This is a genomic window from Pseudomonas sp. GD04091, assembly GCF_029836165.1.
Taxonomy (GTDB): domain Bacteria; phylum Pseudomonadota; class Gammaproteobacteria; order Pseudomonadales; family Pseudomonadaceae; genus Aquipseudomonas.
In genome coordinates, this window is sequence record NZ_JAOEBG010000006.1 from 114209 (window position 1) to 171634 (window position 57426).

Annotated in this window: 48 protein-coding genes (2 of these 48 only partly in view); 24 read left to right on the plus strand and 24 right to left on the minus strand. The window is 65.1% G+C overall.

Annotated features, from left to right (window positions below):
* A protein-coding gene (locus N7422_RS10130; protein ID WP_279806386.1) for a DUF6543 domain-containing protein crosses the window boundary here: on the plus strand, positions 1 to 51 show its end. The gene continues 4791 nt to the left of window position 1, outside the view; only the last 51 of its 4842 coding nucleotides appear in the window; its start codon lies off the left edge, out of view; the stop codon is at positions 49 to 51.
* A 6-nt stretch (positions 52 to 57) separates the two neighbouring features.
* On the opposite strand, the gene N7422_RS10135 is transcribed toward N7422_RS10130, so the two are convergent.
* Positions 58 to 1746, minus strand: a complete 1689-nt coding sequence (locus tag N7422_RS10135; RefSeq protein WP_279806387.1) for a GGDEF and EAL domain-containing protein — start codon at positions 1744 to 1746, stop codon at positions 58 to 60.
* 12 nt (positions 1747 to 1758) lie between these two features.
* Positions 1759 to 3324, minus strand: a complete 1566-nt coding sequence (locus tag N7422_RS10140) for a PAS domain-containing methyl-accepting chemotaxis protein (protein ID WP_279806388.1) — start codon at positions 3322 to 3324, stop codon at positions 1759 to 1761.
* 275 nt (positions 3325 to 3599) lie between these two features.
* Between N7422_RS10140 and N7422_RS10145 the strand changes: the two genes are divergently transcribed.
* The 4 genes from N7422_RS10145 (at position 3600) to N7422_RS10160 (ending at position 6919) form a co-directional block, all read left to right on the plus strand.
* Positions 3600 to 3914: a helix-turn-helix transcriptional regulator gene (locus tag N7422_RS10145; RefSeq protein ID WP_279806389.1), complete on the plus strand. Its 315-nt coding sequence runs from the start codon at positions 3600 to 3602 to the stop codon at positions 3912 to 3914.
* A 208-nt stretch (positions 3915 to 4122) separates the two neighbouring features.
* Positions 4123 to 5433, plus strand: coding sequence for a C4-dicarboxylate transporter DctA (locus N7422_RS10150; RefSeq protein ID WP_279806390.1), 1311 nt, complete (start codon positions 4123 to 4125; stop codon positions 5431 to 5433).
* A 70-nt stretch (positions 5434 to 5503) separates the two neighbouring features.
* Positions 5504 to 6208 carry an FCD domain-containing protein gene (locus tag N7422_RS10155; RefSeq protein WP_279806391.1) on the plus strand — a complete coding sequence of 235 codons (705 nt, stop codon included), beginning with the start codon at positions 5504 to 5506 and terminating at the stop codon, positions 6206 to 6208.
* A gap of 15 nt (positions 6209 to 6223) precedes the next feature.
* The gene (locus N7422_RS10160; RefSeq protein ID WP_279806392.1) at positions 6224 to 6919 is read left to right on the plus strand and encodes a GntR family transcriptional regulator; all 696 of its coding nucleotides are present in this window, start codon (positions 6224 to 6226) and stop codon (positions 6917 to 6919) included.
* On the opposite strand, the gene N7422_RS10165 is transcribed toward N7422_RS10160, so the two are convergent.
* A complete protein-coding gene (locus N7422_RS10165; RefSeq protein ID WP_279806393.1) occupies positions 6901 to 7863 on the minus strand; it encodes a helix-turn-helix domain-containing protein in 963 nt (320 codons plus the stop codon). The two genes, N7422_RS10160 and N7422_RS10165, sit on opposite strands and share 19 nt — an antisense overlap.
* Before the next feature lie 137 nt (positions 7864 to 8000).
* Here N7422_RS10165 and N7422_RS10170 point away from each other — a divergent pair, with 137 nt between their 5' ends.
* Positions 8001 to 8642, plus strand: coding sequence for an HD domain-containing protein (locus tag N7422_RS10170; RefSeq protein WP_279806394.1), 642 nt, complete (start codon positions 8001 to 8003; stop codon positions 8640 to 8642).
* On the opposite strand, the gene N7422_RS10175 is transcribed toward N7422_RS10170, so the two are convergent.
* Positions 8614 to 9195 carry an isochorismatase family protein gene (locus N7422_RS10175; protein ID WP_279806395.1) on the minus strand — a complete coding sequence of 194 codons (582 nt, stop codon included), beginning with the start codon at positions 9193 to 9195 and terminating at the stop codon, positions 8614 to 8616. The genes N7422_RS10170 and N7422_RS10175 overlap by 29 nt on opposite strands.
* Before the next feature lie 104 nt (positions 9196 to 9299).
* Between N7422_RS10175 and N7422_RS10180 the strand changes: the two genes are divergently transcribed.
* Both N7422_RS10180 and N7422_RS10185 read left to right on the plus strand, forming a co-directional pair.
* On the plus strand, positions 9300 to 9743 hold the full coding sequence (locus N7422_RS10180; RefSeq protein WP_279806396.1) for a GNAT family N-acetyltransferase: 444 nt from the start codon (positions 9300 to 9302) through the stop codon (positions 9741 to 9743).
* A 176-nt stretch (positions 9744 to 9919) separates the two neighbouring features.
* Positions 9920 to 10906: a hypothetical protein gene (locus N7422_RS10185; RefSeq protein WP_279806397.1), complete on the plus strand. Its 987-nt coding sequence runs from the start codon at positions 9920 to 9922 to the stop codon at positions 10904 to 10906.
* Between the two features lie 30 nt (positions 10907 to 10936).
* On the opposite strand, the gene N7422_RS10190 is transcribed toward N7422_RS10185, so the two are convergent.
* Complete coding sequence (locus N7422_RS10190; protein WP_279806398.1) at positions 10937 to 11365, minus strand: PACE efflux transporter; 429 nt, start codon at positions 11363 to 11365, stop codon at positions 10937 to 10939.
* Between the two features lie 101 nt (positions 11366 to 11466).
* Between N7422_RS10190 and N7422_RS10195 the strand changes: the two genes are divergently transcribed.
* Together N7422_RS10195 and mcpA are read left to right on the plus strand one after the other, a co-directional pair.
* Positions 11467 to 12345, plus strand: coding sequence for a LysR family transcriptional regulator (locus N7422_RS10195; RefSeq protein ID WP_279806399.1), 879 nt, complete (start codon positions 11467 to 11469; stop codon positions 12343 to 12345).
* A gap of 150 nt (positions 12346 to 12495) precedes the next feature.
* Positions 12496 to 14382: a methyl-accepting chemotaxis protein McpA gene (gene mcpA / locus N7422_RS10200; RefSeq protein WP_279806400.1), complete on the plus strand. Its 1887-nt coding sequence runs from the start codon at positions 12496 to 12498 to the stop codon at positions 14380 to 14382.
* A gap of 190 nt (positions 14383 to 14572) precedes the next feature.
* On the opposite strand, the gene N7422_RS10205 is transcribed toward mcpA, so the two are convergent.
* The 3 genes from N7422_RS10205 to N7422_RS10215 form a co-directional block, all read right to left on the minus strand.
* Entirely contained in the window at positions 14573 to 15637 is a 1065-nt protein-coding gene (locus N7422_RS10205) for a hypothetical protein (protein WP_279806401.1), read from the minus strand.
* Positions 15638 to 15736: 99 nt separating this feature from the next.
* Positions 15737 to 16108, minus strand: a complete 372-nt coding sequence (locus N7422_RS10210; protein WP_279806402.1) for a RidA family protein — start codon at positions 16106 to 16108, stop codon at positions 15737 to 15739.
* Entirely contained in the window at positions 16098 to 17258 is a 1161-nt protein-coding gene (locus N7422_RS10215; protein WP_279806403.1) for an FAD-dependent oxidoreductase, read from the minus strand. The genes N7422_RS10210 and N7422_RS10215 overlap by 11 nt, the downstream gene beginning before the upstream one ends.
* A gap of 114 nt (positions 17259 to 17372) precedes the next feature.
* Here N7422_RS10215 and N7422_RS10220 point away from each other — a divergent pair, with 114 nt between their 5' ends.
* The 5 genes from N7422_RS10220 to N7422_RS10240 all read left to right on the plus strand — a co-directional run bounded on the left by N7422_RS10220 (position 17373) and on the right by N7422_RS10240 (position 20888).
* The gene (locus N7422_RS10220) at positions 17373 to 17975 is read left to right on the plus strand and encodes an XRE family transcriptional regulator (protein ID WP_279806404.1); all 603 of its coding nucleotides are present in this window, start codon (positions 17373 to 17375) and stop codon (positions 17973 to 17975) included.
* A gap of 262 nt (positions 17976 to 18237) precedes the next feature.
* Complete coding sequence (locus N7422_RS10225) at positions 18238 to 19023, plus strand: sulfite exporter TauE/SafE family protein (protein WP_279806405.1); 786 nt, start codon at positions 18238 to 18240, stop codon at positions 19021 to 19023.
* A 138-nt stretch (positions 19024 to 19161) separates the two neighbouring features.
* On the plus strand, positions 19162 to 19734 hold the full coding sequence (locus N7422_RS10230; protein ID WP_279806406.1) for a biliverdin-producing heme oxygenase: 573 nt from the start codon (positions 19162 to 19164) through the stop codon (positions 19732 to 19734).
* Between the two features lie 348 nt (positions 19735 to 20082).
* A complete protein-coding gene (locus tag N7422_RS10235; protein ID WP_279806407.1) occupies positions 20083 to 20403 on the plus strand; it encodes a helix-turn-helix domain-containing protein in 321 nt (106 codons plus the stop codon).
* Positions 20404 to 20438: 35 nt separating this feature from the next.
* A complete protein-coding gene (locus N7422_RS10240) occupies positions 20439 to 20888 on the plus strand; it encodes a GNAT family N-acetyltransferase (RefSeq protein ID WP_279806408.1) in 450 nt (149 codons plus the stop codon).
* Positions 20889 to 20937: 49 nt separating this feature from the next.
* Here the strand turns inward: N7422_RS10240 and N7422_RS10245 are convergent, their stop codons facing one another.
* Positions 20938 to 21141, minus strand: a complete 204-nt coding sequence (locus tag N7422_RS10245) for a hypothetical protein (RefSeq protein ID WP_279806409.1) — start codon at positions 21139 to 21141, stop codon at positions 20938 to 20940.
* A gap of 142 nt (positions 21142 to 21283) precedes the next feature.
* Between N7422_RS10245 and nfi the strand changes: the two genes are divergently transcribed.
* Positions 21284 to 22015 (plus strand): deoxyribonuclease V, encoded by a 732-nt coding sequence (nfi, locus tag N7422_RS10250; protein WP_279806410.1) that lies wholly within the window; start codon positions 21284 to 21286, stop codon positions 22013 to 22015.
* 59 nt (positions 22016 to 22074) lie between these two features.
* On the opposite strand, the gene N7422_RS10255 is transcribed toward nfi, so the two are convergent.
* Positions 22075 to 22695, minus strand: a complete 621-nt coding sequence (locus tag N7422_RS10255; RefSeq protein ID WP_279806411.1) for a LysE family translocator — start codon at positions 22693 to 22695, stop codon at positions 22075 to 22077.
* A gap of 526 nt (positions 22696 to 23221) precedes the next feature.
* Here N7422_RS10255 and N7422_RS10260 point away from each other — a divergent pair.
* On the plus strand, positions 23222 to 23410 hold the full coding sequence (locus N7422_RS10260; RefSeq protein ID WP_279806412.1) for a hypothetical protein: 189 nt from the start codon (positions 23222 to 23224) through the stop codon (positions 23408 to 23410).
* Between the two features lie 706 nt (positions 23411 to 24116).
* Here the strand turns inward: N7422_RS10260 and N7422_RS10265 are convergent.
* The 6 genes from N7422_RS10265 to N7422_RS10290 form a co-directional block, all read right to left on the minus strand.
* The gene (locus N7422_RS10265; RefSeq protein WP_279806413.1) at positions 24117 to 24551 is read right to left on the minus strand and encodes a hypothetical protein; all 435 of its coding nucleotides are present in this window, start codon (positions 24549 to 24551) and stop codon (positions 24117 to 24119) included.
* 1 nt (position 24552) lies between these two features.
* Positions 24553 to 24747 carry a hypothetical protein gene (locus tag N7422_RS10270; protein ID WP_279806414.1) on the minus strand — a complete coding sequence of 65 codons (195 nt, stop codon included), beginning with the start codon at positions 24745 to 24747 and terminating at the stop codon, positions 24553 to 24555.
* 224 nt (positions 24748 to 24971) lie between these two features.
* The gene (locus N7422_RS10275; RefSeq protein WP_279806415.1) at positions 24972 to 25664 is read right to left on the minus strand and encodes a transposase; all 693 of its coding nucleotides are present in this window, start codon (positions 25662 to 25664) and stop codon (positions 24972 to 24974) included.
* A 219-nt stretch (positions 25665 to 25883) separates the two neighbouring features.
* A complete protein-coding gene (locus N7422_RS10280) occupies positions 25884 to 26399 on the minus strand; it encodes a hypothetical protein (RefSeq protein ID WP_279806416.1) in 516 nt (171 codons plus the stop codon).
* 3 nt (positions 26400 to 26402) lie between these two features.
* Positions 26403 to 39692, minus strand: coding sequence for a hemagglutinin repeat-containing protein (locus N7422_RS10285; RefSeq protein WP_279806417.1), 13290 nt, complete (start codon positions 39690 to 39692; stop codon positions 26403 to 26405).
* 27 nt (positions 39693 to 39719) lie between these two features.
* Positions 39720 to 41450 carry a ShlB/FhaC/HecB family hemolysin secretion/activation protein gene (locus N7422_RS10290; RefSeq protein WP_279806418.1) on the minus strand — a complete coding sequence of 577 codons (1731 nt, stop codon included), beginning with the start codon at positions 41448 to 41450 and terminating at the stop codon, positions 39720 to 39722.
* A gap of 237 nt (positions 41451 to 41687) precedes the next feature.
* On the opposite strand from N7422_RS10290, the gene N7422_RS10295 reads away from it, so the two are divergent.
* The gene (locus N7422_RS10295; RefSeq protein WP_279806419.1) at positions 41688 to 42881 is read left to right on the plus strand and encodes an MFS transporter; all 1194 of its coding nucleotides are present in this window, start codon (positions 41688 to 41690) and stop codon (positions 42879 to 42881) included.
* A gap of 82 nt (positions 42882 to 42963) precedes the next feature.
* Here the strand turns inward: N7422_RS10295 and N7422_RS10300 are convergent, their stop codons facing one another.
* Positions 42964 to 44778, minus strand: a complete 1815-nt coding sequence (locus N7422_RS10300) for an ABC transporter ATP-binding protein/permease (protein ID WP_279806420.1) — start codon at positions 44776 to 44778, stop codon at positions 42964 to 42966.
* 161 nt (positions 44779 to 44939) lie between these two features.
* On the opposite strand from N7422_RS10300, the gene N7422_RS10305 reads away from it, so the two are divergent.
* Positions 44940 to 45359 carry a GNAT family N-acetyltransferase gene (locus N7422_RS10305; RefSeq protein WP_279806421.1) on the plus strand — a complete coding sequence of 140 codons (420 nt, stop codon included), beginning with the start codon at positions 44940 to 44942 and terminating at the stop codon, positions 45357 to 45359.
* Between the two features lie 121 nt (positions 45360 to 45480).
* On the opposite strand, the gene N7422_RS10310 is transcribed toward N7422_RS10305, so the two are convergent.
* The 6 genes from N7422_RS10310 to N7422_RS10335 form a co-directional block, all read right to left on the minus strand.
* Entirely contained in the window at positions 45481 to 45693 is a 213-nt protein-coding gene (locus tag N7422_RS10310) for a formate dehydrogenase subunit delta (RefSeq protein ID WP_279806422.1), read from the minus strand.
* Entirely contained in the window at positions 45690 to 48566 is a 2877-nt protein-coding gene (fdhF, locus tag N7422_RS10315) for a formate dehydrogenase subunit alpha (RefSeq protein ID WP_279806423.1), read from the minus strand. The genes N7422_RS10310 and fdhF overlap by 4 nt, the downstream gene beginning before the upstream one ends.
* On the minus strand, positions 48563 to 50107 hold the full coding sequence (locus N7422_RS10320; protein WP_279806424.1) for a formate dehydrogenase beta subunit: 1545 nt from the start codon (positions 50105 to 50107) through the stop codon (positions 48563 to 48565). The genes fdhF and N7422_RS10320 overlap by 4 nt, the downstream gene beginning before the upstream one ends.
* Entirely contained in the window at positions 50101 to 50586 is a 486-nt protein-coding gene (locus N7422_RS10325) for a formate dehydrogenase subunit gamma (protein WP_279806425.1), read from the minus strand. Before N7422_RS10325 ends, N7422_RS10320 begins: the two co-directional genes overlap by 7 nt.
* A 255-nt stretch (positions 50587 to 50841) precedes the next feature.
* Positions 50842 to 51528 (minus strand): B3/4 domain-containing protein, encoded by a 687-nt coding sequence (locus N7422_RS10330; RefSeq protein ID WP_279806426.1) that lies wholly within the window; start codon positions 51526 to 51528, stop codon positions 50842 to 50844.
* 132 nt (positions 51529 to 51660) lie between these two features.
* Complete coding sequence (locus N7422_RS10335; protein ID WP_279806427.1) at positions 51661 to 52386, minus strand: hypothetical protein; 726 nt, start codon at positions 52384 to 52386, stop codon at positions 51661 to 51663.
* A 60-nt stretch (positions 52387 to 52446) separates the two neighbouring features.
* Between N7422_RS10335 and N7422_RS10340 the strand changes: the two genes are divergently transcribed.
* The 4 genes from N7422_RS10340 to arsH are packed head-to-tail and all read left to right on the plus strand — an operon-like array spanning position 52447 to position 55304.
* A complete protein-coding gene (locus N7422_RS10340) occupies positions 52447 to 52794 on the plus strand; it encodes a metalloregulator ArsR/SmtB family transcription factor (RefSeq protein ID WP_279806428.1) in 348 nt (115 codons plus the stop codon).
* Between the two features lie 23 nt (positions 52795 to 52817).
* A complete protein-coding gene (locus N7422_RS10345; RefSeq protein WP_279806429.1) occupies positions 52818 to 54101 on the plus strand; it encodes an arsenic transporter in 1284 nt (427 codons plus the stop codon).
* 26 nt (positions 54102 to 54127) lie between these two features.
* Complete coding sequence (locus N7422_RS10350; RefSeq protein WP_279806430.1) at positions 54128 to 54598, plus strand: arsenate reductase ArsC; 471 nt, start codon at positions 54128 to 54130, stop codon at positions 54596 to 54598.
* A gap of 13 nt (positions 54599 to 54611) precedes the next feature.
* Positions 54612 to 55304 (plus strand): arsenical resistance protein ArsH, encoded by a 693-nt coding sequence (gene arsH, locus N7422_RS10355; RefSeq protein ID WP_279806431.1) that lies wholly within the window; start codon positions 54612 to 54614, stop codon positions 55302 to 55304.
* Positions 55305 to 56187: 883 nt separating this feature from the next.
* Here arsH and N7422_RS10360 read toward each other — a convergent pair.
* On the minus strand, positions 56188 to 56763 hold the full coding sequence (locus tag N7422_RS10360; protein WP_279806432.1) for a hypothetical protein: 576 nt from the start codon (positions 56761 to 56763) through the stop codon (positions 56188 to 56190).
* 467 nt (positions 56764 to 57230) lie between these two features.
* On the opposite strand from N7422_RS10360, the gene N7422_RS10365 reads away from it, so the two are divergent.
* A protein-coding gene (locus N7422_RS10365; RefSeq protein ID WP_279806433.1) for a hypothetical protein crosses the window boundary here: on the plus strand, positions 57231 to 57426 show its 5' portion. Its footprint extends 50 nt past the window's final position; 196 of the gene's 246 nt are visible here — the first part of the coding sequence; the start codon lies at positions 57231 to 57233; its stop codon lies beyond the right edge, outside the window.

Genomic DNA, 57426 nt, shown 5'->3' on the forward strand with positions numbered 1-57426 from the left:
GACCTGCTGATCGGCACGCACCTGCAACCGCCGGCGGCCCAAGCACAATAGCTTCGCCTACCGCACTCGCCACTCGGGTGGCTGGGCATAGCCCGCCACCCATCCGGCCACTTCGCTGGCCGGCATCGGCCGCGCGATCCCATAGCCCTGGGCCAGTTCGCAACCCAGCCCCATCAGCACCCGCCCATGCTCGATGGTCTCCACGCCCTCGGCCACCACTTCCCGCCCGAACGCACGCGCAAGGCCGATCACCGCGCCGGTCAGGGCCAGGTCGTCATGGTCATGGAGGATGTCGCGCACGAAGGATTTGTCGACCTTGATGGTCTGCGCCGGCAGGCGCTTGAGGTAGCTCAACGAGGAGTAGCCGGTGCCGAAGTCGTCCAGCGAGAAGCGCACGCCGAGTGCGCGGCAGGCATCGAGGCAGTGTCCGACGCGAGCCAGGTTGTCGATGGCGACCGACTCGACGATCTCCAGGTCCAGCCGGGCCGGCTCGACCCCCGGGTATTGCCCGAGCAACTGTGCCAGACGCTCGGCAAAGTCGCCCCGCTGCAACTGGCGCGCGGCGATGTTCACGCTCAGCGACCAGTCCCGCCCCGACAGCCGCCATTGCTGCAGCTGGCTCAGGGCCTGGTCGATGACCCATTCGCCCAGCTCGACGATCAGGTCGGTCTGTTCGACCAGGGGCAGGAATTCTCCGGGCGGTACCGGCCCTTTCGACGGGTGCATCCAGCGCAGCAACGCTTCGAAACCGATCACCTGGCCACTGCGCATGTTCACCTTGGGCTGGTAGTGCAGGCACAGCTCGTCCTGGCGCAGCGCCTGGCGCACGCGAGCCACCGTCTGGTGGGTGGCCTTGAGCTCCAGCTCCTGGGACACGTCGAACAGGTGGTAACGGTTGCGTCCGCGCTGCTTGGCCACGTACATCGCCTGATCGGCGTGACGCACCAGGGTGTCGGCATCCTCGTCGTCCTGCGGAAACAGGGTCACGCCAATGCTGGCGCTGAGCGCCAACGGATGCTCGCGGATCACATAGGGCGCCGCCAGGCCCTGCAGGATCCGCTGCAGCGCCGCGTGCAACTGCTGTGGGCCTTCGATGTGGCGCAGGATCAGCACGAACTCGTCGCCCGACAATCGCGCCACCGCGTCGCCGCCGCGCAGGATGCCCTGCAGGCGCTGGGCCACCTCCACCAGCAGCAGGTCGCCGGTGGCATGGCCATAGCCGTCGTTGACCGCCTTGAAGCCGTCCAGGTCGAGCATGCACACCGCCAGCGGGATGCGTTCGCGACGGGAGAACGCCAGGGCCTGGTTGAGCAGGTCGGAGAGGTAGGCGCGGTTGGGCAGGCCGGTCAGCACGTCGTGCCCCACGCGCCACTGCAAGGTGTGCAGCAACTGGCGCTTCTCGGTGACGTCGAAGCGGATCGACACGTACTTGCGCACCCTGCCGGTGTGCGGGTCGATCAGCGGCACCATGGTGCTGTCCACCCAGTACAGCGAACCATCCTTGGCGCGGTTGCAGATCTCGCCCTTCCACACCCGGCCCGCCGTCAGGGCGCGCCACATCTCGAGGAAGAACGTCGGCTCGTGCAACCCGGAATTGAGGATGCGGTGGTTGGCCCCGAGCAGTTCCTCCCGGCTGTAGCCGGAGATGCTGCAGAACTGCTGGTTGACGTAGGTGATGCGACCGCGCAGGTCGGTTTCGGAAAAGATCGCGGCCGCGTCGACGGCCGCGCGGTAGTTGTCGTCCATAAACTTCGCAACCTAGCGGTTGAAGCGCTCCACCAGGGCGCGCAAGCCGGCGCACACCTGCTCAAGTTCCGCCCCGCGCACCGCGGCGGCATTGGCACGGCGGGCGCTCTGCTGGACCGTGCCGGCCACCCCGTTGATCTGCCGCGAGACATCCTCGGCCACGCTGGACTGCTCCTGCGAGGCCGCGGCCATCTGCTGGCTCATGTCGCTGATGCGTTGCACCGCGTGGCGGATGCCTTGCAGGGCCTCTTGGGTCAGGGCGACCTGGTCGACCCCTTCCTGCGCGCCTTCGATGCCCAGGCTGGCGATGCTCACCGCCTGCTCGGCGCCACCGCGCAGGCTGTCGATGATCGACTGGATGTGCAGCGTGGACTGTCGGGTCTTGTCGGCCAGGGCGCGCACTTCGTCGGCCACCACCGCGAAGCCGCGGCCCTGCTCGCCGGCCCGGGCCGCCTCGATGGCGGCGTTGAGCGCCAGCAGGTTGGTCTGTTCGGCGATGGCGCGGATCATCCCGGCCGCCTCGGCGATGGCACCGGTCTGACCGGCCAGGTCGTTGACCGCCTGGTTGATCTGCCCGACCGTGCCGGCCAGGCCCTGGATCGCCGATCCCGTGGCGTCGGCCACCTGGCTGCCCTGTTCGGCCAGCAGGTGGGCGGTGTGCGCCTGCTCCGCGGTCAGTTGCACATGCCCGGCGACCTCGCCGATGGATGCGGCCATCTCGGTCATGGCGGTGGCGGTCAGATCGGTTTCGGCGCGTTGCTCGAGCAAGGCCGACTCGGTACTGCGCGACAGCCGCCCGGCGTCCTGGGCGGCATCGGCCATCTGCGCGGCGAGGTCGCTGAGGCGGGTGAGCGCGGTCTTCAGGCGTGCCTCTTCGCTGATCAGGATCAGCTCCAGCTGCCCGGCGGCGCCGGGCAGGTCACTGTAGGTCAGCGCCGCCACCGGGTCGCTGAAGGTGTTGTCGGCCACTTGGACGATGCGCCGCAGGTGGCGGCCCATGCGGCTTTGCGCCCACAGGCCGACAGCGGCGAACAGCGTCAGGGTCAGCGCCTGCGCCGGCAGGCCCGGCCACAGCCGGTTGGCGCCGACGGCCAGGCCGCCCGCCAGCAACGGCAGGGCCATGGCCCGCCCGAGCAAGGCCAAGCGCCGGGCCGGCGTCAGCGCCGCCCGGCCTTCGCGCAGGCGGGCGTACAAGGCCTCGGCACGGGCCACCTGCTCGCGGGTAGGACGCACGCGCACCGACTCATAGCCGATCACCTGGCCGTTCTCGAGCATCGGCGTGACGTAGGCGTTGACCCAATAGAAATTGCCGTTCCGGCAGCGGTTCTTGACGATGCCCATCCAGCTGCGCCCAGCCTTGAGGTACTGCCACATCAGTTCGAACACCGCCTCGGGCATGTCCGGGTGGCGCACCAGGTTGTGCGGGCTGCCAATCAGCTCTTCCTGGCTGTAGCCGCTGATGGCGGCGAACTCGGCGTTGCAGTAGGTGATCAGGCTGGCCGTGTCGGTCGCCGAAATGAGCCGCTGGTGCTCGGGAAAGCTTTGCTCGACCGGATTGACCGGCAGGTTCAGACGCACGATGAGACTCCATTCATACCCGGCCCGACGAGCTGCCTGACAGGGGTCAAGGGCATCGGAACCGTTCGTCCAGGATCAGCTCCAATGTCCGACAACGCTTGCACACGGGCCGGCGGATGGCCGGATCGCCCTGGACGATTACTTGAATGACTGATCAATCAAAGCGGCGAATTCTACGAATTCCATCACATTTTGCAAATAAAGGTGATGGATCGTGGCGTTGCGCCATATCGATATATATCGTTAAGTGCTTGATTCTAAATGGGAATTGAGCGATGACGAGAACAGGTCTAGGCCCAGCCCTGCGCCGCTACCGCAAACTGGCGGGCCTCACTCAGGCGCAGCTGGGCGAGCAAACCGGCTTCGACCCCAAGACCATCAGCCGCTTCGAAACCGGCGCCTATACCCCCAGTGTCGAGACCCTGGTCAGCTTCGCCAGGACGCTGGGGGTCAAACCCAAAGTCTTCTTCGCCGAGCCCGACGACGAAGAAGAACAGCGCGCCTACCTCTTCGGTGTCATCCACAACGCCCCGCCCAAGGACCTGGGCAAGCTGATCGCTGCCGTCGATCAGGTACTTGCCAAGCCGTGAAATCCCCCCGCGCACCACGCTAGAGCAGCTTCGCTGTCACTGCACCACAACTGGTCAGACCGGTCAGGCCAAAAAGCCTTGCAATGTGGGAAATTTCGGAGTTCCATGACCCGGCAGTGAACAAACCGGTAAGACCACAATAATTAAGTCCTGCACTCTTTCGCTCCGTGTGGCTGGGGGGCAAGGACACCGACCCGAGATCCCTCCCATGCTCAAATGGTGTTCGCGTTCGATCTTCCTCCAGGTTGTGCTCGGCCTTGCCCTCGGCATCGTCTGCGGCTTGAGCTTCCCCGACCTTTCCCTGCAACTCAAACCCCTGGGTGACGGCTTCATCAAGCTGATCAAGATGCTCATCGGCCTGATCGTGTTCTGCGTGGTGGTCAGTGGCATCTCCGGCGCGGGCGACCTGAAGAAGGTCGGGCGCATCGGCCTGAAATCGGTGATCTACTTCGAAGTGCTGACCACCCTGGCCCTGGTGATCGGCCTGGTGTTCGCCTTCACCAGCGGCATCGGCAGTGGCGCCAACATCCACCTCGACCAGCTGTCCAGCGCCGACGCCGGCGCCCTGGCCGAGCGTGGCCAGCACATCCACGGCACCACCACCTTCCTGATGGACCTGATCCCCACCTCGGTGGTCGGGGCCTTCGCCGACAACAACATCCTCCAGGTGCTGCTGTTCTCGGTGCTGTTCGGCAGCGCGTTGAACCTGGTCGGCGAATCGGCCTCGGGGATTTCCCGGCTGATCAACGAACTGAGCCACGTGATCTTCCGCATCATGGGCATGATCGTGCGCCTGGCGCCGATCGGCGTGTTCGGCGCCATCGCCTTCACCACCAGCAAATACGGCCTGAGCTCGCTGCAGCACCTGGGCGGTCTGGTGGCGCTGTTCTACCTGACCTGTGCCGGGTTCGTGCTGATCGTGCTCGGCACGGTGATGCGCCTGTCGGGCCTGAAGCTGCTGCCCTTCATCAAGTACCTGCGCGAAGAGCTGTCCATCGTCCTCGGCACCGCCTCCTCCGACGCCGTGCTGCCGCAGGTGATGCGCAAGCTCGAGCACCTCGGCATCGGCAGCTCCACCGTCGGCCTGGTGATCCCCACCGGCTACTCGTTCAACCTCGACGGCTTCTCCATCTACCTGACCCTGGCCATCGTCTTCATCGCCAACGCCACCGGCACGCCGCTGGCCATGAGCGACCTGCTGACCATCCTGCTGGTGTCGCTGGTGACCTCCAAGGGCGCCCACGGCATCCCGGGCTCGGCGCTGGTGATCCTGGCCGCTACACTCACCGCGGTCCCGGCGATCCCCGTGGTCGGCCTGGTGCTGGTGCTGGCCGTGGACTGGTTCATGGGCATCGGCCGGGCGCTGACCAACCTGATCGGCAACTGCGTGGCCACCGTGGCCATCGCCCGCTGGGAGAAAGACATCGACCTGGAGCGGGCCCACAACGTGCTGGCCAACAAACCCGGCTTCGCCCCGATAACCCGCAAGCAGGGCCAGGCCCATCAACAGGAATTCTAAGCCTCAGGCCGCCGGCGCCCAGCGCCGGCCGGCCAAGGGCATGGATGCCGCGTCAACCAAGGAGCGAACCGTGATCAGCTCGTCTACCGTAGTCAATTCAGTGGTGGAGAAACTCCGCCAGGCCCTGGCCCGCGGCCAGTGGCGCAGCGGCGACATGCTGCCCGGCCAGCGCGAACTGGCCGAGCAGCTGGGCATCAGCCGCCCCAGCCTGCGCGAAGCGGTGACCGTGCTGGAGACCCTCGGCCTGGTGCGCTCGCTACCCGGCAAGGGCGTGCTGGTGCTCGACATCGAGGCCGCCCAGGCCCAGGAACAGGCGCAGGAAACCGTGGCCCAGGCCAGCCTGGCCGACGTGCTCGAACTGCGCTACACCCTCGAACCCTTCATCGCCGGCCTGGTGGCGCAATCGGCCGGCAGCCAGGACATCGGCCAGCTGCGCCTGACCCTGATGGACATGCGCGAAGCGCTGGAGGCCAGCGACAGCGAAGCCGGCTTCAACGCCTACATCGCCTTCCACGAAGCGCTGTTCGCGCTGACCACCAATCCGATCTTCCAGAGCGTGGTGCAGCAGACCGGCAATGCCCTCAAGCAGAGCGCCGAGATGCTGCGCAACTCCCCCGAACACCTGGCTGCGCGGCTGAGCGAAAACGAAGCGGTGGTGCGCGCCATTCGCGAGCGCAACAGCGCCCTGGCCAGCCTGCAGATGCGCCGGCACATCCTCGCCGAAGGCCAGCGCATGGGCATCGCCCTGAACATCCCCGACCAGGTCCTTGAGTAAATAAGGAGAGCGACCATGACCGCCTGCGCCCCAGCCGCCCCCCGCCTGCCAGCCCTGCTCGGCGCCGGCGAGACCCGCCTGTCGGCGGAGCAGATCTACCCCCGGCTGTTCGACGCCATCCTCGAACAGCGCCTGCCACCCGGCAGCGCCCTGCCCGAGCAGGCGCTGGGCAACGCCTTCGGCGTGAGCCGCACGGTGATCCGCCGGGTGCTCGGACGCCTGTCCGACCAGCAGGTGGTGGTGCAGCGCCCCAGCCACACCGCGCACCTGGCCGCCCCCGACCCGCAGCAGGCGCGCCAGGTGCTCAGCGCCCGGCGCCTGGCCGAGACCACGCTGATCGGCCTGGCCACCCAGCGCGCGCGCCCGGCGCAGATCCGCCAGCTGCGCCAGCTGGTCGAGCGCGAGCGCCAGCACCATGAACGTGGCGAGCGCTGCACGGCGATCCGCCTGGGCGGCGAGTTCCACATGAAACTGGCGCAGATGGCCGCCAATGCACCGCTGGCGCGCTTTCTCGACGGCCTGGTGCCGATGACCTCGCTGATCATCGCCCGCTACGAATCACCCTGCTGCGAGCACTGCGCATGGGAAGAACACGCGGCGATCATCGATGCCGTGGAGCGCGGCGATGGTGCCGCGGCCCTGGCGCTGATGCACGAGCACCTGGACCGCCTGGAAGCCAAGCTCGACCTGGATCAGACCGGCTGCGCGTAACGCTTGCGGTACTCGACGGGGGTCACCCCGACGTGCCGCACGAACGCCCGGCGCAGGGTATCGGCGTTGGCGAAGCCGCACAGCGCCGCCACCTGCTTGGGCGCTTCCAGCCCACCCTCCAGACGCTCGCGGGCGGCATTGACCCGCGCCAGTTCGACCCAGGCCGCGGGGGTCATGCCGACATCGGCCTGGAACAGCCGGGCGAAATGCCGAGGGCTCAGACCGACCCGCGCCGCCAGCCGGGCGACGCCGTGGTCCTGCGCCGGATGAGCCGCCACGTAGCGCTGCACGCCCTGCAGCGCCGAGCGCCCCAGCGCTGACGACGCGCCCTGGCGACTGAACTGCAGCTGGCCGCCCGGGCGCTTGAAGTACATCACCAACTGGCTCGCCACCCGCTTGGCGATGTCCCGGCCCAGGTCTTCCTCCACCAGCGCCAGCGCCAGGTCCAGCCCGGCGGTCACGCCTGCGGCGGTGCGCACCTTGCCGTCGTGCACCTGGATCGCGTCGGCCTCCACCGTGACCTGCGGGTAGCGCTGCGCCAGCGCCTCGGCCACCGCCCAGTGGGTGGTGATGCGGCGCTCGTCGAGCAGCCCGGCGGCAGCCAGGGCGAAGGCGCCGGTACATACCGAGCCATAGCGGCGACTCAGGGCGGCCCGCCGCCGCAACCAGTCGAGGATGCCACTGCGCAGATGCAACTCGGCGGCCTGTGGCGTGCCGGCGATCAACAAGGTGTCGAAGGGTTCGAGTTCCTCACCGATCCAGCCATCCGGGAGCAGTTTCGCCCCCGACGAGCTGACCAGCGGCCCGGGCTCGCAGGCCAGCAACAGCAGGCGATAGGCTGGGTGCCCGGCCTGGCGGTTGGCCTCGGCGAAGACGTCGAGCGGGCCGCAGGCGTCCAGCAGCTGGACACCGGGCATGGCGAGGATGGCAAGGGTGATGGGCATGGGTTCGGTCTCGATGACGATACACAGGGACGGCGTCCTTGCCTGGCGGACAATGGCAGCATTTGGCGTATTACGTCAATTGAGGACAAAAATCGCCCCCCGCACACTGGACACCTCACCTACCGAGGAACGCCACCATGTCCACCGCCATCGCCGGCATCCACATCCCCGACAGCGCCATGGCCCGGGAAATCACCGAGCTGGTGCGCGACACCGCCTCGCCCCTGCTGTTCCACCACTCCAGCCGCGTGTACTACTTCGCCGCCCTCGCCGGTCGCCGCCTGGGCCTGAAGTTCGACAGCGAACTGCTCTATTGCGGCTGCATGTTCCACGACATGGGCCTGACCCAGGCGCACAGCAGCGATTGCTGCCGCTTCGAGGTCGACGGCGCCAATGCCGCCCGCGACTTCCTCCAGCGCCACCGCATCGCCGAACGCGATGTCGAGCGGGTCTGGACCGCCATCGCCCTGCACACCACCCCGGGCATCCCCGAGCACATGCACCCGCTGATCGCGCTGGTCACCGCCGGGGTCGAGACCGATGTGCTCGGCCTGCACCACGAACATTTGCCCGCCGGGGAGCGCGATGCCGTGGTGCAGGCCCATCCCCGTGGCGAGCGCTTCAAGGAAGCGATCATCCAGGCGTTCTACGATGGCATCCGGCACAAGCCGCAGACCACCTTCGGCAACGTCAAGGCCGATGTCATCGCCGACAAGGAAACCGCGTTCCGCCCCGGCAATTTCTGCAGCATCATCCGCCAGTCGGGCTGGCCGAGCTGAACACCACCGCGTCGACACCCGGCAGGATCCGCACCTCATCGCCCAGCGACCACTCCGCCGCCCGCGCCGCCAGGGCGGCGGGCACGCCTGGCGACCCGCCCGGCCCCGGCGGCACGTCATAGGTGGCATGGGCATCGTGGGGCAACAGCACCTCGAAGCCCCGTTGCAGGGCGGCGCGGGCGGTGGCGGCCAGACACATCTGCGAGAGCAGGCCGCACAGGGCCAGGCGCCGCACGCCCAGTGCCTGCAGCAGCGCTTGCAGCCCGGTCTCGACGAAGCCGTCGTCCTCGCTCTTGAACAGCACGTGCTCGCCAGGCGCCGCCGGGAAATACAGCGGCCAGCCAGCCGTGTGCGGGGCGTCCGGGCTGCCGGGCGCACCGTCGTTCTGCAGGAAGATCACCGCCACCCCGGCCCGCCGCGCCCGCGCCAACAGCCGGGCGATGCTCACCTGCAGGGCGAGATGCGCCGGCACCGCATCGGCGCCCTGCATGAACGCGCATTGCACATCCACCAACAGCAAGGCGTCGGCCTGAGGGACGGGGTCGAGGGTCATCGCGTGCTCCGGCGTGCGCAGTGAACGGAACGCCGAGCATAGCGCAGCCGTCGGAGCGTGCCGTACCATGCCCGCCGATTCATCACGATGCCCTGGAGGCCAACATGAAACACAGCATCGCGCCGGTGGGCGCGGAACATTTCGATCGGCTTGCCGATCTGTGGGAAGCCTCGGTGCGGGCCACCCACGACTTTTTGCCCGACGGCTACATCGAGCGCCTGCGCCCGTTGGTCCGCGAACAGTATCTGGGCTTCGTCCAGCTGCGCGCCTGGCGGGACGCCGACGGCCAGATCCAAGGGTTTGCCGGGGCGCACGAGGGCAAGCTGGAAATGCTGTTCGTCGACCCGGCCTGCCGCGGCCAGGGTATCGGCAAGGCGCTGCTGGCCGAGGTGGTCGAGCAGTTGGGCGTGCGCGAGGTCGACGTCAATGAGCAGAACCCGCAGGCGGTGGGGTTCTACCTCAAGCACGGGTTCGTCCAGGTCGGGCGGTCCGAGGTGGATGGGCAGGGCGATCCGTATCCGTTGCTGCACCTCAAGCGAGAGGGCTGAACAATGTCATTCAAGCCTGCAAAAGGGGCCGCTCTGCGGCCCATCGCGGGCAAGCCCGCTCCCACAGGGACTGCGACTGTACGGCCCCTGTGGGAGCGGGCTTGCCCGCGAAAAGGCAGTCAGGACGAACCTATACTCCAATAGACATTCCAGCCTCTTTCAAGGAGGCACCTCGCGTGAAATCCCTTTTTGTGATTTTCCCGCTCTGCCTCCTGCTGGCCCTCGCCGGCTGCGCCGGCAAACGTCCCCCGCCCCCGCCGCAAAACCTCCCGCCCGCCGTCTGGCAACGCATCGACCGGGAGATTCTCGACGCCTCCGTGGCCGCCGCAGGTTCGGCCAACGACTATGCCCGTCGCTCCATGCGCGTGTGGAAGGAGCAGGTGCAGCAACGCACCGAGAACAACTTCATCCCCTGGTTCACCGGCTACTGGACCCAGCAATGGCTCACGCTCAAGGTGGCCTGGTACAAGATGAACAGCGGCAACGGCAGCGAGACGCCGGAAAAGCGCCTGGGCCTGTACCTGCAAGAGCAGTACCACGAACGGGTCATCGAGCCGGTGGCCGAGCAGATCGACCCCGAGGGCATCCGCGACCGCGCCAGCGAGCTGTACCTGCAGCTGCTCGCCCAGCAACTGCCGGCGATCATCCAGCGCTACAACGCCCCGCCCGAGCAGTTCAGCCAGCGCCTGAACCGCATCCCGGTCATCGCCCTGGGGCCACCGGATGCGCGCAACGCCTCGCTCTACCTGCTGCTGCGGGCCAAGTCGCTCGACCAGCAGCCGGCCTGGCAGTCGCTGCGCGAACACCTGCACCAGCAAGCCAAGGCCCCCGGCCAGACCGAGGCGGGGCTGTCGTCGGTGGCCACCCAGGCCAGCGAGAAGCTCGGTGCCAGCCTGGCACCACGCGGCGCGGCCAGCGCTATCGCCGCGGCGGTGGGCAAGGCAGCCGGGGCGATGATCTCGGTGGCGGTGACCGGCTACGGCATGATCACCCACGACCGTGAACAGCCGCAGATGGTCGAGCAGCTGCGGGTGATCCTCAATGTCGCGCTGAACCAGGAATGGCAGGAACTGATGGAGAACCGCCAGAGCGGGGCCATGTCCGGGGTGTACTACCTGTCGGGGCAGGTGGAGGACAGTTTGCTGGGCTATCGGGCGCCGTGATCTGCAGGCAACGCGCTCCTACAACAGAACTCAGGCTGGCGCCAACGCCGAGGTAGGCAAGCCGAAAATCCGGTCGAACGCCCAGTTGTAGATGAACGTGTAGCACGGCACCAGGAGGATGAACGCCAGGTCCACCACGAACGCCTCCAGCAGGGTCATGTCCAGCCACCAGGCGATCAGCGGGATCAGGTACACCACCAGGGTCAGCTGAAAGCCGATGGCATGCGCCACCCGCCGCCCGACACTGCGCCCGCGCCTGGCCTGGCGGCTCTCCCACCACTCGAACAGGCTGTTGTAGATGAGGTTCCAGACCATGGCGATGGTGGTGATCATCACCGCCAGCGGGCCGGTGTGCGAGGCCTGGGTATTGGACAGATAGGCCAGGCCCAGCGTCGACATGCACAGGCCGATCAGTTCATAGAAGGTCACGTAGACCAGTTTGCGTTTGAGTCCTTGCACCGGCTTTACCTTGTTGCGGGTTTCACGAAGGCGGCAAGAATGCATCAACAAACTTGACAGAAAAAGTCGGCAGCTTTCAGATTCAGTGAAAGGAGACTGCCATGAACTTTTCCAGCGACACCATCCTGCTGTTCCTCGCCGTGCTCGACCGCGGCTCGTTTTCCGCTGCCGCCCGGGCTTTGGGGCGAGTGCCTTCGGCGGTCAGCATGGCCATCGGCAACCTTGAGGCCGAGCTGGGCTATCCGCTGTTCGAACGGGGCGCGCGCGAGGCGCGGCCCACCGCCCAGGCCCAGGCCCTGGAGCCCCATGCGCGGCTGATCGCCGAGCAGCTGGGATTGCTGGAGGTGCACGCGCTGGAATTGTCGCGCGGCCTGGAAAGCAGCCTGGCGATCGCCGTGGTCCCCGATATCGACCAGCGCCCGCTGCTCGAGGCCATCGCCCGCCTGGGCGAGCGCTACCCGCTGCTCGACATCGAACTGTTCGCCGCCCCGCAGGAAGACGCCCTGCAACTGCTCGACAGCGGCCGGGTCGGCCTGTGCCTGGCCTTCGCCGGCCTGCAGGTGGATCCGCGGCGCAGCTTTCAGCAGATCGCCATGGAGTCGCTGGTGGCCACACTGTCACCGCATCATCCGGCCCTGCGCGAGGGGCGCATCCGCCAGCTCGAGGATCTGGTCAACCTGCGCCAGATTCTGGTGCGCAGCCGCGACCTGCCGTTGTCCGACCCACGCTCGCTGATCGGCACCTCGCACTGGCGCACCGACAGCCTCGACCTGGCCGTGCAGATGGTCGAGGCCGGCCTGGGCTGGGGTGACCTGCCGCTGTCGCGGGTCGCGCCCCTGCTCGCCGCCGGGCGCCTGGTGCGCCTGGAATTCCAGAACACCCGCAACGAACTGCAGCTGCCGGTGAATGCCTTCTGGCTCAGGCAGCAGCCTCTCGGGCAAGCGGCCCGGTTGCTGGTGAGCCTGCTTGCGCCGACATGACTGGTCACCAACTCAGGGCAAATCAGCCAGGCACTGCGACATTTAGTCTTTCAACATTTTTCCGATCCGGCCGATAGCGTTGCAACAGGCTCCGCCCTTCGTGCCACAAGCACGCGGCGCCCTTCCTTCACTGGCTCAAGGTCTCGAAACATGAACCTGAAATTCCGCCACAAGATCCTGCTCAGTGCCTGCGCCGTCGTTGTCCTGGCCTTCGCGCTGTTCACCCTCTACAACGACTACCTGCAACGCAACACCATCCGCCAGAGCATCGAGTCGTCGGTGCGCCAGGCCGGCGCGCAGACCGCCAGCAGCGTGCAGAACTGGATGAACGGGCGCATCCTGGTGCTGGAGAACCTGGCCCAGGACATCGCCCAGCAAGGCGCCGGCAGCAACGTGCCGGGCCTGGTCGACCAGCCGTCGTACACCAGCAACTTCCAGTTCACCTACTTCGGCCAGAACACCGGCCTGTTCACCCAGCGCCCCGACGCGAAGATGCCCGACGGCTACGACCCACGCCAGCGCCCCTGGTACACCCAGGCCGTGACCGCCAACCAGACCATGCTCACCCCACCGTACATGGCTGCGGTCGGCGGGCTGGTGGTGACCATCGCCATGCCGGTCAAGGCCCGCAGCAACGGCGAACTGCTCGGCGTGGTGGGCGGCGACCTGAGCCTGAACACCCTGGTGGACATCATCAACGCCGTGGACTTCGGCGGCATCGGCCACGCCTTCCTGGTCGACCGCAGCGGCATGGTCATCGTCAGCCCGGACAAGGACCGGGTGATGAAGAACCTCAAGGACATCTACCCAGGCTCGCCGCTGCGGGTCGAACCCGGCATCCAGGAAGTCACCCTCGACGGCAAGGACCGCATCATCTCCTTTGCCCCGGTGGACGGCCTGCCGTCGGCGCAGTGGTACATCGGCCTGTCCATCGACAAGGACAAGGCCTACGCCCCGCTCAGCCAGTTCCGCACCTCGGCGATCATCGCCATGCTCATCGCCGTGGCCGTCATCGCCGGCCTGCTGGGCCTGCTGATCCCGGTGCTGATGCGTCCGCTGACCACCATGGGCCGTGCCATGCAGGACATCGCCGAAGGCGAAGGCGACTTGACCCGCCGCCTGAGCGTGGAGCGCAAGGACGAGTTCGGCGAGCTGGCCACCTCGTTCAACCGCTTCGTCGAGCGTATTCACGCCTCCATCAGCGAAGTGTCCTCGGCCACCCGCCTGGTGCATGACCTGTCGGAGAAAGTGGTGGTCGCCTCCAACGCCTCGCTCACCGGCTCCGAAGAACAGAGCATGCGCACCAACAGCGTCGCTGCGGCGATCAACGAACTGGGCGCCGCCACCCAGGAGATCGCGCGCAACGCCGCCGACGCCTCGCAGCACGCCAGCGGCGCCAGCGAGCAGGCCAACGGTGGCCGCCAGGTGGTGGAAGAAGCCATCAGCGCCATGACCGCGCTGTCCGAGCGCATCAGCGAATCCTGCGAGCAGATCGAGACCCTCAACGCCAGCACCGACGAGATCGGCAAGATCCTCGACGTGATCAAGGGCATCTCCCAGCAGACCAACCTGCTGGCGCTCAACGCCGCGATCGAGGCCGCCCGTGCCGGTGAAGCCGGCCGTGGCTTCGCCGTGGTCGCCGACGAAGTGCGCAACCTGGCCCACCGCACCCAGGAATCGGCCGAAGAGATCCACCGCATGATCACCAGCCTGCAGGTGGGCTCGCGCGAGGCAGTGCACACCATGAACACCAGCCAGGTGTCCAGCGAGGAGACCGTGCAGGTGGCCAACGAGGCCGGCGAGCGCCTGGCCAGCGTCACCCAGCGCATCGGCGAGATCGACGGCATGAACCAGTCGGTGGCCACCGCCACCGAGGAGCAGACCGCCGTGGTCGAGAGCCTGAACCTGGACATCACCCAGATCAACGCGCTGAACCAGCAAGGGGTGGAGAACCTCAACGAAACCCTGCGCCACTGCGACGCCCTGAGCCAGCAGGCCGGGCGCCTGAAGCAACTGGTGGGCAGCTTCCGCATCTGACCTGCCGCCCCGGCCCTCAGGCCCAGCCCTTTCCGGCCGGTCCGACGCCTCGGCAAGGCCGCTCCTACAGGCGACCGCGGCCCCTTGTAGGAGCGGCCTCGTGTCGCGAAAGGGTCGCAAAGCGACCCCGGCAACCTTCAGTCGGAACAGCCAAATCCCAAAAATCGCAGAACCTTGAAAGCAATGACACTCAGGCCGCGACCACCTTGCCTCCCCGCCCGCGTCGCAACCACCCCACCAGCACCGCCGCCATCAGCACCAGGCCCAGATAGCCGAACAATGGATACACCTGCCCCACCAGGCTGATGAACCCCACCAGGCTGCAGATGAACCCTACCCCACCGGCCACCACCGAGCCCCAGCGGAACCTGGCCGTGCCCGCCGGCAGCAACCGCGACAGGAACGAGAACAGCGTGCCCACCGCCGTGTTGACGATCATCCCGAAGATGATCAGGCACATCACCAGCCCCAGCAGCGGCGACACCTCGCCGGCGATCGACAGCATCGGCATCGGCAGCGCCGCGACACTGTCCAGGCGCGACAGCAAGCCGGCGCTCATCACCAGCATCAACCCGCCCAGCGCCGCGCCGCCGAGCAGGCCGCCGACCACGGCGGCCCGCCCGTTGCGCGCCGAACCACCGAGGATCGCCAGGATCGGCGCACCGGCCACGATGTTGTAGGACACATACAGGAACGCCCCGAGCAACCAGTGGTGAGCACCGGCCTCCTGCTGGCTGGCCACCTGGTCGAGCGCCGCGAAACTCAGGCTGCGGGTGCACACCGCATACAGTGCGATGGCCGAGGCCACCAGGATCAGCAGCGGGGTGATCGCGCCGATGGCCACCATCACCTTCTGCACATCCAGGCAGACGATGGCCACCACCAGCACGGTGACCAGCACACTACCGGTCAACGCCGGGATGCCGAACTGCTGTTCGAGCAGCGCGCCGCCACCGGCGAGCATGACCACGGTCACGCCGAACATGAAGAAGGTGATGAGCCAATCGACCAGCACGCCCAGGTGCCGACCGCAGATGGCCTGGATCACCTCTTTGTGCGAAGTGGCCTTGAGACGATTTCCCAGCCCCGCCAGGGCCATGCCGAGAAAGGTGAACAGCGCGGCGCTGACCAGCGCGCCGACCAGGCCCCAGACGCCGAAATCGACGAAGAACAACAGCAGTTCCCGCCCGGACGCGAAGCCCGCCCCTACGATCACGCCGACGAAAGCGCCGGCTATCTTCAGCTGCTCTTGCATGTGCACCTCTGGTTTTTATTTTTGTGTCGGGCAATTGAGCGACGCGCTGCCTGGCACCGGCTGCGCCGGTGTTCGCGGCTAAAGCCGCTCCCACCGGTATCAGCCGATATAGGCCTGCACCTCGATCTCTACATCCACGCCCAGTGCCAGGGCCGAAGCCACCGTCGAGCGCACCGGCAGCGCCGCGCCGAAGAACTCCTTGTACACCTCGTTGAAGCCGGCGAAATGATCCATGGCCGACAGCCACACGGTGCACTTCACCACCTGGTCGAAGCGCGCGCCGCAAGCTGCCAGGCTCTCGGCGATACGCTCGCAGGCGGCCCGGGTCTGCGCCTGGATATCCCCGCGTACCACCTCGCCGGACGGGCTCATCGGCACCTGGCCGGACAGGAACAGAAAGCCCCCGGCCTTCACGGCGCGGGAAAACGGGAATGGCAGGCTGCTGGGGAAACGCTGAATGTCATTGCTCATGGGAAAGCTCCACATTGGGTTGATTGAAACGTGCCGGGGACAGCCGTGCCGGCTCGACCCCTTGGCGAACAAGGCTGGAACACAATGGCTGGCCCAGCAACAGGTCGGCCGCCAGGCGCGAGGCCCCGGCGGCGGACTGGATGCCGTAGCCACCCTGGGCGGCCAGCCAGAAGAACGCGGGTGAAACCGGATCGAAGCCGATCACCAGGTCGCCGTCGGCGACGAACGAACGCAGGCCCGCCCAGCTGTGGCTGGGGCGGCGGATCTGCAGGGTGGTCATGGCCTCGATGTTGTAGATCCCCAGGGCCAGGTCCAGTTCTTCCGGCGCAGCGTCCTGAGGCTCGACCGGATCGGCATTGGCTGGCGAACCGAGCAACTGCCCGGCGTCGGGCTTGAAGTAGAAGCTTTCGTCGACACCGATCACCGCCGGCCAGCGGGCGAAATCGTGTTGTGCAGGGCCGGGGAAAGTGAACGCGCTGCGCCGGCAGGGTTGCAGGCCGACCGTGTCGACCCCGCACTGCTCGGCCACCCGATCGGCCCAGGCGCCGGCGGCATTGACCAGCTGCCGCGCGCGCAGGCGGCTGCCGTCGGCCAACTCGATATGCCACAGGTCATCCAGATGGTGCGCCTGCACCAGCTCGGCATTGCAGCGCAGCTCGCCACCGGCCTGGCGAAAGCCGCGCAGGAAGCCCTGGTGCAGGGCATGCACGTCCAGGTCCATCGCCCCGGTCTCGTGCACGGCACCGGCCAGCAGCTCGCCGCGCAGGCTCGGCACCAGCTCGAGCGCCGCCGCGCTGTCGAGCAGGCTGACGGCGGTGCCGTTGGCCAGATTCTGGGCGTAGGTGGTTTCGAGCAGATGACGCTGTTCGTGGCTGGCGACATACAGGCAGCCGCGGGGTTCGAGCAATGGGTGTTCGGCAAAGCCCGCTGGCGGCTGTTCGTAGAACGCTCGGCTGGCACGGGTCAGGGCCTGGATCTGTGGCGTGCCGTAGGCCTCCATGAACATCGCCGCCGAGCGCCCGGTCGAGTGATACCCCGGCTGCGCCTCGCGCTCGAGCATCAGCACCTGGCGCTGGCCGGCCAGCCGATAGCCCAGAGAGGCGCCGGCGATGCCGGCACCGATGATCAGAATGTCGTGAAGCTGTCCCATGCACGCTCCTGCATCGCTTAATTATCATTTGTGAGAATTCTAATATATGAGAATTTCGGATTGCGCAAGCCGACAAGGTAAGATGCCCGACCAAAGACCCGCCTGAGAGCCCCGATGTCCGACGCGCCTACCGCCCGCCCCTCACTCGACCGCAGCGAAGTCGGCGCACGCCTGCGCCAGGTGCGCAAGGCCCGGCACATGACGCTCAAGCAATTGTCGGCACTCAGCGGCGTGCCGGTGTCCACCCTGTCGAAGATGGAGTTGGCGCAGGTCTCGGTGAGCTACGAGAAACTGGCTGCCGCCGCCCGTGCCCTGAACCTGGACATCGCCCAGCTGTTTCGCGCCAGCGGCGCCGTCGGCACGCCGCAACCGGCCACCGTGGTGGTCGACTCGCTGGCCGCGGTGGCCGGCTATTCCACCGGCACCTACGACTACTACCCGATCGCCGGCGCCTTCCCCGAACGGCGCATGACACCCGCCTATGCCCGCATCATCGCCCGCGAACGCGGCCAGTTCGACGACTTCATCCGCCACCCCGGCCAGGAGTTCGCCATGGTCATCAGCGGGCGGGTGCGCATCGAGTTCGAGACTGGCGAGGCGGTCAGCATCGGGCCGCAGGAGACGGCTTACTTCGACAGCCAGGTGGGGCATATCTACCTGTCGGAAAGCGAGGATGGCGGTGATGCGCAGGTGATGGTGGTGATGACCGATCGCTGAAACGCCTGGGGGTTAGTCATCCCCCTGTAGGAGCGGCCTTGCGTCGCGAAAGGGGCGCGGAGCGGCCCCAGGATTTCGGCGTTTAAGCAAAAATCGCCGGGGCCGCTTTGCGGCCCTTTCGCGACGCAAGGCCGCTCCTACACGAAGCCAGCAGATACAAAGGACCGGTTATAACCTAATAACGAACAAGTCTATTTGGCTATAAAAAAATCTATATGCTGGCACCCATCCGATCACGGGCAAGCTGGGCGTCGAGTAGCGTATGGATGTAGGTTCTTTCGGTTTCACCCTTGCGGGACTGGTTGTAGGCTTCATCGTCGGCATGACCGGCGTCGGCGGCGGTTCGCTGATGACCCCGATCCTGCTGTGGTTCGGCATCAACCCAGCCACCGCCGTGGGCACCGACCTGCTCTACGCCGCCATCACCAAGGCCAGTGGCGTCTGGGTGCATGGCCGCAACAAGAACATCGACTGGAAGATCACCGGCTGGCTGAGCCTGGGCAGCGTCCCGGCGGCCGCGCTGACCCTGTGGTTCCTCAGCACCCTGCACGCCGACACCTCGGCGCTCAACGCCATCATCAAGCAGGGCCTGGCGGTGGTGCTGATCCTCACCGCCCTGGCGATCCTGTTCAAGTCGCGCCTGCAGGCCTTCGCCAGCAAGCACGCCGGCGATCACTACCACCTCAGCGACCGCAGCCTGAACCTCCTCACCGTCATCACCGGCGTGGTGCTGGGCGTGATGGTCACCCTGACCTCCATCGGCGCCGGCGCCCTGGGCACCGTGGCGCTGTTCCTGCTCTACCCGTTCCTGGTCACCCGCCGCCTGGTCGGCACCGAGATCGCCCACGCCGTGCCGCTGACCCTGGTGGCCGGCCTGGGCCACGCCGGCATGGGCAACATGGACTGGTCGCTGCTGGGCTACCTGCTGCTGGGCTCGCTGCCGGGGATCTACCTGGGCAGCCACCTCACCGGGCGCGTGTCCGACCGCGTGCTGCGCCCGTGCCTGGCGACCATGCTGCTGCTGATCGGGTACAAACTGGCGTTCTGAGCTGCCCCTGTGGGAGCGGGCTTGCCCGCGAAGCAGCCCGCGCGAGGCATGACACCGGCTCTGCCGGTGCTCACGAGCAAGCTGTCTCGACGAGGAAAAGCTGGCACTATCGACCCTCGAACCGCCAGAACCTCGCCCATGCCCGAAAACACCAGCCCGCTCCTGCTCGCCCTGCGCGAAGGCACCCGTACCCACCACCAGCAACTGGAAGCACGCCTGCCGTTCTTCAGCACCGGGTTCGACCTGACGGCCTACGGCAACCTGCTCGGTGCCTACCACGGCTTTTACGCACCGCTGGACCGAGCCCTGAGCAATCACCAAACCGCCGACCGCAGCAAGGCCCCAGCCCTGGCGCGGGACCTGCGCGCCCTGGCCCTGCCGATCGATACCTTGCCCCAGTGCCAGGTGCTGCCGACCATCGCCGACGAAGCCAGCGCGCTCGGCGTGATGTACGTGCTGGAAGGCTCCACCCTCGGCGGCCAGGTGCTCAAGCGCGCCATGGCCGAGCGCCTCGGTATCGATGGCGACACGGGCGCTGCCTTTCTCGATGTCTACGGCCCGCTCACCGGCGCGCATTGGCGCGGCTTTCTCGCTCGACTGACTGCGGCTCCTTACTCCGAGCGTGCCCAGACCCGCTCGGTACAGGCTGCAGTCGCAACCTTCGCCTGTTTCGAGCAATGGCTCGATGAGCGACGCGTGCTGCTCCCCTAGCGACAACTAGTCATGAAAGCCATCTGCCACCCTTGATCGAAACACCGGCATCTCGTTCCCTGAAGTAACCCACTACAACAGGGAAGTTGCAGCATGACCGATATGTCACGTCGCGCGTTGGTCGGCCTGGCCAGCCTGGAAGACCCTCGCCTGGCTGGGTGAGCGTGGGGCAGGCATCATGGCGGGTTGCAGAATACTGTCGGATCTACGGCAGTGACCTGCAATCGCTAGAAACAGCCTTGCGCTTTTGAAACTCGACAGCTCATAGCAAAACCTCTACGTCAAAGACGTAAGGAAGCGCTATGCTGTCGATCATTGAATCTCCACTCTTCACCAAACTGTGGCCCCATGCCCATGAATGAAAAAGAACTGCAGCAGCGCGACGCCAGCCGTAACATCGGCGAAGAATTGCTGCAGTCCCTTCGCGATGTCAAAGCCGGGCGGCATGGCGCGGTACGCCAGATCGAACTGACCGAAGCGGCGGCGGCCCGCAGTAAAACCGGGCTTTCCCAGTCCAGGTTCGCCCAACTGCTGGGCGTCTCGGTTCGCACGCTGCAGGAGTGGGAGCAAGGTCGTCGCACACCGTCGGGCGCGGCAAGGTCGCTGCTCCATATCGCCGCCGCGCGCCCCGATGTATTTCGTGAAGTGCTGCAAGACCGCCCCGTATGACCAGGGCATTGGATAGCCTGAAAGCGAGCCCCGACATGAATGTCATTGCCTGTGAACTGCAACACCTCGACGCCGCCGCAGACCTCTTCAACCAGTACCGCCTGTTCTACCAGGAGGTAGATGACCTGCCCGCCGCCCGCGCCTTCCTGCAGGCCAACCTCGAAACCGGCAACTCGCGCATCTACCTGCTGCTGGACAACAACGACCAGGCCATCGCGTTCGCCCAGTTGTACCCGGCGACCTGCTCGCTGGCGATGAAGCGCTTCTACTGGCTGTATGACCTGTTCGTCGCGCCGCATGCCCGCAGAGGTGGACATGCGCGCTACCTGATGCAGCGGCTGAGCGAGATCTTCCGCGCCGAGGGCGCGCAGCGATTGAGCCTGGATACCGCCAGGACCAACCTGGCGGCCCAGGCGCTGTACGAGTCGCTGGGCTATGAAGCGGAGCGGGACTTCGTGACCTATCACAAGATGCTCGATCACTGACCGACCGCCACAGGATCGGGCCGCACCGGCGGCCCTTGCGGCATGTTCTCTAGCCCCGCTCTATTCCCTCCAGCACCGCCGAAGCCAGCGCCAGCCGCTTTTCCAAAGAGTTCTCCGTGGCCACCAGCAGGCTGCGCAGCGGTTCGCTGGCTTTCTCCAGGGCCGTGGCATTGGTTTCATAGGCCGTCTGGAGCGCCGCCACGGCGCAGACCAGCGCGTCCTCGCCATCGATGCCAGCGTAGACGGAGAACATAGGGGGATGGGCGTCGTGGCAGGGGCGGGACTAAGGAGTGCGACAGACAAGGACAACCTTTTGCAGGCCGCGAAATCATGCTTGGGAAATTGGCCTACGCGGTATAGGGGAAGCCCTAAGATATCCCCCACAAACTACGCCCGTGTATGATCACGCCGCCGTTTGTTCAACTCACTGCAAGGATGCGCCCCTCATGCAACCGGTCATACAGCACGCCTGGGGCGTCAGTCCCGACGAAGCCATCACGATCCAGCAACGCCTGGCCGGGCGTGTGGAGAAGATCGACCGGCTTGGCCCTGTGGTCCGCGTCGCCGGTATCGACGTTGCCTACCACAAGGATGCCGATACGCTGATCGCCAGCATCGTGATCCTCGACGCGCAGACCCTCGAAGTGATCGAGCAACGCGCCGTCGCAGGCAAGGCCTGTTTCGCCTACGTGCCGGGGCTGTTCTCGTTCCGCGAACTGCCGCCGATCCTCGAACTGCTCGCGACCATGCAGCACCGCCCCGACCTCATCGTCTGCGACGGCCAGGGCCTCGCCCATCCCCGCCGCCTCGGGCTGGCCTCGCACCTGGGCGTGTTGTTCGATATCCCTACCATCGGCTGCGGTAAAACTCGCTACGTCGGCGAATACCAGGCCCCAGGCGCCGCTCGCGGCAGCCAGGCGCCGCTTGTGGATGGCGAAGAGGTCATCGGCGCGGTGCTGCGCACGCAGGAAGGCATCAAGCCGATTTTCGTTTCCATCGGGCATCGGGTGTGCCTGGCAACGGCATGCCATTGGGTGCTGGAACTTGCCCCGCATTATCGACTGCCTGAAACGACACGACAGGCCGATCAGTTTGGGCGGCAGTTTCAGACATTGGAAAACGCGTAAGGCCCGTTGCGCCCGGCCTGAAAGCCAGGCCACGGATAACGCAGGAAGACGCTAGCGTTTCAGCGCCGGCTAAAGGCAAGCCGCGCGGCAAAGAAGACGAAGACCAGCCCCGTTGCGCGATCCATCCACTTGATCACCTTTTCACGGCGAAGCAGGCCCGCCATTGGACGTGTCGCGTTGATCAATATCACTGACCAGAGCAGGCCTAGTACCACGTGAATGCTCACCAAACCGAAGGTCCAGGCCACCAGCGGCTGGCCTGGCGGTATGAATTGCGGCAGAAACGATACATAGAAGATCCCGACCTTGGGATTCAACAGGTTGCCCATCATCCCCTTGAGAAACCAATTGGCTTGCGGTTGCGCGTCTTCGCCTGCCGCCGCCAGGGAGTGACGTGGGCGAAGCAGCATGTTCACGCCCAGCCAAGTGAGGTAGGCGGCACCCGAATACTTGAGAATGTCGTAGGCCAACTCGGACACGGCAATCAATGCACCCAAGCCGAAAGCAACAGCCGCGCCCCATAGCAGGCAACCGGCATTGATACCCAACGCTGCGCGGAACCCCTGGCGACGGCCTTCCATCGTCGCGGTACGCAGGATCAAGGCCGTGTCGAGGCCCGGTGTCAGGGTCAGCAGCGTAGCCGCGAAGGTAAAGGCAATCAGGTTGTCGGCGATGGACATGGGAATGGACATCTCAAGGGAAATAGGCGCAGGTTAGCATGGACGCACGGCGTGCAAACGACGCGCACTGCCTATGCTCTTGTCGATAAGAAGGGCACATAAAACAAAGTGGATCTGTCACCTTTTTCGTCACTTCTTTTAAAGTTTGTATGAGAAGTCGCCAAACGGCGATCAGGCAAGGCGAAAACAGGCGAGGAACGGTCAGAGTCGCGCTCGACTTTACTGGTTGTAAATGAGCATTCCGAGCCTGTTTTCAACGCAGCAGGATCGTCGCGTAGGCACTTTTGGTATAAAGCCTAGGAACATCCCTAGCTAGCGTGGGTCAAGCGTGACCCGTTACGGACGCACTGAGTGCTATGCCTCCCGTACCTGATATTTTTACTAGTAGCGCCGAGCCAATGATCATCGTAAGGTTCGTTTCACCCAGCAGTGCCGTTGATAGGCGCCACTGGAGTGCTGGCATCATTGGTTTGATTGCCAATACGTCCTATGAACCATCAGCAGTTCAACTACAGAGGAACAGATCATGGGTATCGTGAGCGTAACTGTGGACGAAGTAAACGCTATTGATATAAACATTGACGACATCGTTTACCTTGAATCCAATGATGACGGGACCTCGCAGATTTACACCGGGACACAGCCGCACGGCTGGAATCTTGACAAGAAAAATACCGAAGCCGTGAAGTCGAAACTTGGAATCAAAAAACAGTGACCGTAGAAGGTTTGCTTGTTAAGGGGATGGGCAAGACCGCCAACAGGTACGAGTAAGGTTCGAACCCAAACCCTTCCACGCCTCTCCCAGTGCATTACCACACCTACAAAAAACAAACTTTTCAAGGCATACCATCATGACATACGTAACAGTTAACATTGACAACCGCGAGTTCTCGATTAACGTAAACTCCATAGGATATTTGATGCAGCACACGAACACGCAACAGTATTTTGTTGGTTTAAAGACTTACTATTCAGATTTTCCACAAACTGACATCGACGAGAAAAGCTTCCACAAATTACGCGCCGCTCTAGAACAAAACCGATAGAGAAAAAAGCAGAAAAAGGGGACAGATTTGTTTTTTCTACAATCCCTTCGGACCCGTAGACGGCGAAATTAGAGTAGGAAAAATAGATCTGTCACCTTTTTGCTTTTTTGCTTTTTCCGTCACCTTTTTGCTTTTTCCTCGCCCCCTTTTTCCTCCTTTTTCCTGCCTTTTTCCTGTCCCCTTTTTCCGTCCCCTTCCTCGATCAGCAAGGGCTGAACTCAGGGAATATGGACATCCGAAGCATGTTAAGTAAGTGCCATTCAGATCTGTCACCTTTTCGTAGCAATGATGTCACTGAAAAGGCTTTTGCAGTACTCCTAGTCTTGCCCTCGGCCACAGCGCCACCTGAAAGAGCGTCACGCTCAACACAGCACCCTAAACGCCTGCATTAGCCTTTAACTTCCTCAACACACCGCTCATATAGCTACCCAAATTACGATCCACAGAAGCAGTCACCATGCTGAGCGGACTAAACTGTGCAAGCTGACCCTTCATCCCGATAAGTTGCGGACGCTTATAAAAAACATTCTTCTTATCCTCATTATCGATAAACCATTTGCCACCTAAGTGCCGCCTAAACACCTGCCCCACATACCTGGCCGCGCCATCAACCATTGCAGCCTGATCTTGCTGGCGCATCGCCTCAATACTTTGATATCGGTTGAGCAGCCAGCTCTCCAAAAAATCCAGCGACTCTGAGGAATAGTCGAAACACTGCCTATCCCCCACAGGAAATCCGCATATAAAACGGTGAATGGCATCATCCATGCCCATCAACCAATATTCAAATAAATCGTCATCCTTATTCAATTCAATTCCCCACTTTAGTCGAAATACCCGCTTTCTCCAAAGCCTCCAGCAAAGGTTTGGAGGCTTGATCTCTAAATACCCATTCGACTTGCCAGCCTTGATCAACCAACACTTTATCCCTAGCGACTCCCCATAGATTGGACTGCATCGCTGTTTGATACCCCATCTTATATTCAATACCTTTCTGGAGATTCACATCTGCGATATCCAGACGACGGGCATAGTTGACTAAAAAGACTATGACTAAAAAGGGGACAGATTTATTTCCCCTACTCTAATTTCCGACAAAACGACAAAAGCGACAAAAGGGGACAGATCTATTTTTCTACTCTAATTTCAGCCCGTTCTGCATGACTGCACAACCCCTTCACCCCACAGGGTCGAAATTAGAAAGGGAAAAAGGGGACGGATTTATTTCCCCTACTCTAATTTCGGTCTACCCTGCTTCCTTCGCTCGATGCGTTTCCCTGTAATTATTTCGATCTCATCCACAAACCGATTGTTACCCGTCAGTTGCCCCCGCTGGAGGGCTTCTCGAATCACGCTTAGTTCTCCGCTCGATACCGCCTGGCTAATAAACTCGGCATAGCACTGGCGTCTGAGCGCCTCCGTCTCCCCCAATGCCTCAAAGCAGGGATTGTTGTCCAGCCAGCTCTGCCCTTGCACGATCCCCACCCGGACGGCGTAGCTCGACCAAGGATAGTCCCCCGCGTTAGCTACAAGCCTTGCTCGGACAGGGTTTAACTCTATATAGCGGCAACACGCCAAAAGATAGGTGTCGGACTGCACAATACTGGATTTATAACGACTCTCCCAAAGGGTACCAGAACGCCCCTCCAATCGGTTGCGGTAGCGCGTCATCCGCGCCGCCAACGTCTTCATCAATTGGCTAAGCCCCGCACAAGAATCGCCAGGAGCCAGCAACAGGTGTACATGATTGGTCATCAAGCAGTACGCATACACCTTAACGTCAAAAGCATCTTTCAAATCTCTAAGATCGGTCAAATAGCGTTGAAAATCTGTGTCTTCCGCAAATACAACCTGTCGGTTGTGGCCACGCTGCACGATGTGGTGCGGATAATGTGGCAGCAGCACTCGACCCATCCTGGGCATGAAGGCATCCTCCCGTGTCATCTCAACAGTTGATGATGCTGGAGACTGACACAACTACTCGCGTCTATTCGATCCCGCAAAAGCCGAAATTAGAGTAGGAAAAATAGATCTGTCCCCTTTTTGCGCTAATCTCAGCCCACTCTGCATGACTACAACCCCTTCACCCCACAGGGTCGAAATTAGAGTAGGAAAAATAGATCTGTCACCTTTTCGGTCCTTTTACCGCAGGGACCAATCATGTATTGATATAAACCTGATAACTTGTTCTGGCGCATCTTCCAATGAAGCTCTGTAGTCCGTAACAAAGCTAATTCCGGTCAATATACCTTCACTTCCTTTTAGAAGAAAGTCATCATCGACATCATTAAATAAAATCTCAAACTCTTTCTCTAAGTCTCGAAGATCATCCCCCACACCAACACCATTAAAATTCCCGCAATAGCCTTCACCCACGGCAACTCTATAAAGTCTTCCGCTGTTTTCGAAGTACAGTGAGACCGCCTCATTCATAAAGCGATATGATAATAAAAACTCATTACCAAAACCTATCTTTCTCTTAACTCCGATCCAAGCATGGCTTTTAAGGAGAATGTCACGGATAGGTACTTCAGGACCGTACCAGTCGACCACCCCAACTTTTTCGCTAACATCGGAAAACGATTCACCCAAAGAAAATCCTGCTGCCGATATACCTGGAACGAGGTCAGAGCTCAAATCAGGGAATAAATTTCTCATATATCACTTCCAGCCCTTCCACTCACCGCCCTCATATTTCAGACGATTTCCTTGGGCATCATAGTATTGTTGATAACGCGTAATAGTGCCCGGACTAAAATCAGGCGACGGATCAATTACCCGTATTTCTATATTTTTCGTACCAATCTTCTCAGTAGTAACAAGCTTATAATACGGACTATCGCCGTGGGTCCCACCGCCCGGATGGAACTCAACCTCTTTTATTTTCGGGTGTCCTTCAACGTTAAAGACCTGTGCTTTACCTGAAGTACCAGCCAATGGTGCTTTCGGCGTAAGACTCGCACCATCAAGCATCAGCGACTGCTTGATGTCATCAATCGATTTACCCCACATGCTCGACGGCGACTCAGCAATGTTTCGAGGAATCCCCGCTTGAGCGGCGAGATTGTCTCTCAGCCCAACACGCGCAATTGCAGAAGTAGCCGGCACTTCAGCTGCACCAGTCGCTTTTGCACCACCTACAGCTTTACCAAACGCAACAGCCGCACCAAATTTTAAAATCTCCTCCCGAGTAGCGCCATTGTCAACAAGATTGACAATTCCAGGAACGTCCACTGGTGCCAGCGTCGAACCAAGCAATCCATCCTGATGCGCCAGGGTGCTGATTTTTTCGTCGCTTAGCCCTTGCCGCCGCCACTCGGCGATCATCTCACTCGCCCTGATCGCACCAAGGTATGGATTGGCGATTCCGCCTAGCGGAGTCCAGTCGGCACCCGACAGCGAATAGATATTGAGGTAATCACCACCCTCGCCATTGCGTTGCCCTTGCTTCACCCCTTCCAGCATGGCGATGGCGTAGTCCGCCACCAGGATGTTGTAGTCCTCCCGGCTCAGCCTGCCGCTCTGGTACAGATCAGCAAGCTTCTCCCCGGCCTCCTTTTCCTGCTGCCGGTATTCATTGCGTATTCCACGCTGACATTCACCATTACCAGCACAAGCCTGGTACCGCTCCTGCAGCTCATCAATGCTTCCAATACCAGCAGCCTTGAGCTTCTCGTAAAGCGCCCGACTTGTCGCATCCAACCGCTCGATACCGTACTTGTTCGCCAACAAGTTGTTCTCAACGGCATTGCGACCAGCCCCCGCCCCCGCGACAACACCCGTGCTGTTACCTTCCACCAGACCACCTGACAGGCCAGCCGCCAACGTCGACAGTGCCGAGATCGTCTGCTTCTGCTCTTCACTCAGGGCATTGCCATCGGTAGTTCCATACAACTGCTGGGCAATAAGGCGTGCGGCCAATTCGCCACCGGCTGCACCGGCGGCTCCCGCCGCTGCCGAGTTGCCTTGTGCCTGGGCCACCACTGCCCCCAGCACGGCGTGAGCCATGACATTGAGCGCCGCGTTGTCACCGGTAGATTTCTTGATCAACTGCGCCAGATACGGTGCCGAAGCCCCAGCCAGCGCCGAGCCAATGTTGCCACCCGCCAACCCTTGCAAGGCCGCTGTGACCGCCTGAGTAACGCGCTGGTAATCACCGCTGGTACCGTACTTGCCCATGATCTTCTGGTAAGCATCGGTAGCGACCAGTTGCTTCTGGTACTCCTGTTCGGCCTCTTTGCTCGCGCCTTTCTCGGGAGCCTTGATCCCACGCGCCTCCAGCTCCGCACGCGCTTCCTCGTTGGCCTTGAGCTGGCCTTGGGTCCGCACGATGTCCGACACCTGCGTCCCGATCTCACCGATCAACTGCACTTGCCGCAGCCGCCGTTGCTCTTTCTCCTTGTCGAAGATCGGGCTGATGCTGTCATTGGCATGCTCGACGTCATGGCTCAGGGTCGCGACGTCCTGCTTCTGCTGGCCCGGATCGCGAATCTCCAGGGTGCCCTCGGAAATCGCCGATGACGTGGTGCCACTGGCGCTGCCGCTGTGGTTGTAGGCAATCAGCGTGCCGCTGGGCATGTTGCTGGTGAAGCCCGTCGAGCCGCTGTTGCCACCGCTGACGCTGGCGCTGGCCATCTGGCTCTTGAACTCGGCCTTGTTCTCGATATCGCTCCAGCCCAGAGTCCCGGTGCTCAGGCGGTTCTTGTCGGCCTCGGCGGTGCTGGCGATGACGCTGCCGTCAAGCTGGGTGTGCTTGCCCACATCGATCTGGTAGCCACCCTTGCCGGCGAACAGCCCAGTCTGCTCCTGCACGCTCTGGTACTTGGAGTCGAGCTTGTTCTGGCTGACGCTGAGGCTGCCGCTCGCGCCCGCGCCAATGATGGCGACGCTCACCCCGCCGCTGACATTGGTCTGCTTGGACTTGTAGTTGTCGGTGTCCTGCAGGCTCTGCAGCGTCAGGTCGCGTCCAACGTCGGCGACGACCTTGTCGGCGTTGACCTGCGCGCCCTTGAGCGTGGTATCCCGCCCGCTGAGCAAGCTGGCCTGGTTCCCGGCATCCAGGGTGGTTTCCGTCCAGGTGGTGCCGTTGCCCTTCTCGTTGCCCGAGCCTTTGTTGGCATTGGCAAAGATGCTCAGGCCGCCGCCGCTCGAGCCGAAACCGATACTGGCGCCGATGGCGCCACCACTGCTGTTGTTCTTGCCGTCCAGCTTCTGCGTGTTGGCCGCCGCTTCCAGCACGATGTCGCGCTCGGCTTGCAGCGACAGGTCGTTGCCGGCCTTGAGCTTGCTGCCCTGCACGCGGATATCGCCGCCGGTGGCGTCACTGCCATTGCCCTTGGCGACGATGGTCAGGTCGTTGCCGCTGGTCAGGCTGCTGCCCTGGCTGACGGTCTGCTCCTGGGTCTGGCGCGAGCTGGACTTCTGCCCGCCGAGCGAAATGGCGATGCCGACGAACTCGCCGGCGTTCTCGGCGTTCATACCGCCATTTTCCTGCGCGGCCTGCCAGGCCTGGACACCGGTCAGGCCGGCCTTGATGCCTTGCAGGGCCGAGAGCCGGCTGTCTTCTTCCTTGGTGGCCTGCTTGGTCGTCTGGTAGGCGGTATCGACAGCACTGCCTACCGTGCCGGACAAGGCCAGGGTCAGGCCGCTGCTCTTGCTCTTGGCGGTCTGCTCGCTGGTGTTGTGGTTTTCGGCCGCGACGATCTCGACGTTCTGCCCGACCAGGGTGATGTCCTTGCCGGCGATGACCTCGGAGCCTTTGACGCCCAGGTCCTTGCCCGCCTCGATGGAGACGTTGCCGAGCACGCTGCCCACCGTGCTGGCCTTGGCGCTCTCGCTCTTGCTGGTGGAGGTGTTCTCCAGGCTGGTCGAACCCAGGGTAACGCCGATCCCGCCGCTGCTGAGCAAGCCGGACTTCTTCTTCGAGCTCGAGTGGCTTTGCTCGAAGGTTTGCGTGGCACTCTCGATCTGGATGTTGCCCCCGGCCAGCAGGCTCGTATCGTGGGTGGACACGATGTTGCTGCCCGACACGCCGATATCCTCCCCGGCGCGGACCACCACCGTGTCGCCGCTGACCGACGAGCCCTCCTGGGTGACGGAGCGCGAGCTGTCGATACGGGTCTTCTGGCTGCTCGACAGCCCGGAGCTGCTGGTCTTGGTCTTGCGGTAATAGCTGTAGTCGCTGTTCTCCTCAGCGACCAGGTTCACATCGCCGCCGGCATAGAGATAGGCCTCATTCCCCGCCGTCACCCGGCTGGCGCTCAAGGCCAGGTCATCGCCGGCCTTCAACGCCAGGTTGCCGCCCGCCACCACGGTGCTGGACACCTGCTGGACATGATCTTCCTGGCTGGTGACCTTCTTCGTCTTGCTCGCCGAATGCTGTTCATTGGCCGCGGACATCAGGTCCAGGTCCCGGGTCGCGGTCATCGCCACGTCGCGCTTGGCCTCGATCGCGCTGGCCACCGCGCTGATGTCGCGCCCGGCGCTGACGGTCAGGTCGCGCCCGGCCTGCAGGCTGGCGCCGTTCTGGGTGACGCTGTAGTCGTTGTAGCGCACGCCGCGGTCATTGCTGACCACCTGCTCCACCGAGGTCAGCTTGACGTCGCGCCCGGCCTTGAGGCTGGTGTCGGCGCCGCTGTTGAGCACGCCGCCGCTGTTGCTCAGGTCGCGCCCGGCGTTGATCGCCAGGTTGTTGGCCGCCTCCACCCGTGCGGCGTTGTCGACGAAGTCGCGCTGCTGGGCGTAGCTGCCATTGCTGCTCTGGTGCGAGGTGGCGGTGCGTTGGTTGATCACGTCGCGGGTGGCGCCGAGGCTCACGTCGCGCCCGGCGATGATGCCGCCGGCCTTGTTCACCAGGTCGTTGCCCGCCAACAGGTCGAGGCGCTCGCCGGCTTCCACCAGGCCGCTGTTGACCAGGTTGTTGCCGGCCTGGGCCGACAGGTTGTGGGTGGCGCGCAGGGTGCCGACGTTGTCGAGGTTCTGCCCGGCGATCAGGTTGACGTCGCTGCCGGCGATCAACGCGCCGTTGGGCGCCAGGCGGTTGTTGGAGTGGGCCAGGTAGAGCACCGGCACCAGCACCTGCTCGCCGTTCACCTCGGCGTTTTCCAGCCAGACGATGTCGTGGGTCAGCGCCGCCACCTGCTCGGCGGTCAGGCTCACGCCCACCGCCAGGTCGAGCTGCTGCTTGCTCTTGATGGCGTTGTCCATCAGGTACTTGAACAGTTTCTCGTCGGTGTCCTGGCCGTCTATGAAGCGCTGGCCGGTGCGGGCGACCACGGCCTGCTGCACCAGCTTCTGCTCGTAGAAGCCATCGCCCAGGCGCTTGGCGCTCTGATCGGGGTCATAGCCGAGGTTGGCCAGCAGGTAGTCCGAGCTCATGAACTGCTTGAGGTCGGTGAGCACCGGGTTGGTTTCGATCAGGTACTTGTGCGGGTTGCTGCGCACGCTGCTGTCGGGCATGCCTTGCACGCGCTCGATGGTGATCGGTGCCGGGCCTTGCGCATTCAGCGCCGCGGCCTGGTTGATGCCGTCGTCCACTGCCGTGCGGCCGGGCAGCAGCGGGCCGCTGCCGGCGCCCGGCAGGGCGGTATTGATAGCACTGGCGTCGCTGCCGATGCCCGCCTGGGTGCGCTCGGCGGTGCTCAGCGCGGTGCCACGGGCTCCGGTCTGGGCCGCGTCAACGCTGTCGATGGCGCGGACCGCGACCTGCGGCAGCGGCTGCTGGCGTTGGGTGGCGCTCAGGCTGGCGCCGCCCATGGTCCAGCTTTGCGGGCCGGTGCTGGTGGGCGCGCTGCCACCTTCGGTGCTGAGGCGGAACAGGCCGTGCTGCCCGGTAGGCAGGCTGAAGCCGGGCAGCGCCAGCGGGTTGACCTGCTGCTGTGCCAGGTCCGGCGGCAGCTGCTGGTTCAGGGTGACGCGGGTGGAGAACGCCGTGCCGGGCGCGGTGGTATCGGTGCGCGCGCCGCTGCCGATGTAGGCATAGCCCGGACGCACCACGCTGTTGCTGATGCCGTTGCCGGCGGTGACGCTCACCGCACCACCGGCCTGCATCACGCCGGCGTAGCTCTGGTCGCCAGCCGCCAGTTGCCTGGTGCTGCCCAGCTGTACCCATTCGCGCTCGGTCATGCCGATGAAACCGGCCAGGGCGGCTTGCAGGCCGCCCAGGTCGTTGGGGTTATAGCCGGGGCTGTCGATCCAGTATTTGTTGGTGACGTTGTTGGCGGCGTTGTACCAGCCACCCGCGTTGCGGGTGCGCGCCGACATGAAGATGCGGGTGGTTTCGGTCTCGCCGGTCTCCAACCCGCTGTTGGTCAGGTTGTTGACCGTGGCCACCAGGCTGCCGGCCGCGGCGATGGTGCTGCTGCTGTTGAGCAGGTCGCCGCCGTTGATCGTCAAGTTGCCACCGGTGGTGATGCTCGACGCGGCGCTGGCTTCGGTGACCTCGAACTTGTCGCGCTGGACGATCTCCCAGACGTGGTTGCGCTTGCCGCCACAGTCGCCGGCGTTGTAGCCCTCGATACAGGCGACTTCGCCGATACGGGCGGTGTACACGCCCTTGTTGTCGGTCTTGAGCACCGCCCGCACGTTCTGGATGGTGCTGGCGGCCAGGCTCATCGCACCGTCGCTCTGCAGCGAGCCGGAGCTGTTGACGATGCTGCTGGCCAGGCTGCCCTGGCCGTCACGGTCGATGGTCAGCTTGCCGAGGCTGTACACGTCGGCATAGCTGTTGCTCAGGCTGTCGACGCGCAGGCCCATGTCGGCGCCGCTGAACAGCAGGCCACGGTCGTTGACCAGGGCGCCGGTGGTCAGGGTCAGGTTCTGCGCGGCGCCCAGGGTGCCCTGGTTGTTGACGCTGCCGGCGCCGACGCTGAGCCCGGCGGCGGAGGTCAGGCGGCCGGCGTTGTTCAGCAGGCCGGCCACCGACACGGTACTGGCGGCGCCGCCGGCGATGCTGCCGGTGCCGCTCAGGTTGACCTGCGCCGCGCTCAGGTCCAGGGTGCCACGGCTGCTCAGGCGGCCGTTGCCGTTGTAGGTGCCGCCCAGGTTGAGGTTGAGGCTGCCGTCACTGGCGATCAGGCCATCGTTGCTCCAGTTGCCGCCGCTGCCGACCAGTGCTTCGCTGGCCAAAAGCTGGCCGCTGGCGGTCTGGCTGAAGTCGCCGACATTGACCGTCAGGCGCCCGGCCTGGATCACGTTGCTGTTGCGCCAGCTGCCGGCGTTGAGGGTCAGGCCGCCGCGGGTGACGATGCTGCCGCCGGCGCCGGTGACGTTACCGGTGGCGATATCGAAGGTGCCACGGCCGACATGCAGCAGGCTGCCGCCGCCGTTGAGGAAACTGCCGACGCCCAGGCCGAGGTCGGTGTTGGCGGTTTCCAGGGTGCCGTTGCGGTTGTCGAACTGGCCGGCGATCTGCAGGCGGGTGGCGCCGCTGCTGCCGAGCGCGCGAATCTGGCCGGTCTGGTTGTCGAGGCTGGCCGCCGTGATCGCCAGGCTGCTGTCGCTCTCGATGATGCCCAGGCGGTTGTTCAGCGCACCGCTCAGGCCGAGGTCGATGCGCTGGCCGGCGATCTGGCCGTCGTTGTCGCCGCTGTTGTCGAAGTTGCCGCCACGGACCTGCACCAGCCCCTTGGCATACAGGCCGCCGTTGCGGTTGTCGAAGTCGACGGTGGTGATCAGCGCATCGCCGGTCTGGGCAGCGATGCGCCCGCCGTAGTTGTCGATGCCGCCCAGCGCCTTGAGCACCAGGGACTGGCCCTGGGTGATGCCACCCTGGCGGTTGTTGTCAAGGTCGTAGCCGTTCTTCAGCACGCCGCGCAGGTCGGCGTCGAGCGTGCCCTTGAGGCTCGACAGCACGCCGCCGCGATTGTCCAGGTTGCCGGCGGTCACGTTCAGATCGCCGCCCTCGGCGAGGATGCGGCCGCTCTGGTTGTCGATGTCGCCGCTCACCAGCTTCAGCGCGCCCTGCCCCTGCAGGGTGCCCTTGGCGTTGTTCACGGTGGCGGCAGCGACGTCGAGGTCGCCGTTCTGGCTGTAGATCAGGCCATCGGCGTTGTTCTGCAGGGTGCCGTCGATGGCCAGGGTCAGCGCTTGTTTCGCCGCCACGGTGCCACGGTTGCTGTTGTCCAGGCTGCCGGCCAGCAGGGTCAGCAGGCCCTGGCTGGCGATCTGGCCGCCCTGGTTGCTTACCTGGGTGGCGTGGTCGATACGCAACGGGCCGGCGCTGGCCAGCTTGCCGTTGGTGTTGGTCAGCGCGCCGAGCAGGTTCAGGGTCAGCGCGCCGTTGCCGACCAGGCTGCCGCTGCTGTTGTCCAGGGTGGTGGCATCGAGGTCGATGGCCTGCTGGGCGTTGATGCTGCCTGCGGCATTGCCCAGGGTCATGGCGTTGAGGATCAGGGCCGCGCCGCTGTCGATCAGGCCACCCTGGGCGTTGTTCAGCAGGCCGGTGACGACCAGGTGCTGCCCGGCGGCGCTGGACAGAATGCCACCGGCGCTGTTGTCCAGGTTGGCCGCCGTCACGTTCAGTGCCTTGCGACTGACCAGGGCGCCGCCGGCGTTGTTCTGCAGGTCGCCGCTGACATGCGCCTGCAGCGCGCCATCGCGACTGGACAAGGTGCCCTGGTTGCGGTTGTCCAGGCTGCCCAGTTCCACGTCCAGGCCCTGCCAACCCGACACCAGGCCGCCCTGGTTGACCAGGCGCTGGGCGTTGACGCCCAGCTGGTCGTTGCTGATCAGCTTGCCGGCGCTGTTGTCCAGGGTGCGGGCCGTCAGGTCCAGGCGCTGGCCGCTGGCGATCTCGCCGCCGCGGTTGCTCAGGTCACGCAGGTGGCTGATGGTCAACGGGCCGGCGGTGCTGATCAGGCCGGCGTCGTTGTTCAGGTCGCCGCTGGCGCTGCCCAGGTCCAGGGCGATGGCGCCGCCCAGCAGCGAACCGCCGTGGTTGTCGATGGCGCGGCTGGCGAGGGTCAGGGCGCCGTTGGCGTTGATCAGGCCTTGCTGGCTGTTGTCCAGACGCTCGGCCAGCTGCAGGTCGAGGTCGCCACGGCTGGTCAGGGTGCCGGCGCCGTTGTTCAGGCTGGCGGCACGCGCATCGAGGCTCACCGCGGCGACCAGGCCCTTGAGGTTGCTCAGCACCTGGTCGATGCGCAGGGTCAGGGCCTGGTTGCTCAGCAGCTTGCCGCTGCTGTTGTCCAGGCTGCGCGCAGCCAGGGTGAAGGCCCGGGCCGAAGAAATCTCGCCGCCCTGGTTGTTCACCTCGTCGAGCTGCTTGAGCACCAGCAGCGGCGCGTTGATCAGGCCCTGGCGGTTGTCCAGCAGCCCATGGTTGAGATCCAGGGTGAGCGTGCCGTTGCTGAACAGCTGGCCACCTTGCTGGTCGAGGCCGGTGACGCTGGCGTCGAGCGCGCCTTCGCTGGCGATGCGGCCACCTTCGCGGTTGGTCAGCTGGCCGGTGGTCAGGGCCAGGCTGGCACCGCTGCCCAGGCGCCCTTTCTGGCTGTTGTCCAGGCTGGCGGCGGTCACCTCGGCCACGCCCTTGGCACTGATGACGCCGTCATTGCTGTTGTCGATGTGGCCGCCGCGCAGCTTCAGCGCGCCATCGGTGACCAGCTCGCCACCCTGGTTGCGCACCGCGCCGCCGTGCTCGAGGGTCAGGGTGCCGGCGCTGGACACGCTGCCGCCACGGTTGTCCAGCTCGGCGCTGGTCAGGCTCAGGGTGCCTTCGGCGCTGATCTGGCCCTGGCGGTTGTCCAGCTTGCCTTGCAGGTCAGCCACCAGCGCCTGGCGGGTCTGCAGCAGGCCGGCGGTATTGTCCAGGCTGTCGCCGCTCAGGGTCAGGCCGGTCTTGCCCGACAGCAGGCCCTTGCTGCGGTTGATCACCTCGGCAACGGTCAGTTGCAGGTTGCCGTCCGCCAGCACCTTGCCTTCGCCGCCGTTGTCCAGCCGTTGGCCTTCGACGGTCACGTTGGCCTGGCTCGACAGCTCTCCGCCACTGTTGCTCACATCGCCGACGTTCAGTTGCAGGCCGTGGGTCGCGCCCACCAGGCCACCCTGGCGGTTGTCGAGGCGGTCGCCGGTCAGGCTCAGGGTGTCCGTGCCGACCAGTCGGCCGGCCTGGTTGTCCAGTTTGCCGACCTTGGCCACCACGTGGGTCTTGCCGGAAACCACCCCTCGCTGGTTGTTCAGTTCGCCGGCTTGAAGGTCCAGGCGTTGGTCGGCGATCAGCGTGCCGTCCTGGTTGAGCAGCTCGGCCTCGACGACGACCTGCTGCGTGCCCCGGCTGCTGATCAGGCCCTCACTGTTGTCCAGGCTGTGGCTGCGCAGGTCGAGGCCGTTGGCCGAGACCAGGCCCTTGAGGTTGTTCAGCGCCTGCTCGATGCGCAGGGTCAGGCCTTGCTGGCCGATCAGATTGCCGTTGCGGTTGTCGAGGTTGCGCGCGGCCAGGGTGAAGGCTTGGGCGCTGGAGATCTCGCCCTCCTGGTTGTCGACGTCGGCCAGTTGCTTGAGCACCAGCAGCGGCGCATTGATCAGGCCTTTGTGGTTGGTGAGCAGGCCGTGGTTCAGGTCGAGGGTCAGCGCGCGCTTGCTGAACAGCTCGCCCCCTTGCTGGTCGAGGCCGCTGACGCTGGCGACCAGCGCTTGCTCGCTGGCGATCCGGCTGCCCTGGCCGTTGTTGACCTGGCCTGCGGTGAGGTCGAGGCGGTCACCGCTGACCAGCCGCGCGCCCTGGCCGTTGTCGAAGGTGCCGGTGTCGACCTTGGCCGCGCCCTTGCTGCTGAGCACGCCACCCTGGTCATTGTCCAGGCGCTGGCTGGCGATGACCAGCGCGGCGTCGGTGGTGATCGAGCCGTTGCGATTGAGCAGTGCGCCGGCGCTGGTCAGGGTCAGCGCGTCGGCGCTCGACAGCTTGCCGGTGCCGTTGTCCAGGCTGCCGACCTTGGCGGTCAGTCGCCCTTCGGCGCTGATCAGCCCCTGCCGGTTTTCCAGGGCGTGTGCCAGATCGATGTTCAACGACTGCCCGGCGACCAGGCGTCCTTCGTCGTTGTCCAGGTGCTTGCCGGCCAGGTTCACCGTGCCCTTGCCGGACAGCTCGCCCTGGTTGCGGTTGAGCACCTCGGCGACCTGCAGGTCGAGGTCGGTGCCGGCGAGCAGCTTGCCGCTGTCGCTGTTGTTCAGCAGGGCGCCTTTGACGTTCAGCCCCGCACCACTGGAGAGCTCCCCGCCACGGTTGTCGACGTCGTCCACTTGCACGGTGAGCAGGTGCCTGGCGCCGATCAGGCCGCCCTTGCGGTTGTCCAGGCCGGCGCCTTGCAGGGTCAGGTCACCCTCGGCGACGAGCTCGCCCTTGTGGTTGACCACCTGGGTCAGCTGGGCCACCAGCGCCCGCTGGCTGGAGATACGCCCGCCGCTGTTGTCCAGGCGAGTGCCGTCCAGGCGCACGGGGCCCACGGCGTTGAGCAGGCCGCCACGGTTGTCCAGTTCGCTGCCGTTGAAGGTCAGCGCCGCGAGGCTGTTCAGCAGGCCTTTGTCACGGTTGTCCAGCTGGTCGACGGTGAGCAGCGCCTGCTGGTCCGCACGCAATTTGCCGGCGCGGTTGTCCAGCTTGGCGGCGTGCAGGTCGATGGCGCCCTTGGCGGTGATCTGGCCCTGCTGGTTGTCCAGCAGGCCGTGGATGCGGGCGTCCAGACGGGCGTCGGTTACCAGGTTGCCAGCTTCGCGGTTGTCGAGGCTGGCAGCCTCCAGATCCACCTTGCCGGCGGAGCCGAGGGTGCCGGCGCGGTTGTCCAGGGCGGCGCCGAGGGTGATGGTCAGCGCACCGTCGCCGGTGACCTGGCCCTTGCGGTTGTCCAGGCTGGCGCCCTTGAGGGTGGTGCTGCCGACGCTGGAAATCTCGCCATCCTGGTTGTCGGTCGCGCCGGCCAGGGTCAGGGAGAGATCGGTACGGCTGGTGACGGTGCCATGGTGGTTGCCCAGGCTGGCGGCGGTGACGCTGACGCCGCTGGCAGAAACCAGGCCTCCCGTGTTGTTCAACGCTTCGTCCAGCTGCACGGTCAGGCCCTGGTTGCCGAGCAGTTTGCCGAGGCTGTTGTCCAGGCTGCGCGCCACCAGGGCGAAGGCCTGGGCGCTGGAAATCTCGCCCTGATGGTTGTCCACGCTGTCGAGGTTCTTCAGGGTCAGGCGGGGGGCGTTGATCAGGCCGCCCTGGTTGTTCAGGTGACCCTTGTTGAGGTCCAGGCTCAGCTCGCTGACGCTGGTCAGGCGACCGCCGTCGCGCTGGTCCAGCCCGGTGACGCTGGCGGTCAGCGCCTGGTTGCTGGCGATGCGCCCCGCCGCGCTGTTGTTCACCTGTCCGGCCTTGAGGTCGAGGGTCTGCAGGCTGGTGATCTGGCCACCGCGGTTGTCCACCGCGCCGCTGGCCGTCAGGGCCAGGTGCTGGCCGGCGGTCAAGGTGCCGGCGACGTTGTCCAGGCGGGTGACCTGCGCGGTTACCTTGCCCTGGCTGGATAGCTCGCCGCCGCTGTTGTCCAGCTGGGCGACGCGGGCATCGATCGCGGTGTCGGCCTTGATCAGGCCACCCTGGCCGTTGCGCACCTGGCCGGCCTGCAGGTCGGCCTGGCCGGCGCTGAGCACACGGCCCTTGGCGCGGTTGTCCAGGGTGTCGGCGCTGGCCGTCAGCTGGCGCTGCGCGCTCAGGGTGCCGCCCTGGTTGTCCAGGGTCTGCGCGGCGCTGACGTTGAGATCGCGGCTGGCCACCACGCTCTGGCCACGGTTGTCGACCTGCTGCGCGCTCAGACGCACATCGCCGTTGCCGTTGCGGCTGTTGTCGGCGTTGACGCCGGCTTCGATGATGCCGTGGTTGGTCAGGCGGCCGCCGCTGTCGAGGCTGACGCGCTCACCGGCGGCGAGATTCTTGTGGTTGTCCAGGTCGCCCTGGGTCTTCACCTGCAGCTGGGTGCCGGCGTACACCGCGCCCTGGGCATCGAGCTGACCGGCGTTGATCGCCACCGCGCCCTTGGCCGCGGTGGCGTCGGCCATGCGCAGCTGACCGTTGGCGTCGAGCTGGATATCGCCACCGCTGGCGATCATCTGGCCGTCGAGCTTGACCCCTACGCCGGCCTCGGTGCCCACCAGGGTGATGGCGCCGGCGTACATGCCGCCCAGCGCCGAGGAGTCGATGGCCAGCTGCGGCGCATCCGCCGGGTTGGCGGCGCGCGCCGTGGCCTTGAGGGTCTGGGCATCGACATCGTTGGCGCCGGCGACCATCGCCAGGTGTCGGGCCTGGATCTGCGCGTTGATCTTCGCGCTGCGGGTGATGATCTCGAACTGGTCGATGTTGCTGGCATTGAGCCCCGCGCCTTCGATGGTGACGCTGCCCTGCTCCACCTGGTAGCGCTGCAACTGGCCGTTCTCGACCACCGGCTTGCCGGTGGTGAGGGTCGCCCGTGGCGTGTTGATGAAGCCGCAACCATTGCAGGTGACGCCATACGGGTTGGCGACGATGACATGCGCCGACTGCCCCGCCACCTCGGTGTAGCCTCTGAGCTGGCTGGGGTTGGCGCCGTTGACCTCGTTGAGGATCACATTGGCCGAGCGCCCGCCCAGGTTGCTGTTGCCCAGGATGATCCCGCCCAGCTGGGTGGACTGGGTGCGGTCGGTGGCGTTGTTGAGGATCAGGCCCTGCTGGCCGACGTTGTAGTCGCTGAACCTGTTATGCGACAGCCCAGCGTCGCTGGGCGTGGCGATGTTGACGATAGGCACGCCGTTGCCGGCCTGGCCGAGGCCGGTGTTGCTGCCGTTGACGACGATGCCGTCGGCCATCGCCACCAGCGGCTGCCAGAACATCATGTTGGCCAGCATGAACGCCAGTCCGCGCTTGGACAGGCCCCAGAAGGACTCACGGGATTGCAGGGCGGCCGAAGGCTGGCGAGCCAGGAAGGCGAACTGACGAACATCCATGTCGGGTATCTCGGCTTGAAAGCGGTGTTAAAGGAAGAAGTCCAGGCGGAAGTAGACCGGCGTCTCGCGCTCGGTCAACGCGTCGGGACGCTCCAGGGAATGGGCGAAGGTCACGCTGGCGGACAGGTTGCGTCCACGGGCGAACAGTTCGGCCGAGTGACTGGACACCCGCCCGTGCTGCTCACCGCTGTAGCGGTCGTGGCGGATGGCGCCGACGTCGTAGCCCAGGCCCAGGCCGTATTCGGCGAGCACCGGCCGCAGCCAGTCCCAGGCCACCTGGCGGCTCCAGCGCAGGTCGTTGCGCCAGTAGTAGCCGCTGTCGCCGTTCAGGCTCTGGTCCTTGTAGCCACGAATCGAGGACTGGCTGCCCAGGCTCATGCGCTGGGGGCTGAACAGCCGGTCCTCGCTGCGCTGGCCGGTGACCAGGCTGCTGAACACCAGCGACTCGCCCAGCACCTTGAACGGCTGCAGGTAGCTGACGGTGGCGGTGTACTTGCGGTAGCGGGCGTTGGGCAGGCGGTTGCCGAAGGCATCGCGTTCCTGTTCGCGCTGGGCATCGAAGGCGCCGATGCCGTCCTGCAGGCCCAGGTCGACGTTGACGAAGGCGCCGCCGATACGCCGGCCATGGTTGATGCCGAACTGGGCTTCGCTGAGACGGTTGCTGCTGTTGCTCAGCTTGCTGTCTTCGATGTAGTTGTTGGTGCGCAGGTAGCTCATGCCGGCGTTGAGCGAGGTCTTGCTGACCGAGTCACGGTGGACCACCCGCTCGAGCCGCAACTGGTGGTTCTGGCTGTCGCCGTTCTGCTTGAAGTTGTAGTCCGCCGCTTCGGCCAGGGAGCGGTATTCGCTCTGGCTGTAGCTGTAGCTGAGGTTCCACCAGCCGAACGGCAGGTTGTAGTAGAGCGCGGCATTGCGCGAGGTCTTCTGGTGATCGCTGATCGCGTCGTGGCCGCCGCGCAGCACCAACTGGTCGGCCAGGCCCAGCGGGCTGTCCCACTCCAGCGAGCTGCCCCACTGCTGCTCGCCAGTGCTCTTCTGCCCGTCGTTGCTGCGCGACAAACCCACCCGCCAGGGCTTTTGCGGCGCGTTGGCGACCAGCACCTCGCTGCCACCCACGGCCTTGCCCGGGGTCAGCTGCATGCGCGCCTGGTTGGAGGGCAGGCGGTTGAGCTGGTCGACCATCTGCTCGATCTCGCGCAGGTTGAGCAGGTCGCCCGCCTGCCCGGGGAACGCCATGTCCAGCTCGCGGGCGCTGAGCTTGCTGCCCTCGCCGGCCTTGAGCCCTTCGAGACGACCTTCGACCACCAGCACCTGCAGGTGGCCGCTGGACAGGTCCTGCTGCGGCAGATAGGCGCGGCTGGTGACCAGGCCCTTCTGGATGTAGCGATCGGTGATGCTCTTGAGCAGCTCGTTGAGCTGGGCGACGCCCAGGCACTGCCCGATGTAGGGGGCGAGCAGGCTTTCACGTTCGGCGGCCGACAGCGCGTCGGCGCCTTTGAGCTCGATGTCCTTGATCGGGAAACAACGGCCGTCGACCGGGGCCGAGGGCGCCTCGGGGGTGGCACGCTCGCCGGGCAGGTCCTTGAGCTCCTGGAGGCGCCGCTGCTGTTCTTCGAGCAGGCGATTCTGTCGATCGCGGATCAGATCCTGATCGCCGGGATTGTTGAAGGGCGCGGCGATCGCTGAGTCCAGCGCAGCGGCCAGGCAAAGGCCTGTCAGCACGGCGCACAGCCGGGTGCCGAGAGAGGAAAGGTGCATGTTCGGTCCTTCGAAACCGCCGAGCGGCGGGAAAGCGCGCGATGTTAATTGGCCATTATTCTTGACGTCAATCAATCGGCGACCAACGAACATGAAATTTTTCGCTTGAATCAAAGCGCCGACTTTCACCGATCGAGTGGCGGGGTTTCAGAGGGAAAGCGTTGCCCAGGATGATGAAGACACCGCCAATCGGCCAGCATTGTCTAAAGTGAAGCCGAGCAACGACGCGAGGCGACCATGACCCGTCACCGTGCCCTCCCCCGCAGCGTTTGGGCCTTGGGCTTCGTCTCGCTGCTCATGGACACCTCCTCGGAGATGATCCACGCCCTGCTCCCCCTGTACATGGTCGGCGTGCTCGGCACCTCGGTCCTCGCCGTGGGCTTGATCGAAGGCATCGCCGAGGCGACGGCGGCGATCACCAAGGTGTTCTCCGGCGCCCTCAGCGATCGCCTGGGCAAGCGCAAGCTGCTCACCGTGATCGGCTACGGCCTGGCCGCCGTGAGCAAGCCGGTGTTCCCGCTGGCCCCGGGGCTGGAGTGGCTGACCACGGCGCGCTTCATCGACCGTGTCGGCAAGGGCATTCGCGGCGCGCCGCGGGACGCGCTGATCGCCGACGTCACCCCGGCCGAACTGCGCGGGGCCGCCTTTGGCCTGCGCCAGGCGCTGGACACGGTCGGCGCCTTTCTCGGGCCGTCGCTGGCGATCCTGTTGATGGGGTTGACGGCCAGCCACTTCCAGACGGTGTTCTGGGTGGCGGTGATTCCGGCGTTCATGGCGCTGTATGTGCTGGTCGCCTTCGTCCGCGAACCCGAAAAAACTGCTGCGGCCGGCGCGGTGGCCGCACCTCTGGCATTTCGCGAGCTGGCCCGGCTGGGCAACGGCTACTGGCGCCTGCTCATCCTGGCCACACTGTTTACCCTGGCGCGCTTCAGCGAGGCCTTTCTGCTGTTGCGCGGTCAGGCCCTGGGGCTTGCGGCCCTGTGGGCGCCAGCGGTGCTGGTGCTGATGTCGCTGGCGTATTCACTGTCGGCCTACCCGGCTGGCGCGCTATCCGACCGGGTCGGGCGACGTGGTGTGTTGATGATCGGGCTGTCCCTGCTGGTACTGGCCGATCTAGGGCTGGCCTGGTTGCCGGGCATCTCCGGCCTGGCGCTGGGCGTGATCCTGTGGGGGCTGCACATGGGCTTTACCCAAGGCGTGTTCAGCGCCCTGATCGCCGACAGCGCGCCCGAGGATCTGCGGGGGACCGCGTTCGGCGTGTTCAACCTGGTGACGGGGGTGGCGTTGCTGTTGGCCAGCGTGTTGGCCGGAGGGCTGTGGGACTGGGTGGGGTATCAGGCGACGTTCATGGTGGGGGGCGTGTTCGCCGCTACCACAATGGCAGGTTTGTGGTTCATGGCTGATCGTGGGAGCGGGCTTGCCCCGCGATGAGGCCGGCAGGATCAGCTTCATTGCCTGGCCTGATGCCATCGCGGGGCAAGCCCGCTCCTACAAGGATGCGGGCGGCCTGAGGTTACACGGTCATTGCTGCCGGCTGTTGCTCCAGCAACGACCATCCCCCTTGCCCGTCCACTTCCAGGCGATGGGAGTGGAACCCCGCCAGGGTGCTGCGATGCCCGACACTGACCAGCAGCGTCGCCGGCAGCTCTGCGCGCAGCAGCGAATACAGCGCATGCTCCAGCCCTTCGTCCATCGCCGAGGTGGACTCGTCGAGAAACACCACCTGCGGCCGGTTGAACAGCACCCGGGAAAACGCCAGGCGCTGCTGCTCACCCAACGACAGGATCCGTGACCAGTCGCGCTGCTCGTCCAGCCGTTCGGCCAGATGGGCGAGGTTGACCTGACGCAGGGCCTGCTGCATGCGCGCATCGTCGCCCGGAGCGTCCTGCGTCGGATAAGCGATGGCGGTCCGCAGGTCGCCCAGCGGCAGGTACGGGCGTTGCGAGAGGAACAGCGCCTGCGTGCCCAGCGGCCGCCTGACTTCACCCTCGGCGTAGGGCCACAGGCCCGCCAGGGCACGCAGCAAGGTGGTCTTGCCGCTGCCCGAAGGGCCTCTGATCAACAGTGCCTGGCCAGCGTGCAGGTTCAGTTCGAGATCCTTGATCAACGCATGCCCGTCAGGACGTCGCACCTGCAGCCCCGCGATCCCCAGTGCATGGGCCTGCTCCACGCTGGCCACCTGCGGCAGGGCACTGGCCTGCTGGTTGGCATCGACGAAGCCGGTGAGACGGTCGAGGGTGGCGCGGTACTGGGCGAAGGTGTCGTAGGACTCACGGAAGAACGACAGCGAATCCTGCACCTGGCCGAAGGCCTGGGCAGTCTGCATCACATCGCCCAGCTTGATGGCGCCGCTGAAGAAGCGCGGCGCCTGGAGAATGAACGGGAAGACCACCGCCACCTGGCTGACACCGAGGTTGAAACCACTGAACTTCAGGTTCCGGAACACCAGCGCCCAGGCGTTGCCGATCAGCGCGAAGAAGCGCCCGAGCAAGGTGCCCCGCTCCACCTGCGCGCCCTGGTAGAAGGCGATGTTCTCGGCGTTCTCGCGCAGACGCATCAAGGCGTAACGGAAGTTGGCGGTGAGTTTTTCGTTGAGGAAGTTCAGGCGGATCAGCGGCTGCCCGAGGCGGAAGGCGATCCAGGTGGCGACCAGTACATAGATGTACACGGCGAACACCATCGCCCGTGGGACTTCGATGCCGGCCACCTCCAGCGGCGCCGACAGGCCCCAGAGAATGCCGGTGAAGGCCACCAGCGACACCACCGCGCTCACGGCGCCCAGCGCCAGGGACACGGAGCCGGTGACGAACGCATTCACGTCCAGCTCGATACGCTGGTCGGGGTTGTCCACGGGCTCGGCGAGGAACTGCCCGCGATAGTAGGCATCGCCGTGCATCCAGTCGGCGGTCAGGCGCTCGGTGAGCCAGACCCGCCAGCGGATGTTGAACGCCTGGGTCACATAGAAGGTGAACAGCGAACGCAGCACATGGATGCTCGCCAGCACCGCGAACACCCCGAGCATGTACCAGAACGCGGTCTGGTCCAGGCCCTGCAAGGCGCTGTAGAAACCGTTGTACCAGAACGAGAACAGTACGTTCAGGCGCACCGAGAACAGTGTCAGCACCAGCAGCAGGGCGAAGGCCAGCAAGGGGCGCCAGCTGCGCCGGAAACTGAAATAAGGCCCGGCCAGTTGCCAGAACTGCGCGCCCCAACGGGTGTAGCGCACCGCCAGGACGGCGATGGCGGTAAAGCAGACGAGCGTGATCAACGAGGCGATTGCCAGCCAGCTCAGGCTCTCTTGCAGTGCCTGGTGCCAGTTCATATCCATGGTGCGCTTCCGTAGAGGATGTTTTTGCGAGCGTAGCACCGGACCTGCATTGACCCTGCAAACATGACGGACATTTCATCCTGGCCATGTGTCGCAACAAGTTCTGGGCCGGACCTGCCCGGATGCGGATAATCACAGCACCTTCATTGCAGGGCCCAGCCATGCCTATTCGTCTCGCCGGACCACAAGACCTCACCGCCCTGATCGCCATCGACAGCGTTGCGCACCGGGAGCCGTACCGGGCCGAGCAAATCGCCGACTGGCTCGGGCAGTACCGTTGCCTGGTGGCTGAGGTGCAAGGCTCGGTGGCCGCGTATGCGGTGATGCACCAACACTTCTTTGGTTGCGCGTTCATCGAAATGCTGATGGTCGGCCAGGGCCATCGGCGCAGTGGGCTGGGCGCCGCGCTGCTGGCCCGCATACAGGCCGACTGCACGGGGCAGAAGCTGTTCACCTCGACCAATCGCTCCAATGGCCCGATGCGCCGCCTGCTGGAGCGCCGAGGCTTTGTCGAGAGCGGCGTTGTCGAGCACCTCGACGAAGGGGATCCGGAACAGGTCTACTACTGGAGATCAGAATGAGCCGGGGCGTCTTGCGCCCCATCGCCGGCAAGCCGGCTCCCACGGATGAGCGCGTGCGCTCGCGCTGACGCGGTCGGTGTGGGAGCCGGCTTGCCGGCGATGGGGCCGGTCCTGCACGACATCAAATCACCGGCTGCACCGCCTCTCGCACCAGCGCATTTAATTCCATGCCGCCATCAGCCTGCACCCACTCGGTCAACTGCCGGCGCATGGCCGGCGTCCAGAAGCTCTGCAGATGCTGGCGCACGCCCTGCACCGCCTTGGCGTGATCCGGCTCGCTGTCGAAGTAATGGGCGATCTGGTTGGCCATCTTCACCAGGTTGTCGCTGCTCATCGACGCACCCCCGCCGCTTGCGCCTGCCGCCGCTCCTTGAGCAACCTACGTTGCTCGTCGCTGAAGCGCTGGTAGCGCTTCTGCCACTCCGACGGCTGGAACACCTTGGCCACTTCCACGGCAGTGACCTTGTATTCCGGGCAGTTGGTAGCCCAGTCGGAGTTGTCGGTGGTGATCACGTTGGCGCCGGACTCGGGGAAGTGGAAGGTGGTGTACACCACCCCCGGCGCCACCCGGCCACTGACCCTGGCGCGCAGCACGCTCTGCCCGGAGCGGCTGCCGATGCCCACCCAGTCACCGTCGCTGATACCCCGACTCTCGGCATCGCTGGGATGGATCTCCAGGCGGTCCTCGTCGTGCCAGGCGACGTTGTCGGTGCGCCGGGTCTGCGCGCCGACGTTGTACTGGCTGAGGATGCGCCCGGTGGTCAGCAGCAGCGGATAGCGGCCATTGACCTTCTCGTCGGTGGGCACGTAGCCGGTGAGCATGAAGCGCCCCTTGCCGCGCACGAACTGGTCGATGTGCATGGTCGGCGTGCCGTCGGGCGCGGCGTCGTTGCACGGCCATTGCAGGCTGCCGTGGCGGTCGAGCTCGGCGTAGCTGACCCGGCGGAAGGTCGGGGTCAGGCGGGCGATCTCGTCCATGATCTCGGAGGGATGCCGGTATTCCATGGGGTAACCCAAGGCACCGGCCAAGGCCACGGTGGCCTCCCAGTCGGCCTTGCCGGCCAAAGGCTCCATCACCTTGCGCACCCGCGAGATACGCCGCTCGGCATTGGTGAAGGTGCCGTCCTTCTCCAGGAACGAGCTGCCCGGCAGGAACACATGGGCGAACTTGGCCGTCTCGTTGAGGAAGATGTCCTGCACCACCACGCACTCCATCGCCAGCAGCGCGGCGGTGACGTGCTGGGTGTTCGGATCGCTCTGGGCGATGTCCTCGCCCTGGCAGTAAAGCGCCTTGAAGCTGCCGTCCAGCGCGGCTTCGAACATGTTGGGAATGCGCAGCCCCGGATCGGGTTGCAGGGTCACGCCCCAGGCCTGCTCGAACTCGGCACGCACGCTTTGGTTGCCGATGTGCCGGTAGCCGGGCAGCTCGTGGGGGAACGAGCCCATGTCGCACGAGCCCTGCACGTTGTTCTGCCCGCGTAGCGGATTCACCCCGACGCCTTCGCGGCCGATGTTGCCGGTGGCCATGGCCAGGTTGGCGATGCCCATCACCGCGGTGCTGCCCTGGCTGTGCTCGGTCACGCCCAGGCCGTAGTAGATCGCCGCATTGCCGCCGGTGGCGTACAGCCGGGCGGCGGCGCGGATCTGCTCGGCGGGCACGCCGCACACCGGGCCAAGCACCTCGGGGGCGTTGTCGGGCCGGGCGACGAAATCGCGCCAGCGGGCGAAGTCCTCGGGCTCGCAGCGGGCGTCGACGAAACGCTGGTCGAGCAGGCCCTCGGTGACGATCACATGGGCCAGGGCGTTGAGCATGGCCACGTTGGTGCCCGGGCGCAGTTGCAGGTGCAGCTCGGCGCGGGCGTGGGGCGAATCGACCAGGTCGATGCGCCGCGGGTCGATGACGATCAGCCGCGCGCCCTGGCGCAGGCGACGCTTGAGCTGCGAACCGAACACCGGGTGCGCGTCGGTGGGGTTGGCGCCGATCACCAGCACCACGTCGGCCTTCATGACCGAGTCGAAACTCTGGGTGCCGGCGGACTCGCCAAGGGTCTGCTTGAGGCCGTAGCCGGTGGGCGAATGGCAGACCCGCGCGCAGGTGTCGACGTTGTTGTTGCCGAACGCCGTGCGCACCAGCTTCTGCACCAGGTACGCCTCTTCGTTGGTGCAACGGCTGGAGGTGATGCCGCCGATCGCGTCTCGCCCGTACTTGAGCTGGATGCGGCGCAACTCACTGGCGGCGTAGGTGACCGCCTCGTCCCAGCTGACTTCCTGCCAGGGGTCTTCGAGGCGCTTGCGAATCATCGGTTTGGTGATGCGGTCCGGGTGCGTCGCGTAGCCCCAGGCGAAACGCCCCTTGACGCAGGCATGGCCGTGGTTGGCGCCGCCCTGCTTGTCCGGGACCATGCGCACCAGCTGGTCGCCCTTCATCTCGGCGCGGAACGAGCAACCCACGCCACAGTAGGCGCAGGTGGTGATCACCGCCCGTTCGGGCTGGCCGAGCTGGATCAGGCTCTTCTCGCTCAAGGTGGCGGTCGGACAGGCCTGCACGCAGGCGCCGCACGACACGCACTCGGAACTGAGGAAATCGTCGCCACCGGCCGCCGCCACCCGTGAGTCGAAACCGCGCCCGGTGATGGTCAGGGCGAAGGTGCCCTGGATCTCTTCGCAGGCACGCACGCAGCGGTTGCAGACGATGCACTTGCTCGGCTCGTAGTCGAAGTACGGGTTGGACACGTCCTTCCGTTCGCCGAGGTGGTTGGCGCCGTCGTAGCCATAGCGCACCTCGCGCAGGCCGACCTGGCCGGCGACGGTCTGCAGCTCGCAGTTGCCGTTGGCCGAGCAGGTCAGGCAATCGAGCGGATGGTCGGAGATGTACAGCTCCATCACATTGCGCCGCAGGTCGGCCAGGCGTGGCGTCTGCGTGCGCACCACCATGCCCTCGCCGACCGGCGTGGTGCAGGAGGCCGGGTAGCCGCGCATGCCATCGATCTCGACCATGCACATGCGGCAGGAGCCGAAGGCTTCGAGGCTGTCGGTGGCGCACAGCTTGGGGATGGTGGTGCCGAGCAAGGCGGCGGCGCGCATCACCGAGGTGCCGGCCGGCACGCTGATCGAGCGGCCATCGATGACCAGGCTGACCTGCACATCGCTGACCCGTTCAGGCGTGCCCAGGTCGATCTCGCTGCTGGGGTCGAAGTAGTTGATCATTGCGCGGCCTCCAGGCCGAAGTCGGCGGGGAAGTGCTTGAGGGCGCTGACCACGGGGTACGGGGTCATCCCGCCCATGGCGCACAGCGAGCCGTACTGCATGGTGTCGCACAGGTCGCGCAGCAGGCCGGCCTGGCTTTCGCGGTAGGCCGGGTCGGTGCTGGCGATCAGCCGGTCGACCACCTCCACGCCACGGGTCGAGCCGATCCGGCATGGCGTGCACTTGCCGCAGGACTCCTCGGCGCAGAACTGCAGGGCGAAGCGGGCCATGCCGGCCATGTTCAGGGTGTCGTCGGCCAGCACCACGCCGCCGTGTCCGAGCATCGCCCCCAACGCGGCGAAGGCCTCGTAGTCCAGCGGTGTGTCGAACTGTTCGGGCGGCACCCAGGCGCCCAGCGGACCACCGACCTGGGCCGCCTTGATCGGCCGGCCGCTGGCGGTTCCGCCACCGTAGCCCTCCACCAGCTCGCGCAGGGTCAGGCCGAAGGCCCGCTCCACCAGCCCGCCATGCCGGACATTGCCGGCCAGCTGGAACGGCAAGGTGCCCAGCGAGCGGCCCATGCCGAAGTCGCGGTAGTAGGCCGCGCCCCTGGCCAGGATGATCGGCACGCAGGCCAGGGTGAGCACGTTGTGCACCAGCGTCGGCTGGCCGAACAGGCCTTCGAGCGCCGGCAGCGGCGGCTTGGCGCGAACGATGCCGCGCTTGCCCTCGAGCGATTCGAGCAGCGCGGTTTCCTCACCGCAGATATAGGCCCCGGCGCCCACCCGCACCTGCAGGTCGAAGGCCACGCCATGGCCGGCGACATCCAGGTAGCCCGCCTCGCGGGCCAGCAGGATGGCCTCGTTCAAGGCACGCACGGCGTCCGGGTATTCCGAGCGCACATAGATGTAGCCTTTGCTCGCCCCGACGGCGAGGCCGGCGATGATCATGCCCTCGATCAGCAGGAACGGGTCGCCCTCCATCAGCATGCGATCGGCGAAGGTGCCGGAGTCGCCTTCGTCGGCGTTGCACACCACGTATTTCTGACCGGCCGTGGCCTGGCGCACCGTGCGCCACTTGATGCCCGCCGGGAAGGCCGCGCCGCCACGGCCACGCAGGCCGGAATCGAGCACGGCGGCGACCACCTCGTCACCGTCCATCAACGTCGCCTGGCGCAGGCCCTCGAAACCGCCGTGGGCGTGGTAGTCGTCCAGCGACAGCGGCCGGGTGATGCCGGCACGGGCGAACAGCAGGCGTTGCTGGGTCTTGAGGTAGGGAATCTGCTCCACCGGCCCCAACGCCAGGGCGTGGGCACCGGGCTCGGCTCCCAAGGCATCGAGCAGGCCGGGCACGTCCTCGGGCATCACCGGCCCGAAGCCCAGGCGGCCTTGCGCGGTTTCCAGCTCCAGCAGCGGCTCCAGCCAGTACAGGCCCCGGGAGCTGGTGCGCTTGATGCGCAGCGGCAAGCGTCGCTGCTCCGCCTCCCGGGCCAACGCTTCGGCCACCTGGTCGGCCCCGACCGCACGGGCCAGCGAATCGCAGGAGATGCACAGGTTCAACATGCCTTCACCTCCTCGCGGCAGCCAGCCACCAACGCTCGCAAGCGCTCGGGGGTGACCCGGGCATGCAGCTGGCCATCGAGTTCGAGTGCCGGCGAGCAGGCACAGGCACCCAGGCAGTAGACCGGACGCAGGTCGAGCGCGCCGTCCGCGGTGGCGCCATGATCATCCAGGCCAAGCTGCTCGCGCAGCTGCGCGGCCAGCGCCTCGGCGCCACGGCTCTGGCAGGACTCGGCGCGGCACAGGCGCAGGGTGTGGCGGGCCGGTGGCGTGGTACGGAAGTCGTGGTAGAAACTGATCACCCCGCGCACCTCGGCCTGGCTGAGGTTCAGGGCATGGGCGATCTCGGCGACGGCCAACTCGGGAATGTAGCCAGCGCCGGCCTGGATGGCATGGAGGATCGGCAACAGGGCGCCGGGGGTGTCCTGCTCACGGGCCAGGACGCGCTGGATCAACGGCAGGTGGTTCAAGTCATCGGGCATACAGCGGACCTCGGCATCCCGGGGCGGCCCGAATCGCGGGCGGCTGTCCGGCGGTGTTCAGCTGCGGTGCGCCGGCCCGGTCACGGTGGCGGCAGGCCAGGCACCCTCCTTGCCCGTGGCCATGCGTCTTGCTGCGCTCGGTCCACGGGCATCCTCAGAGCATGGCAGCTATTGCGCGAGCGGGTTGCGCGCGGGCGACCCGGCGCGTCCTGAAACCGACCACCGGCGGCATGCCGATGACCCGCGCAGTGGCGCCTAGCCCTCCACCAACCGCTGCTCGACCTGCACCCCCGGCATCATCCGCGCCAACCCTTCGGCCAATCGCCCTCCCGCCGCCTCCAACGCCGACAGCGGCATCGCCGGCAGGCTCTCGAGCACGAACCACATCTGCCGCGCCTGGGCATCCAGCCGAGTGCGTACACCCTGGCGCCAGTTCCAGCGCCGACAGGTGACGCCCACCTCATCGCGCCACACCACCTCCCCGGCCGCCGGGGCTTCATGAACCAGCGCGCCGTCCTTGAAGGTATCGAACAGTTCGCTGCCATTGGCGACCAGCAACCGCGGCGCACCGACATACGCCTCCAGGTTCTCGCCCCCGACCGGCACCGCGTACTCCAGGCTGATGGCGTTGTACAGGTCCACCACCGGGTCGATGGCCGGCAACCCGCCATCGCGCAGCACCCGCTTGCGCAAGGCTTGCGCGGAGCAAGGGGTACGTTGGGGTTTTGCGCCAAAGCCGCAGAACACTTCGGCCCAGGCCTGCAGATGGGCTTCGGCCCAGGCCGGTCGCCCGGCCAGCACCGCCTGGCAGGCACTGGCCAGGGCCTGGCCGGCGACTTCGGGATGGCGGATCGGCGCGGCCCGCACCGTGATGCTCAGTGCCCGAAAACCGGGCGCCAGGACAGTGACCGCAGGATCGATGAAAGGCACTACAGGTTGCATCGGGCATCTCGCACAGGCTGAACGGATGCCCATGCTGACCGCCGCGTGGAGTGAGGAAAAGTGATATCTCCTTACACTGCATAAGCTCAGCTGATACCGACCCATTCGCCGGGGCAGGCGCTGTTCAATGCCCTACCCCGCTACCCGCGCCAGTCGTTGCAGCGCGTCGATCACCTGCGGATCCCGTGCCTCGAGCACATCGGCCTGGATCCGCGCGATCACCGCCTTGAGCAGCTCGGTCTGGCTCATGTGGGTTTGCCGCAACAATGCCAGGAAGTCCTCGGCCATGTGCGGATTGACCTTCATCGACAGCCGCCGGGTGGCCCCCGACGCCTGCAGACCTCGCTGGCGTCGCTGCGCCTCGAGGGCCTGCACGAAGGTCTCGTGGGCCGGCTGCAGGCCCTCGCCCTGACGGGCCTGCACCAGCCACTGGAAGTAATGGGCGAGGAACAGCTTGCGCAGGTGCGCCCCCGCCTCGCTGCTGACCGCGTGCATCGCCGCGTCCAGCACGTCGAGATAGACCGCCGGCAACCGGGCCTCGATGGACTTGAGCTGCTGCTTGCGCGCCTCGCGGATCGCCGGGGTGGATTGTGGCGGGATGGCCACGACCGCGTCGCAGCCGTCGCACACGCCCACCAGGATGTCCCGCGCCATGCCCTGGCCATCGCTGAACGGCACGTCGCGCCGGGTGTACCTCCCGGAAATGAACGATGGCTGGGTGCTTTTAGTCAGGTCGGCTGGGTGTGGAACCGGTACTTGCGGGGCTTTACCGGGTGTGTCGAGAAAGACTGGGCAGGCAATGGGCTCGCGCGAAACCCGGCGTTGCCGCGGGCCATCCGCCGAGTGAAGGCAACGCATGATTGCTTGAACATATGAATATCCGTATATTCGGATTTTCATATATCCAGGAATGCCACCATGCTCACACCTCCCGAGCTCTTCAAGAGCCTGTCGGACGAGACCCGCGTCCGCGCCACGCTGCTGATCGCCAGCCTTGGCGAACTGTGTGTCTGCGAGCTGATGTGCGCCCTGGACGACAGCCAGCCGAAGATCAGCCGCCACCTGGCGCAATTGCGCGGCAGCGGCCTGCTGCTCGACCGCCGCCAGGGCCAGTGGGTGTACTACCGCCTCAATCCGCAGCTACCCGCTTGGGTGCACGAGATGCTGCAGCTGACCTTGCAGGCCAACATCGAGTGGCTGCAGGACAGTGTCGCCCGCCTGCAGCACATGAATGACCGTCCCGTCCGCGCAGCCGCCTGCTGCTGACCTGCCAACGAGCGAACCTCCCGATGCTAGTCGCCGTCGCTGTCTTCCTCTTCACGCTGATTTTGGTCATCTGGCAGCCCAAGGGCCTGGGCGTCGGCTGGAGCGCCTCGCTGGGTGCGATCATCGCCCTGGCGGTGGGCGCGGTTTCCCTGGGCGACATCCCCACCGTATGGGCCATCGTGTGGAACGCCACCGCCACCTTCATCGCCGTCATCGTCATCAGCCTGCTGCTGGACGAGGCCGGCTTCTTCGAGTGGTGCGCCCTGCACGTGGCGCGCTGGGCCGGGGGCAGCGGCTACCGCCTGTTCGCCTTCACCGTGCTGCTGGGCGCCGCCGTCTCGGCGCTGTTCGCCAACGATGGCGCAGCGCTGATCCTCACCCCCATCGTCATGTCGATGCTGATCGCCTTGCGCTTCTCGCCCGCGACGACCCTGGCCTTCGTCATGGCCGCGGGTTTCATCGCCGATACGGCCAGCCTGCCCCTGGTGGTGTCCAACCTGGTGAACATCGTCTCGGCCGACTACTTCAAGCTGGGATTCGCCGAGTACGCCTCGGTGATGGTGCCGGTGAACCTGGCCAGCGTGGCCGCGACCCTGCTGGTGCTGTTCCTGTTCTTCCGCCGCGACCTGCCACGCCGCTACGAGCTTGCGGCGCTGAAGGAACCGAAGGCGGCGATCCACGACCGCGCGACCTTCGTCGTCGGCTGGTGGACCTTGCTGGTCCTGCTGATCGGCCTGTTCGCCCTGGAGCCGCTGGGCGTGCCGATCAGCGCGGTGGCCGCAGTGTGCGCGGCCATGCTGTTCGCGGTCGCGGCACGCGGCCACCGGATCTCCACCCGCCGCGTGCTGCGCGAGGCACCCTGGCAGATCGTGGTCTTCTCCCTGGGCATGTACCTGGTGGTGTACGGCCTGAAGAATGCCGGGCTCACGGACCTGCTCACCCAGTGGCTCGACCGCTTGGCCGCCCACGGCCTGTGGAGCGCCGCGCTTGGCACCGGCCTGCTCTCGGCGCTGCTGTCGTCGGTGATGAACAACCTGCCCAGCGTGCTGGTGGGTGCCTTGTCGATCCAGGCCAGCGACGCCGAGGGCCTGGTCCGCGAAGCGATGATCTATGCCAACGTCATCGGCTGTGACCTCGGCCCGAAGATCACCCCGATCGGCAGCCTCGCCACCCTGCTCTGGCTGCACGTCCTGGAGCGCAAGGGCGTGCGGATCACCTGGGGCTACTACTTCAAGGTCGGCATCGTCCTGACCCTGCCCGTGCTGCTGATCACCCTTTCGGCGCTGGCGCTACGCCTGAGCCTGTGAAACCGCCCCGACGCGAGGAGCCTTCCATGCGAGTCCTGTTCATGTGCACGGCCAACAGTTGCCGCAGCATTCTCAGCGAAGCCCTGTTCAACCACATGGCACCCCCAGGGTTCGAGGCCGTCAGCGCCGGCAGCTTCCCCAAGGGGCAGGTGCTGCCGCGCAGCCTCGCCACCTTGGAAAAGGCCGGGATCGCCACCGCCGGCCTGAGCAGCAAAGGCAACGAGGCCTTCGAGGACAACCCGCCGGACATCGTCATCACCGTGTGCGACAAGGCCGCCGGCGAAGCCTGCCCGGTGTATTTCGGCCCGGCGCTGAGGGCGCACTGGGGGCTGCAGGATCCTTCCGACATCGAGGGGGCTGAAGCCGTGATCGACGCGGCCTTCCGCGCCACCCTGGCAAGGATCGAAAAGCGCTTCGCAGCCTTCTTCGCCCTGCCCTTCGACACGCTCGACCGCGACCAGCTCAAGCATGAGCTGCAGCGGATCGGCACGCTCTGAGCGGGAGGACGACATGACGGAACAACTGCCCAACCTCGACCTTTCGCTGTTCGACACTCCCCCAGCCATGGCGCATGCCAGCGAGCACAAGCCGCGCATCCTGCTGCTGTACGGATCGACCCGGGAGCGCGCCTTCAGCAGGCTGCTGGCGGAGGAAGCCGCGCGCCTGCTTGAGCACTTCGGCGCCGAGACCCGCCTGTTCGATCCGTCTGGCCTGCCGCTGCCCGACGACGCCCCCGTCGAGCATCCCAAGGTGCAGGAGCTGCGAAACCTCGTGCAGTGGTCGGAAGGCCAGGTCTGGTGCTCACCGGAACGTCACGGCGCCTTGTCCGCCGTCTTCAAGGCGCAGATCCCCCTGGCGCTGGGCGCGGTTCGCCCCACCCAAGGCAAGACCCTGGCCGTGATGCAGGTCTGCGGCGGCTCGCAGTCGTTCAACGTGGTCAACCAGCTACGCGTGCTCGGACGCTGGATGCGGATGTTCACCATTCCCAACCAGTCTTCCGTGCCCAAGGCCTACCTGGAGTTCGACGAGGCCGGGCGCATGAAGCCTTCCGCGTACTACGACCGGGTGGTCGATGTGATGGAGGAACTGGTGAAGTTCACCGTGTTGCTGCGTGATCGACGGGAATTTCTGGTGGATCGGTATTCGGAGCGCAAGGAAAGTGCCGAGCAGCTGTCCGCTCGGGTTGATCAGCGCGGCCTCTGAGCGCGCGAGAGCAGCTTGCCGTTCCTGGTTTTACGGGGCTTTCGGCCAGCGGTTTGTCGATGTTTGCTTTCGGCCAGAACCCTTCGGCCGATTCACTTATGAACACCGGGGTGGCCGCTTTCGACCCATAGCGATCCTAAGCTGAGAGCAGCAAACGACCAGAAGCAGCCCTTCGCCCAAGGCAGCTACCGACCAGTAGCGACGCGTAGTTGCGGAAAAATAAATCCGTCCCCTTTTCGCTCCTTTTCGCTCTTTTCGCTCCTTTTCGCTCAAACAGCGGCTATCGATCGATAGCTGCTGATTGAAGAGGGTTGGCAATTAGCCGACGCATTTAAACGAGCTCCTTCGACGAAACGGTCACCTCATGACCATTTATACATCCTTGATGCAAAGACGAAGGCATGCAGCCTGCCGATGCTGCGCCATAAGACTGTGTGGTGTAGACCTTCACAGATCCCCTTCAGCGGTTTGGGTTGAGCACTTCGAAGTATGGCGCCTCTTCAAGACCTCGTTCAGCTCCACGCCAATCTTTACGATCAGATGCTGAATACGGTCATGTTCTTTTTGCATGAATTCGCGAGCGTTTGCTTTACTAAATAATTTCCCTGCATAGAAGAACGACTCCAAGTACAGAGTCCACTTCTCTTCCCTCCTGCCGGTCGCGTCCTCGTTTAATTCTGAACGTACGATACTACGGTGCTTTGACGTATAGGAACAATGGGAACAATGGGGACAGATTTATTTTTCACTCTGCCTCGCGAGAAATTTAACTCTGGCCCTGCCCGTTTTCTCTTGTTCAATCTCGAGCTTTCGCAATACGACGCTACGCCAGCCAAAGTGCGTCAGGGCGGTCACGAGCCGCCCATGCGCACGTCGCCATCAATCAGAACAGCCCACCCATGGTCAACGTCAAACCGCCCCCAGCTTGCACCCCGATGTTGAACCCGGCGGAGAAAATCACGCCCTTGGCCGAGCGCAACAGGCGCGGCAAGGTGTCCTGGGGCAGGATGGCGCCGCCCGCCCCCACTGCGGCGGTGCTCAGGATCAGCAGCTTGGGGTCCAGGCCGAACAGCACGCCCGAGCCGCTGCCACCGCCGACCAGGCCCAGCCCGCCTTCGAGGAATACGCAGCCACCTTTGAAATCATCGCGGACCAAGCCACGGCCAGCGACCGAGTCAGCCACCAGCACCGTGCCGATCGCCGGGAAGTCTTCGTTCGCACCCACCGCGCCGACGCTCTTGCCGCGCACCAGCAGGTTGATCTTGCCAACGCGAGGAAGGCGCGCGCCTACGCCAACGCCGATACCGAGCGAGCCATAGCGAAACTGCTGTTCGGCCTTGCTGGGATCGGTCAGGGTCAGCAAGCCGCCGTTGGCGGCGGCGAACATCACCGTCAGGCCGCCACCGCTGGCCGTCTTGTATTTCCAGTCGCTGACACTCAGGGGTAATGTGACTTGCATGTGAACCTCCTTGTATTGGCAGCGCCATCCGGCGCTGGCGAATCCGTATGCCCAGACCGCAAGCAGCATAGCAACCCGCTCATTGCCGAGCCTACGGCCATCGATCAGGACTGCGAACTGGAGACAGTTCCAGAACTTGTCTCTTGAACTGACGAACTTCGAGAGCCGGCAACAATCAGATTTGCCCACTTCCCTGTAGTCCATTTCCCAAACATACTTTTGCCGCATTTTTTCCGTTGCGAGCACCCTGACTGGGCCCTAGTCTCGCCAGGTCGTTGCACATCAACGACACAGCTTTGACAGGCTGCGACGAAAAATCGTGTATAGCCCCCTTATGGCGGCTGTACGTGCGGGCACGCTCGCGTGCGCCGGAATTTTTCGATTTTCGCCGGTCTGTCAACCCACGTACAGCTGCCACCCTTCTGTTTGACAGCAGGCAGGTGACCGCATCATTGAGGAAAATCGTGATGTTGAAGATCGTCCCCGACCCACCCCACAACCACCACTCCCTCGAAGACACCCTCATCCAGGCCACGGAATACGCCCTGTGCGCACAGACCGTGGCGCATCAGGCTGTTTTGCTGCATCCCAAGTCACCCGTGTCGATTCTGATCATGGCCGCGATGCATGAAATGGAGGCGCTGCGGATGTTGCTCGAGTCAG

Bases quoted from the DNA above. Each gene is read 5' to 3' on its own strand.
- N7422_RS10135 (WP_279806387.1), bottom strand. From the start codon at position 1,746: ATGGACGACAACTACCGCGCGGCCGTCGACGCGGCCGCGATCTTTTCC.
- N7422_RS10145 (WP_279806389.1), top strand. From the start codon at position 3,600: ATGACGAGAACAGGTCTAGGCCCAGCCCTGCGCCGCTACCGCAAACTG.
- N7422_RS10150 (WP_279806390.1), top strand. From the start codon at position 4,123: ATGCTCAAATGGTGTTCGCGTTCGATCTTCCTCCAGGTTGTGCTCGGC.
- N7422_RS10160 (WP_279806392.1), top strand. From the start codon at position 6,224: ATGACCGCCTGCGCCCCAGCCGCCCCCCGCCTGCCAGCCCTGCTCGGC.
- N7422_RS10165 (WP_279806393.1), bottom strand. From the start codon at position 7,863: ATGCCCATCACCCTTGCCATCCTCGCCATGCCCGGTGTCCAGCTGCTG.
- N7422_RS10170 (WP_279806394.1), top strand. From the start codon at position 8,001: ATGTCCACCGCCATCGCCGGCATCCACATCCCCGACAGCGCCATGGCC.
- N7422_RS10175 (WP_279806395.1), bottom strand. From the start codon at position 9,195: ATGACCCTCGACCCCGTCCCTCAGGCCGACGCCTTGCTGTTGGTGGAT.
- N7422_RS10180 (WP_279806396.1), top strand. From the start codon at position 9,300: ATGAAACACAGCATCGCGCCGGTGGGCGCGGAACATTTCGATCGGCTT.
- N7422_RS10195 (WP_279806399.1), top strand. From the start codon at position 11,467: ATGAACTTTTCCAGCGACACCATCCTGCTGTTCCTCGCCGTGCTCGAC.
- mcpA (WP_279806400.1), top strand. From the start codon at position 12,496: ATGAACCTGAAATTCCGCCACAAGATCCTGCTCAGTGCCTGCGCCGTC.
- N7422_RS10205 (WP_279806401.1), bottom strand. From the start codon at position 15,637: ATGCAAGAGCAGCTGAAGATAGCCGGCGCTTTCGTCGGCGTGATCGTA.
- N7422_RS10210 (WP_279806402.1), bottom strand. From the start codon at position 16,108: ATGAGCAATGACATTCAGCGTTTCCCCAGCAGCCTGCCATTCCCGTTT.
- N7422_RS10215 (WP_279806403.1), bottom strand. From the start codon at position 17,258: ATGGGACAGCTTCACGACATTCTGATCATCGGTGCCGGCATCGCCGGC.
- N7422_RS10220 (WP_279806404.1), top strand. From the start codon at position 17,373: ATGTCCGACGCGCCTACCGCCCGCCCCTCACTCGACCGCAGCGAAGTC.
- N7422_RS10225 (WP_279806405.1), top strand. From the start codon at position 18,238: ATGGATGTAGGTTCTTTCGGTTTCACCCTTGCGGGACTGGTTGTAGGC.
- N7422_RS10230 (WP_279806406.1), top strand. From the start codon at position 19,162: ATGCCCGAAAACACCAGCCCGCTCCTGCTCGCCCTGCGCGAAGGCACC.
- N7422_RS10235 (WP_279806407.1), top strand. From the start codon at position 20,083: ATGCCCATGAATGAAAAAGAACTGCAGCAGCGCGACGCCAGCCGTAAC.
- N7422_RS10240 (WP_279806408.1), top strand. From the start codon at position 20,439: ATGAATGTCATTGCCTGTGAACTGCAACACCTCGACGCCGCCGCAGAC.
- N7422_RS10245 (WP_279806409.1), bottom strand. From the start codon at position 21,141: ATGTTCTCCGTCTACGCTGGCATCGATGGCGAGGACGCGCTGGTCTGC.
- N7422_RS10255 (WP_279806411.1), bottom strand. From the start codon at position 22,695: ATGTCCATCGCCGACAACCTGATTGCCTTTACCTTCGCGGCTACGCTG.
- N7422_RS10260 (WP_279806412.1), top strand. From the start codon at position 23,222: ATGGGTATCGTGAGCGTAACTGTGGACGAAGTAAACGCTATTGATATA.
- N7422_RS10275 (WP_279806415.1), bottom strand. From the start codon at position 25,664: ATGCCCAGGATGGGTCGAGTGCTGCTGCCACATTATCCGCACCACATC.
- N7422_RS10280 (WP_279806416.1), bottom strand. From the start codon at position 26,399: ATGAGAAATTTATTCCCTGATTTGAGCTCTGACCTCGTTCCAGGTATA.
- N7422_RS10285 (WP_279806417.1), bottom strand. From the start codon at position 39,692: ATGGATGTTCGTCAGTTCGCCTTCCTGGCTCGCCAGCCTTCGGCCGCC.
- N7422_RS10290 (WP_279806418.1), bottom strand. From the start codon at position 41,450: ATGCACCTTTCCTCTCTCGGCACCCGGCTGTGCGCCGTGCTGACAGGC.
- N7422_RS10295 (WP_279806419.1), top strand. From the start codon at position 41,688: ATGACCCGTCACCGTGCCCTCCCCCGCAGCGTTTGGGCCTTGGGCTTC.
- N7422_RS10300 (WP_279806420.1), bottom strand. From the start codon at position 44,778: ATGGATATGAACTGGCACCAGGCACTGCAAGAGAGCCTGAGCTGGCTG.
- N7422_RS10305 (WP_279806421.1), top strand. From the start codon at position 44,940: ATGCCTATTCGTCTCGCCGGACCACAAGACCTCACCGCCCTGATCGCC.
- N7422_RS10310 (WP_279806422.1), bottom strand. From the start codon at position 45,693: ATGAGCAGCGACAACCTGGTGAAGATGGCCAACCAGATCGCCCATTAC.
- fdhF (WP_279806423.1), bottom strand. From the start codon at position 48,566: ATGATCAACTACTTCGACCCCAGCAGCGAGATCGACCTGGGCACGCCT.
- N7422_RS10320 (WP_279806424.1), bottom strand. From the start codon at position 50,107: ATGTTGAACCTGTGCATCTCCTGCGATTCGCTGGCCCGTGCGGTCGGG.
- N7422_RS10325 (WP_279806425.1), bottom strand. From the start codon at position 50,586: ATGCCCGATGACTTGAACCACCTGCCGTTGATCCAGCGCGTCCTGGCC.
- N7422_RS10330 (WP_279806426.1), bottom strand. From the start codon at position 51,528: ATGCAACCTGTAGTGCCTTTCATCGATCCTGCGGTCACTGTCCTGGCG.
- N7422_RS10335 (WP_279806427.1), bottom strand. From the start codon at position 52,386: ATGCGTTGCCTTCACTCGGCGGATGGCCCGCGGCAACGCCGGGTTTCG.
- N7422_RS10340 (WP_279806428.1), top strand. From the start codon at position 52,447: ATGCTCACACCTCCCGAGCTCTTCAAGAGCCTGTCGGACGAGACCCGC.
- N7422_RS10345 (WP_279806429.1), top strand. From the start codon at position 52,818: ATGCTAGTCGCCGTCGCTGTCTTCCTCTTCACGCTGATTTTGGTCATC.
- N7422_RS10350 (WP_279806430.1), top strand. From the start codon at position 54,128: ATGCGAGTCCTGTTCATGTGCACGGCCAACAGTTGCCGCAGCATTCTC.
- arsH (WP_279806431.1), top strand. From the start codon at position 54,612: ATGACGGAACAACTGCCCAACCTCGACCTTTCGCTGTTCGACACTCCC.
- N7422_RS10360 (WP_279806432.1), bottom strand. From the start codon at position 56,763: ATGCAAGTCACATTACCCCTGAGTGTCAGCGACTGGAAATACAAGACG.